General features: G+C 73.4%; 54 protein-coding genes and 1 pseudogene (2 of these 55 only partly in view). 28 read left to right on the top strand and 27 right to left on the bottom strand.

The genetic code is table 11. The annotated features are described in order from the left end of the window. Positions 1-1,168: part of a phospho-sugar mutase coding region (locus ACSNN9_RS01315; protein WP_436670775.1), annotated on the bottom strand (this coding region is incomplete at its 3' end). 392 nt of the annotated region lie to the left of the window's left edge; the window shows 1,168 of its 1,560 annotated nt. Between the two features lie 48 nt (positions 1,169-1,216). Then, the gene (locus ACSNN9_RS01310) at positions 1,217-3,385 is read right to left on the bottom strand and encodes a protein kinase domain-containing protein (protein ID WP_436670774.1); all 2,169 of its coding nucleotides are present in this window, start codon (positions 3,383-3,385) and stop codon (positions 1,217-1,219) included. 213 nt (positions 3,386-3,598) lie between these two features. Between ACSNN9_RS01310 and ACSNN9_RS01305 the strand changes: the two genes are divergently transcribed. Continuing rightward, the gene (locus tag ACSNN9_RS01305) at positions 3,599-5,182 is read left to right on the top strand and encodes an acyl-CoA mutase large subunit family protein (RefSeq protein ID WP_357875523.1); all 1,584 of its coding nucleotides are present in this window, start codon (positions 3,599-3,601) and stop codon (positions 5,180-5,182) included. A 702-nt stretch (positions 5,183-5,884) separates the two neighbouring features. Continuing rightward, complete coding sequence (locus ACSNN9_RS01300; RefSeq protein ID WP_436670773.1) at positions 5,885-7,144, top strand: amidohydrolase; 1,260 nt, start codon at positions 5,885-5,887, stop codon at positions 7,142-7,144. Here ACSNN9_RS01300 and ACSNN9_RS01295 read toward each other — a convergent pair. Next, a complete protein-coding gene (locus ACSNN9_RS01295; protein ID WP_436670772.1) occupies positions 7,101-8,090 on the bottom strand; it encodes a DUF4349 domain-containing protein in 990 nt (329 codons plus the stop codon). The two genes, ACSNN9_RS01300 and ACSNN9_RS01295, sit on opposite strands and share 44 nt — an antisense overlap. A gap of 116 nt (positions 8,091-8,206) precedes the next feature. Here ACSNN9_RS01295 and ACSNN9_RS01290 point away from each other — a divergent pair, with 116 nt between their 5' ends. The 4 genes from ACSNN9_RS01290 to ACSNN9_RS01275 all read left to right on the top strand — a co-directional run bounded on the left by ACSNN9_RS01290 (position 8,207) and on the right by ACSNN9_RS01275 (position 11,635). Next, on the top strand, positions 8,207-8,836 hold the full coding sequence (locus tag ACSNN9_RS01290) for an MBL fold metallo-hydrolase (RefSeq protein ID WP_436670771.1): 630 nt from the start codon (positions 8,207-8,209) through the stop codon (positions 8,834-8,836). A 5-nt stretch (positions 8,837-8,841) separates the two neighbouring features. Next, complete coding sequence (locus ACSNN9_RS01285) at positions 8,842-9,792, top strand: hypothetical protein (RefSeq protein ID WP_436670770.1); 951 nt, start codon at positions 8,842-8,844, stop codon at positions 9,790-9,792. Positions 9,793-9,829: 37 nt separating this feature from the next. Then, positions 9,830-10,573, top strand: coding sequence for an SCO6745 family protein (locus ACSNN9_RS01280; protein WP_436670769.1), 744 nt, complete (start codon positions 9,830-9,832; stop codon positions 10,571-10,573). A gap of 99 nt (positions 10,574-10,672) precedes the next feature. Next, entirely contained in the window at positions 10,673-11,635 is a 963-nt protein-coding gene (locus ACSNN9_RS01275; protein WP_436670768.1) for a GNAT family N-acetyltransferase, read from the top strand. Positions 11,636-11,725: 90 nt separating this feature from the next. Here ACSNN9_RS01275 and ACSNN9_RS01270 read toward each other — a convergent pair whose 3' ends face one another. After that, positions 11,726-12,181 (bottom strand): gamma-glutamylcyclotransferase, encoded by a 456-nt coding sequence (locus tag ACSNN9_RS01270; RefSeq protein WP_358085396.1) that lies wholly within the window; start codon positions 12,179-12,181, stop codon positions 11,726-11,728. A 166-nt stretch (positions 12,182-12,347) separates the two neighbouring features. Between ACSNN9_RS01270 and ACSNN9_RS01265 the strand changes: the two genes are divergently transcribed. After that, the gene (locus ACSNN9_RS01265) at positions 12,348-13,751 is read left to right on the top strand and encodes an NAD(P)H-quinone dehydrogenase (protein ID WP_436670767.1); all 1,404 of its coding nucleotides are present in this window, start codon (positions 12,348-12,350) and stop codon (positions 13,749-13,751) included. On the opposite strand, the gene ACSNN9_RS01260 is transcribed toward ACSNN9_RS01265, so the two are convergent. Beyond that, complete coding sequence (locus tag ACSNN9_RS01260; RefSeq protein WP_436670766.1) at positions 13,729-14,349, bottom strand: DUF998 domain-containing protein; 621 nt, start codon at positions 14,347-14,349, stop codon at positions 13,729-13,731. The two genes, ACSNN9_RS01265 and ACSNN9_RS01260, sit on opposite strands and share 23 nt — an antisense overlap. Before the next feature lie 94 nt (positions 14,350-14,443). Beyond that, positions 14,444-15,094 (bottom strand): DedA family protein, encoded by a 651-nt coding sequence (locus ACSNN9_RS01255; protein ID WP_436670765.1) that lies wholly within the window; start codon positions 15,092-15,094, stop codon positions 14,444-14,446. 515 nt (positions 15,095-15,609) lie between these two features. Here ACSNN9_RS01255 and thrS point away from each other — a divergent pair. Continuing rightward, complete coding sequence (gene thrS, locus ACSNN9_RS01250) at positions 15,610-16,827, top strand: threonine--tRNA ligase (protein ID WP_436670764.1); 1,218 nt, start codon at positions 15,610-15,612, stop codon at positions 16,825-16,827. A 47-nt stretch (positions 16,828-16,874) separates the two neighbouring features. On the opposite strand, the gene ACSNN9_RS01245 is transcribed toward thrS, so the two are convergent. The 4 genes from ACSNN9_RS01245 to ACSNN9_RS01230 all read right to left on the bottom strand — a co-directional run bounded on the left by ACSNN9_RS01245 (position 16,875) and on the right by ACSNN9_RS01230 (position 21,592). Next, positions 16,875-18,800: an ABC transporter ATP-binding protein gene (locus tag ACSNN9_RS01245; protein WP_436670783.1), complete on the bottom strand. Its 1,926-nt coding sequence runs from the start codon at positions 18,798-18,800 to the stop codon at positions 16,875-16,877. 128 nt (positions 18,801-18,928) lie between these two features. Next, positions 18,929-20,662, bottom strand: coding sequence for an ABC transporter ATP-binding protein (locus ACSNN9_RS01240; protein WP_436670763.1), 1,734 nt, complete (start codon positions 20,660-20,662; stop codon positions 18,929-18,931). Beyond that, positions 20,656-21,120 carry a MarR family winged helix-turn-helix transcriptional regulator gene (locus ACSNN9_RS01235; protein WP_436670762.1) on the bottom strand — a complete coding sequence of 155 codons (465 nt, stop codon included), beginning with the start codon at positions 21,118-21,120 and terminating at the stop codon, positions 20,656-20,658. Before ACSNN9_RS01235 ends, ACSNN9_RS01240 begins: the two co-directional genes overlap by 7 nt. A gap of 25 nt (positions 21,121-21,145) precedes the next feature. Beyond that, the gene (locus ACSNN9_RS01230) at positions 21,146-21,592 is read right to left on the bottom strand and encodes a DoxX family protein (RefSeq protein WP_436670761.1); all 447 of its coding nucleotides are present in this window, start codon (positions 21,590-21,592) and stop codon (positions 21,146-21,148) included. A gap of 83 nt (positions 21,593-21,675) precedes the next feature. Here ACSNN9_RS01230 and ACSNN9_RS01225 point away from each other — a divergent pair, with 83 nt between their 5' ends. Next, positions 21,676-22,284 (top strand): TetR/AcrR family transcriptional regulator, encoded by a 609-nt coding sequence (locus ACSNN9_RS01225; RefSeq protein ID WP_436670760.1) that lies wholly within the window; start codon positions 21,676-21,678, stop codon positions 22,282-22,284. A gap of 67 nt (positions 22,285-22,351) precedes the next feature. Here the strand turns inward: ACSNN9_RS01225 and ACSNN9_RS01220 are convergent, their stop codons facing one another. Then, complete coding sequence (locus ACSNN9_RS01220) at positions 22,352-23,791, bottom strand: GuaB1 family IMP dehydrogenase-related protein (protein WP_436670759.1); 1,440 nt, start codon at positions 23,789-23,791, stop codon at positions 22,352-22,354. Positions 23,792-23,876: 85 nt separating this feature from the next. Beyond that, entirely contained in the window at positions 23,877-24,497 is a 621-nt protein-coding gene (locus ACSNN9_RS01215) for a LysE/ArgO family amino acid transporter (protein ID WP_436670758.1), read from the bottom strand. Between the two features lie 72 nt (positions 24,498-24,569). Here ACSNN9_RS01215 and ACSNN9_RS01210 point away from each other — a divergent pair, with 72 nt between their 5' ends. Further along, positions 24,570-25,460: a LysR family transcriptional regulator ArgP gene (locus tag ACSNN9_RS01210; RefSeq protein WP_436670782.1), complete on the top strand. Its 891-nt coding sequence runs from the start codon at positions 24,570-24,572 to the stop codon at positions 25,458-25,460. A 22-nt stretch (positions 25,461-25,482) separates the two neighbouring features. Here ACSNN9_RS01210 and ACSNN9_RS01205 read toward each other — a convergent pair whose 3' ends face one another. Then, positions 25,483-27,231: an acetyl/propionyl/methylcrotonyl-CoA carboxylase subunit alpha gene (locus ACSNN9_RS01205; RefSeq protein ID WP_436670757.1), complete on the bottom strand. Its 1,749-nt coding sequence runs from the start codon at positions 27,229-27,231 to the stop codon at positions 25,483-25,485. Positions 27,232-27,377: 146 nt separating this feature from the next. Here ACSNN9_RS01205 and ACSNN9_RS01200 point away from each other — a divergent pair, with 146 nt between their 5' ends. From ACSNN9_RS01200 to ACSNN9_RS01185, 4 genes are all read left to right on the top strand, one after another. Beyond that, positions 27,378-28,001, top strand: coding sequence for a PadR family transcriptional regulator (locus ACSNN9_RS01200; RefSeq protein ID WP_436670781.1), 624 nt, complete (start codon positions 27,378-27,380; stop codon positions 27,999-28,001). A gap of 130 nt (positions 28,002-28,131) precedes the next feature. Further along, entirely contained in the window at positions 28,132-29,091 is a 960-nt protein-coding gene (locus tag ACSNN9_RS01195) for an ATP-binding cassette domain-containing protein (protein WP_436670756.1), read from the top strand. A 21-nt stretch (positions 29,092-29,112) separates the two neighbouring features. Beyond that, positions 29,113-29,868 (top strand): ABC transporter permease, encoded by a 756-nt coding sequence (locus tag ACSNN9_RS01190; protein ID WP_436670755.1) that lies wholly within the window; start codon positions 29,113-29,115, stop codon positions 29,866-29,868. 84 nt (positions 29,869-29,952) lie between these two features. Next, positions 29,953-31,347, top strand: a complete 1,395-nt coding sequence (locus ACSNN9_RS01185) for an MFS transporter (RefSeq protein ID WP_436670754.1) — start codon at positions 29,953-29,955, stop codon at positions 31,345-31,347. A gap of 138 nt (positions 31,348-31,485) precedes the next feature. Here the strand turns inward: ACSNN9_RS01185 and ACSNN9_RS01180 are convergent, their stop codons facing one another. The 5 genes from ACSNN9_RS01180 to ACSNN9_RS01160 form a co-directional block, all read right to left on the bottom strand. Continuing rightward, positions 31,486-32,139, bottom strand: a complete 654-nt coding sequence (locus tag ACSNN9_RS01180) for an O-methyltransferase (RefSeq protein ID WP_436670753.1) — start codon at positions 32,137-32,139, stop codon at positions 31,486-31,488. 9 nt (positions 32,140-32,148) lie between these two features. Next, entirely contained in the window at positions 32,149-32,805 is a 657-nt protein-coding gene (locus tag ACSNN9_RS01175) for a Maf family protein (RefSeq protein ID WP_436670752.1), read from the bottom strand. Positions 32,806-32,893: 88 nt separating this feature from the next. Next, positions 32,894-34,012 carry a type VII secretion-associated serine protease mycosin gene (gene mycP, locus ACSNN9_RS01170; protein WP_436670780.1) on the bottom strand — a complete coding sequence of 373 codons (1,119 nt, stop codon included), beginning with the start codon at positions 34,010-34,012 and terminating at the stop codon, positions 32,894-32,896. Positions 34,013-35,441: 1,429 nt separating this feature from the next. Beyond that, positions 35,442-35,915, bottom strand: a complete 474-nt coding sequence (locus ACSNN9_RS01165; RefSeq protein ID WP_436670751.1) for a hypothetical protein — start codon at positions 35,913-35,915, stop codon at positions 35,442-35,444. 142 nt (positions 35,916-36,057) lie between these two features. Next, on the bottom strand, positions 36,058-36,267 hold the full coding sequence (locus ACSNN9_RS01160; RefSeq protein WP_436670750.1) for an acyl-CoA carboxylase subunit epsilon: 210 nt from the start codon (positions 36,265-36,267) through the stop codon (positions 36,058-36,060). 92 nt (positions 36,268-36,359) lie between these two features. Between ACSNN9_RS01160 and ACSNN9_RS01155 the strand changes: the two genes are divergently transcribed. After that, positions 36,360-38,282, top strand: a complete 1,923-nt coding sequence (locus tag ACSNN9_RS01155; protein ID WP_436670749.1) for a protein kinase domain-containing protein — start codon at positions 36,360-36,362, stop codon at positions 38,280-38,282. Positions 38,283-38,373: 91 nt separating this feature from the next. Next, a complete protein-coding gene (locus ACSNN9_RS01150) occupies positions 38,374-38,604 on the top strand; it encodes a hypothetical protein (protein WP_436670748.1) in 231 nt (76 codons plus the stop codon). Between the two features lie 101 nt (positions 38,605-38,705). Here the strand turns inward: ACSNN9_RS01150 and ACSNN9_RS01145 are convergent, their stop codons facing one another. Together ACSNN9_RS01145 and ACSNN9_RS01140 are read right to left on the bottom strand one after the other, a co-directional pair. Next, positions 38,706-39,458: a GH25 family lysozyme gene (locus ACSNN9_RS01145; RefSeq protein ID WP_436670747.1), complete on the bottom strand. Its 753-nt coding sequence runs from the start codon at positions 39,456-39,458 to the stop codon at positions 38,706-38,708. Positions 39,459-39,589: 131 nt separating this feature from the next. Beyond that, positions 39,590-40,141: a Uma2 family endonuclease gene (locus tag ACSNN9_RS01140; protein WP_436670746.1), complete on the bottom strand. Its 552-nt coding sequence runs from the start codon at positions 40,139-40,141 to the stop codon at positions 39,590-39,592. A 101-nt stretch (positions 40,142-40,242) separates the two neighbouring features. Between ACSNN9_RS01140 and ACSNN9_RS01135 the strand changes: the two genes are divergently transcribed. From ACSNN9_RS01135 to ACSNN9_RS01125, 3 genes are all read left to right on the top strand, one after another. Further along, positions 40,243-40,986, top strand: coding sequence for a M50 family metallopeptidase (locus ACSNN9_RS01135; protein WP_436670745.1), 744 nt, complete (start codon positions 40,243-40,245; stop codon positions 40,984-40,986). Between the two features lie 186 nt (positions 40,987-41,172). Continuing rightward, a complete protein-coding gene (locus ACSNN9_RS01130; protein WP_357083360.1) occupies positions 41,173-41,673 on the top strand; it encodes a SigE family RNA polymerase sigma factor in 501 nt (166 codons plus the stop codon). Beyond that, complete coding sequence (locus ACSNN9_RS01125; protein WP_436670744.1) at positions 41,666-42,523, top strand: hypothetical protein; 858 nt, start codon at positions 41,666-41,668, stop codon at positions 42,521-42,523. The genes ACSNN9_RS01130 and ACSNN9_RS01125 overlap by 8 nt, the downstream gene beginning before the upstream one ends. Positions 42,524-42,565: 42 nt before the next feature. Here ACSNN9_RS01125 and ACSNN9_RS01120 read toward each other — a convergent pair whose 3' ends face one another. Then, positions 42,566-44,149 (bottom strand): acyl-CoA carboxylase subunit beta, encoded by a 1,584-nt coding sequence (locus ACSNN9_RS01120; protein ID WP_436670743.1) that lies wholly within the window; start codon positions 44,147-44,149, stop codon positions 42,566-42,568. A gap of 105 nt (positions 44,150-44,254) precedes the next feature. Here ACSNN9_RS01120 and ACSNN9_RS01115 point away from each other — a divergent pair, with 105 nt between their 5' ends. After that, positions 44,255-45,130: a biotin--[acetyl-CoA-carboxylase] ligase gene (locus ACSNN9_RS01115; protein WP_436670742.1), complete on the top strand. Its 876-nt coding sequence runs from the start codon at positions 44,255-44,257 to the stop codon at positions 45,128-45,130. Between the two features lie 84 nt (positions 45,131-45,214). Beyond that, positions 45,215-45,787 (top strand): PH domain-containing protein, encoded by a 573-nt coding sequence (locus ACSNN9_RS01110; RefSeq protein ID WP_436670741.1) that lies wholly within the window; start codon positions 45,215-45,217, stop codon positions 45,785-45,787. A gap of 71 nt (positions 45,788-45,858) precedes the next feature. Here the strand turns inward: ACSNN9_RS01110 and ACSNN9_RS01105 are convergent, their stop codons facing one another. The 3 genes and pseudogenes from ACSNN9_RS01105 to ACSNN9_RS01095 all read right to left on the bottom strand — a co-directional run. Continuing rightward, positions 45,859-46,605: a GtrA family protein gene (locus ACSNN9_RS01105; protein ID WP_436670779.1), complete on the bottom strand. Its 747-nt coding sequence runs from the start codon at positions 46,603-46,605 to the stop codon at positions 45,859-45,861. Positions 46,606-46,669: 64 nt separating this feature from the next. Continuing rightward, a complete protein-coding gene (locus ACSNN9_RS01100) occupies positions 46,670-47,203 on the bottom strand; it encodes a GtrA family protein (RefSeq protein ID WP_358085601.1) in 534 nt (177 codons plus the stop codon). 175 nt (positions 47,204-47,378) lie between these two features. After that, positions 47,379-47,462 (bottom strand): annotated as a pseudogene (locus tag ACSNN9_RS01095) (GtrA family protein); the annotation flags it as partial. 136 nt (positions 47,463-47,598) lie between these two features. On the opposite strand from ACSNN9_RS01095, the gene ACSNN9_RS01090 reads away from it, so the two are divergent. The 4 genes from ACSNN9_RS01090 (at position 47,599) to ACSNN9_RS01075 (ending at position 52,470) form a co-directional block, all read left to right on the top strand. Next, the gene (locus ACSNN9_RS01090) at positions 47,599-49,440 is read left to right on the top strand and encodes a phosphoenolpyruvate carboxykinase (GTP) (protein WP_436670740.1); all 1,842 of its coding nucleotides are present in this window, start codon (positions 47,599-47,601) and stop codon (positions 49,438-49,440) included. Between the two features lie 43 nt (positions 49,441-49,483). Then, a complete protein-coding gene (locus tag ACSNN9_RS01085) occupies positions 49,484-50,344 on the top strand; it encodes a hypothetical protein (RefSeq protein WP_436670739.1) in 861 nt (286 codons plus the stop codon). 181 nt (positions 50,345-50,525) lie between these two features. Continuing rightward, positions 50,526-51,668 (top strand): geranylgeranyl reductase family protein, encoded by a 1,143-nt coding sequence (locus tag ACSNN9_RS01080; RefSeq protein ID WP_436670738.1) that lies wholly within the window; start codon positions 50,526-50,528, stop codon positions 51,666-51,668. Between the two features lie 31 nt (positions 51,669-51,699). Next, positions 51,700-52,470 carry an isoprenyl transferase gene (locus tag ACSNN9_RS01075; RefSeq protein WP_358085483.1) on the top strand — a complete coding sequence of 257 codons (771 nt, stop codon included), beginning with the start codon at positions 51,700-51,702 and terminating at the stop codon, positions 52,468-52,470. A gap of 78 nt (positions 52,471-52,548) precedes the next feature. Here the strand turns inward: ACSNN9_RS01075 and otsB are convergent, their stop codons facing one another. The 3 genes from otsB to ACSNN9_RS01060 all read right to left on the bottom strand — a co-directional run bounded on the left by otsB (position 52,549) and on the right by ACSNN9_RS01060 (position 54,430). Beyond that, positions 52,549-53,373 (bottom strand): trehalose-phosphatase, encoded by an 825-nt coding sequence (gene otsB / locus ACSNN9_RS01070; protein ID WP_436670737.1) that lies wholly within the window; start codon positions 53,371-53,373, stop codon positions 52,549-52,551. 100 nt (positions 53,374-53,473) lie between these two features. Next, on the bottom strand, positions 53,474-53,827 hold the full coding sequence (locus ACSNN9_RS01065; RefSeq protein WP_357873271.1) for a hypothetical protein: 354 nt from the start codon (positions 53,825-53,827) through the stop codon (positions 53,474-53,476). Between the two features lie 162 nt (positions 53,828-53,989). Further along, the gene (locus ACSNN9_RS01060) at positions 53,990-54,430 is read right to left on the bottom strand and encodes a helix-turn-helix domain-containing protein (protein ID WP_436670736.1); all 441 of its coding nucleotides are present in this window, start codon (positions 54,428-54,430) and stop codon (positions 53,990-53,992) included. A gap of 264 nt (positions 54,431-54,694) precedes the next feature. Between ACSNN9_RS01060 and ACSNN9_RS01055 the strand changes: the two genes are divergently transcribed. From ACSNN9_RS01055 to ACSNN9_RS01045, 3 genes are all read left to right on the top strand, one after another. After that, entirely contained in the window at positions 54,695-55,039 is a 345-nt protein-coding gene (locus ACSNN9_RS01055) for a hypothetical protein (RefSeq protein ID WP_358085493.1), read from the top strand. A gap of 31 nt (positions 55,040-55,070) precedes the next feature. Next, complete coding sequence (locus ACSNN9_RS01050) at positions 55,071-55,400, top strand: hypothetical protein (protein WP_436670735.1); 330 nt, start codon at positions 55,071-55,073, stop codon at positions 55,398-55,400. Positions 55,401-55,779: 379 nt separating this feature from the next. Beyond that, positions 55,780-56,118: the beginning of a PhoH family protein gene (locus tag ACSNN9_RS01045; protein WP_436670734.1), read on the top strand. Its footprint extends 1,077 nt past the window's final position; the window shows 339 of its 1,416 coding nt (coding positions 1-339); the start codon lies at positions 55,780-55,782; its stop codon lies off the right edge, out of view.

Here is a 56,118-nt window from a genome sequence, read left to right as displayed (position 1 = left end):
AGGGCAGGCCCCGGGCGGCGCACATCGCCCGCAGCAGGGACGACGACACGATCGTGGTGGCGTACAGACCGGTCACGCCGCGCCGCATGAGGTGGTCGGCCAGCAGCACCCCCACCTCGTCGCCGCGCAGCATCCGCCAACCGGGCGGGTTCCCGTCCGGCTGGGCCGGACCGGCGACCTCGCCGCCCGCGCTCGCCGCCGGACCCGTGTCCCGGACGGCCACCGCGCAGCGGTCCGCGTCCGGGTCGTTGGCGATGGCGATGTCCGCGCCGGTCGCCTCGGCCAGCGCGACCAGCCGGTCCACCGCCCCCGGCTCCTCCGGGTTGGGGAAGGAGACGGTCGGGAACGCCGGATCCGGCTCCGCCTGCTCGGGCACCACGCCGGGCACGGGGAAGCCCGCCCGGGCGAACGCCGCGGTGAGCACCGCCGCACCCACCCCGTGCAGCGGCGTGTACGCCACCGCCAGGTCGCGCGACCCGTCCTGGTCGATGACGGCGGTGGCCCGCTCCACGTAGGAGACCACCAGGTCGTCGCCGAGCACCTGCCCGGCCGGCCCGAGCGGCACCTCGGCCAGCGGCCCGACCGACCGGATCGCGGCCTCGATGCCGGCGTCCGCCGGCGGCACGATCTGGGCGCCCGCGCCGAGCGCGCCGCCCAGCTCCGCGCCGAGGTAGACCTTGTAGCCGTTGTCCTGCGGCGGGTTGTGGCTCGCGGTGACCATCACCCCGGCGACCGCCCCGAGGTGGCGCACCGCGTAGGCGAGCACGGGGGTGGGCAGCGGGCGGGGCAGCAGCAGCGCCGGGCGTCCCGCGCCGGTGGCGACCTGGGCGGTCCGCTCGGCGAACTCGCGGGAGCCGTGCCGGGCGTCGTACCCGATCACCAGCGGGCCGGTGCCGCCCTGGGCGGCGAGCCAGCCGACCAGCCCGGCGGCGGCCTGGGTGACCACGGCGAGGTTCATCCCGTTGGGGCCGGCGCGCAGTGGGCCGCGCAGCCCGGCGGTGCCGAAGGTCAGCGGGCCGGCGAACCGGTCGGCCAGCTCCGGGGCGCTCGCCGGCAGGCGGTCGAGCACCGCCCGCAGCTCCTCCCGGCTGGCCGGGTCGGGATCGTCGTCGAGCCAGCGCCGCGCTTGCTCGCGAATGTCGTCGATGTCAGTGGTTTCCGCCGGCATGTCTCTTGATAGCACGCCGGCGGATCACCACCGCGCCTAGCCCGGGGCTCAGCCGGCCTCGGTGAGCTGGAACGACTTCACCATCTCGTCGAAGATCGGCTTGCTGTCGGCGAACTTCGCGTCGGTCGAGGTGAGATAGAACGAGTACACCTTGCCCCCGTGGACCACGCCGCGCCACACGCCGTGCCGCTTGGCCTCGCCCTCGCCACAGGTGTACTCGAACTCGGCCGCCGCCTTGCCGACCCACTGCACCTCGTTCATGGCGAGCTGGGCGTACGGCTTGGCGCAGGACTTGGAGCGGTTCTTCAGGGTGTCCTGGGCGACCTCCGCCCAGCGCATCGAGGTGGTGCGGAAGTCCTCCACCACGATCCGGACCTTGCGGCCCTCGTCCTCCGGGTCGATGTAGTCCACCCAGACGCCGGCGCTCTTGACCTCCCAGCCCTGCGGCACCTTGACCCGTACGCCCTTGCCGGCGTACTCCGTCATCTCGGGCACGCCGGCGGCCGGGGCCTGCGAGGTCGGGGCGGCCTGCGGGACGGTCGGCGCCTCGTCGTCGCCGCCGCTGAACAGGACGACCGCCCCGATCAGCAGCAGCACGGCCAGGCCGCCGGCGGCGGCGAGCTGCATCTTGCGCGGCCAGCCCTTGACCGTGCCGAGGACCTGGTTGCCGACGGCGCCCACCCGACCGGCGAAGCCGCCGCCGGAGCCGGCCGCGCCCGGCGCGGTGGCCGGGGTCGCCCACGCCTGCCCGGTGCCGGGCACCGACCACTGGCCGCCGCCGTACGTCCCGCCGAGCTGCTGGGTCGCCTCGGGCGGCGGTGCGCCGAAGACGGGGGATCCGGCGCTCACCCGCTGGGTGGCCTCCGACGGGGCGCCGAAGGCGGGGACGCCGGTCCCCACCCGCTGGGTCGTCTCCGTCGGACCGCTGAAACCGACCAGGCCGGCGGCGTTGGTCCGCAACTGCTGGGTGGCGTCCGACCCGCCGGGCGTCACCCGCTGGGTCGCCTCGGCGCCGCCGTAGGTGCGGCCGGCCGGCGCGGGCCCGCCCGGCGCCGGCATCGCGCCGGTGGGGGTGTGCAGCGGCCCGGCCAGGGCGTCGGCGCTGGTGTCGTCCATCGCGGCGGGGCTGGCGGGGAGGGCGGCCTGCGCGGGCCGCTCGCCCCGGCGCAGCGCCGCCAGCCGGTCGGTGAGCGACTCGCCGGGGTTGAGCATCGCCCGCCCGCCGATCTGCCCGCTCGGCTTCGGCTGCTCCGCCGGGGCGGCGGGCGGGGCCGGCACCGCCCGGGGGACCGGGACCACGGAGTAGGGATCGGTCATCGAGTTCACCGCGGCGGCGTTGCTGGTCAGCGGGCCGGCGAGCAGCTCGCGCAGCATGGCCCGGGCGGTGTGCACGTCGAGGCGGCGGGCCGGGTCCTTCTCCAGCAGGCCCATCAGCACCCGGGCCAGCGGCCCGCTGCGCTGCGGCGGGGCGGGCGGATCCTCGACCACGGCGTGCATGGTCTCGATCGGGTCGCCCTTGTCGAACGGGGGCCGCCCCTCCACCGCCGTGTAGAGCGTGACGCCCAGCGAGAAGAGGTCGCTCGGCGGGCCGAACTCCTGGCCCATCGCCCGCTCGGGGGAGATGAAGTGCGGCGAGCCGAGCACCATCCCGGGGGTGGTGAGCTGCACGTCCGTGGGCATCCGCGCCACGCCGAAGTCGGTCAGCACGCAGCGCCCGTCGGCGCAGATGAGCACGTTGGCCGGCTTGACGTCGCGGTGCAGCACGCCGATCGCGTGCGCCACCTCGAGCGCACCGAGCAGCGCGATGCCGATCTTGGCGACCACCCGCTGCGCGACCGGCCCGTCCTCGATCACCATGTCGGCGAGGCTGCGGGCGTCGAGCAGCTCCATGACGATCCACGGCCGGCCGCCCTCGGTGACCACGTCGTAGACCTGGACCACGGCCGGGTGCTGGATCGCGGCCGCCGCGCGAGCCTCGCGCAGGGTGCGCTCGTACATGGCGTCGCGGTCGCTCGGGGCCAGCCCCGGGGGCAGGACGACCTCCTTGACGGCCACGTCCCGCCGCAGGAGTGTGTCCGTGGCACGCCACACCGTGCCCATGCCGCCGTTGCCCACCGCCGAACGCAGCGAGTAACGGTCACCGATGGTCGTGCCGGGGGTCGCGCGTCCGTTGGGGGGACTGACTGGTCCGCCGCTCCACGTCGGGATCTGAGTCACAGAAAAGCCACCGGGGGAATTCGAGGGGGGCTGGGACACAACCCCCCTATCTTGCTGGTTCCGACGCCCGATGCGAAACCCGACGCGGCGGACGTTTACCGAACTGGACAGTACGTATCCGAACGTTCACCTCTCGTCGATGCCCGTCGACCCGTCCACCGGTGTGCGGTATCCCTCACCCGCCGACGCCGCCGCGCGTCCTACCATCCGCTAATGAGCGAACCGCGGTCAAGCGAGTCCGGTTTCCCGATCAAGGGCGTCTACACGGCGGCGGACCTTCCGGAGGAACTGGACTCCCGGCTCGGCGGACCGGGCGAGTTCCCGTACGCGCGCGGGGTCTACCCCACCATGTACACCTCCCGCCCCTGGACCATGCGCCAGTACGCCGGCTTCGGCACCGCCACCGAGTCCAACGCGCGGTACCACCAGTTGTTGCGGGCCGGCACGATGGGTCTCTCCGTCGCCTTCGACCTGCCGACGCAGATGGGCTACGACTCCGACGACCCGATCGCGCACGGCGAGGTGGGCAAGGTCGGGGTGGCCATCGACTCGATCGACGACATGCGGCTGCTCTTCGACGGCATCCCGCTGGACAAGGTCTCCACCTCGATGACCATCAACGCGCCCGGCTCGGTGCTGCTCCTGCTCTACCAGCTCGTGGCCGAGGAGAACGGCGTGCCCGGCTCGGCCCTGAACGGCACGATCCAGAACGACATCCTCAAGGAGTACATCGCCCGCGGGACGTACATCTTCCCGCCGAAGCCCTCGCTCCGGCTGGTGGCCGACACCTTCGGCTACTGCCGCAAGGAGGTGCCGAAGTGGAACACCATTTCCATCTCCGGCTACCACATGGCCGAGGCCGGCGCGTCGCCCGCGCAGGAGATCGCGTTCACCCTGGCCAACGGCGTCGAGTACGTCCGGGCCGCGCTGGAGGCCGGGCTGGCCGTGGACGACTTCGCGCCCCGGCTGTCGTTCTTCTTCGTCGCCCGCACCACCCTGCTGGAGGAGGTGGCCAAGTTCCGGGCCGCCCGCCGGATCTGGGCCCGGCTGATGCGCGACGACTTCGGCGCCCGGAACCCGAAGTCCATGATGCTGCGCTTCCACACCCAGACCGCGGGCGTGCAGCTCACCGCCCAGCAGCCCGAGGTCAACCTGGTCCGGGTGGCGGTGCAGGGCCTCGCCGCGGTGCTCGGCGGCACCCAGTCGCTGCACACCAACAGCTTCGACGAGGCGATCGCGCTGCCCACCGAGAAGGCGGCCCGGCTGGCGCTGCGCACCCAGCAGGTGCTGGCGTACGAGACGGACCTGACCGCCACCGTCGACCCGTTCGCCGGCTCGTACGTGGTGGAGGCGATGACCGCCGAGATCGAGGCGGCGGCGACCGAGCTGATGGAGCGGGTGGCCGACCACGGCTCGGCGGTCGACGCCATTGAGGCCGGCTTCCAGAAGCGGGAGATCGAGCAGTCCGCGTACCGGATCGCGCAGGAGATCGACTCCGGCGATCGGGTGGTGGTGGGCCTCAACCGGTTCACCATCGACGAGGAGGAGCCGTACGAGCCGCTGCGGGTCGACCCGACGATCGAGGCGGCGCAGGCGGAGCGGCTGGCCCGGCTGCGCGCCGAGCGCGACGGCGGGGCGGTCGAGCGGGGGCTGGCCGAGCTGCGCGCCGCCGCGGAGGGCACCGGGAACGTGCTCTACCCGATGAAGGAGGCGCTGCGGGCCCGCGCCACCGTGGGCGAGGTCTGCGGCACCCTGCGCCAGGTGTGGGGGCTCTACCGGCCGACCGACCGGTTCTGATCACCCGACCGACGGCCGTCGGCTCTCCCGTCGCGGCGGGGCGGGCGGCCGTCGGCGTCGGCCCGACGGCTCGTCGCCGCCGCGCCGTAACCGGCCGGTCCACCTGCGGGTAACGCCCGGCCCACGGGGCGTTTGCGCTGGTCGCGGGCGTCCGGGCGGAGCGCTACAGTCGGAGGATGCTCCGCCGCCGATCGGCGGCGCAGACGCGCGGAGCGGGCCCCGGCGACGCCGCCGGAAGGGCTCGGCGCGCGGCGCGGCGCGTCGTGGTCCACCGGCCACGGCGTGTGCCGGACGGGTTCGGGGGTATCCCGACCGGGTGGACGCGGACGCACACGGTGTGCGGTTGGTCCGGGACGGAGCGTGTGACCGTCTCGGGTGCCCTTGGTCGGGCGCGGTCGGGTAATTGTCGGAGTGTCAGTTCACCTGACCGACTAATGCGACAATTCGGAACGACGGCTCTCGAGATCGACTTCGATTTCGCGACCGCCGTTCCGGTTACGCGTTGTAGGAGGTGTGGGGCAGATGACGGCGTTCGACCGGGATCTACCTGCTGTCCCGCAGATCTACGAGCGCTCCGAGCAGGGCATACGTGACGCTGCGCGGTCCGATCACTACGGGAACGACGTTGCGCAGCGTCACCGGAGGTCTAGGCTGTCTGCGGTTCCTGATGATCCATCCATCTCTAGCGAACGAGAATTCGACGTGACGAGTGCGTTGACGCTACCCACCGGCAACCAGCTGGCGTCGTCCTGGCCGGAGGCGCCGTCCGGGTCGCAGCCCCTGCCGTTCGAGCTGGACCACCTGCTCGCCCTCCGGGTGCCCGGGCTGATCGCCACCCGTCGCCACATCCACTCGCACCCGGAGCTCTCCGGCGAGGAGTTCGAGACGGCCGCCCTGATCGCCCGGGAGCTCACCCTGGCCGGGCTGAGGCCGCGGCTGCTGCCGAAGGGCAACGGGGTCATCTGCGACATCGACGGCCGCCCCGACGGCCCGGTGGTCGCGCTGCGCGCCGACATCGACGCCCTGCCGCTGACCGACTCGAAGGACGTGCCGTACCGCTCCACGGTGGACGGCGTCTGCCACGCCTGCGGTCACGACGTGCACACCACCGTCATGCTCGGCGTCGGCATGCTGCTGGCCCAGCTCGCCGACCTCGGCGAGCTGCCCGGCCGGGTCCGGCTGATCTTCCAGCCCGCCGAGGAGATCCTGCCCTGCGGCTCGCTGGAGGTGATCGAGGCCGGCGGCCTGGACGACGTGGTGCAGATCTTCGCGCTGCACTGCGACCCCAACCTGCCGGTCGGGCAGATCGGCCTGCGGGTCGGCCCGATCACCGCCGCCGCCGACAACGTCACCGTCCGGCTCACCGGCCCGGGCGGGCACACCGCCCGCCCGCACCTGACGGTCGACCTGGTCGACGCGCTGGGCCGCCTGATCACCGAGGTGCCGGCCCTGGTCAGCCGCCGGGTGCCGGCCAACAGCGGGCTGCTGCTGGTGTTCGGCCACGCCTCGGCCGGCACCCGTTACAACGTCATCCCCTCCGAGGCGTGCGCCTCCGGCACCCTGCGGGTGATGGACCGCGACACCTGGGAGCTGGCCCCCAAGATCGTGGGTCAGGTGGTCCGGGACGTGGTCGCCCCGACCGGGGCCACGGTCGACCTGGAGTACCTGCGGGGCCGCCCGCCGGTGTGCAACGACTCCCGGGCCATCCAGGTGCTGACCGCCGCCACCACCGCCACGCTCGGGCCGGAGGGCGTCGCCGAGACCCCGCAGAGCATGGGCGGCGAGGACTTCTCCTGGTACCTGGAGTACGTCCCCGGCGCGCTCGCCCGGCTGGGCGTCGGCCGCTCCGGCCCGAACGTGGACCTGCACCGGGCCTCGTTCGACGTGGACGAGCGGGCCATCCCGGTCGGCGTACGGCTCATGGTCCAGACCGCGCTGCGGGCACTGGCGGCGGCGCGGTAGCCGGCAGCGGCGCGGCCGGTCCGGCCGGCGTCATCGCCGGCGGCGTCCTGCGCCGCCGCCGGCGCAGCACCAGCAGCAGCACCGTCAGCGGTACGCCGATCGCCAGCAGCCACGGCAGCACCGCACCCAGCACCGTCAGCAGGATGGTCATGGAGGTCAGGAAGACCTTCCAGCCACCCTCGAGCCCCACCAGGAAGCCGACCTCGGTCTCCTCGTCCGCGGTGCTCGCGTCCGGACCGACCAGCGACACGGTGATCGTCGACAGGCTGGTCAGGTCCGCCAGCCGCTCCTTCTTCGCCTCCAGCGACGCCAGGTCCGCCTCGCGGCGGGACAGCTCGTTCTCGAGCGAGACCAGGTCGCTGATCGAGGTGGCCCGGGCCAGCAGCTTGCGGGCGCTCTCCACCCGGGCGCGCTGGGTGATGATCCGCGCGTCCAGGTCGACCATCTGCTCGGTGACGTCCTCGGTGCGGATCTCCCGCCGCTGCTGCCGGCCCAGCTTCGCCAGCTCGTCGACGACGCCGTGGAACTTCGCCGCCGGCACCCGCAGCTCCAGTTCGGCCCGCGCGTCCGCGTCGGCGCTGCGCCGCTGGTCACCGCCGACGAAACCGCCGGCCGCCGTGACCGTGGCGATCGCGCTGCGCGCCGCCTCGTCCACATCGTCCACCTGCACGCGCATCGTGCCGGTGTAGATTATGGAGCGCTGGTCGACCCGCAGGTCCGGCGCGCCGGCGCCGGCGCCCTGCTCGGCCTTGCCCCCGCCCCGCTCCGCCGCGCCGCCCGCCTGGTCCGCCGCGCCCCCGGCCCGGTCCCGATCCGCCGGGGCCGCCGCCGGGGCGCTGTCGGCGTTGTCGCGCGCGTCGCTGCCGCAGCCCGCCAGCGCGAGCAGCGCCACCAGCGCGGCGGCCGTCAGTCGTACGCCCCGACGTCGCCGTTCCCGTCCGTCCATCCCGCCTCCATCGTCCTCGCCCCCGTGCGGGGCGATACCTCAGACGTGACGCGCCACCACGCCGGTTCCGGCAGACTGCGCTGAGGACATCACGATTCGATAATCTTGGAGTCACGATGCAGCTCACCAAGTACGCGCACTCCTGTCTGCGGGTGGAGCACGACGGGGGAGTGCTGGTCATCGACCCGGGGGTGTTCAGCGAGGCGGCGGCGCTCGACGGGGCGGACGCGGTGCTGATCACCCACGAGCACCCCGACCACCTCGACGTCGGGGCGGTCACCCGGCAGCTCGACCGGCGCCGGTTCGTCATCCACGGTCCGGCGTCGCTGGCCGGCACCCTGGGCGACGCCGCCGAGGCGCTCGACGCGGTCCGACCCGGACAGTCGTTCACGGCCGCCGGCGTGCCGGTACGCGCCTACGGCGGGCGGCACGCCGTGATCCACCCCGACATCCCGGTGGTGGACAATCTGGCATACCTGCTGGACGACGTGGTCTACCACCCCGGGGACAGCCTGGTCGTCCCCGAGGACACCCAGGTCGACACGCTCTTCCTGCCGATCCACGCCCCGTGGACGAAGTTCTCCGAGTCGCTGGACTTCCTCCGGGCGGTCGCCCCACGCCGGGCGTACGCGCTGCACGACGGGCTGCTCAACGACAACGGGCTCAACGTGCTCAACGGCAACTTCGCCCGGCTGTCCGAGGTGGACTACCGCCGGCTCGAACCGGGCACCCGGATCGACGCCTGACGGCGATGCCCGGCCCGTCCCGAGAGCTGGTGCACCAGCTCTACACCACCTCCCCGGACCGGTTCGTCGCGATCCGCGACGAGGCCGTCGCCGAGGCCCGCCGCGCCGGCGACCCGAAGACCGCCCGGGAGATCGCCCGGCTGCGCCGGCCCACCGTGGCCGCCTGGCTGGTCAACCTGCTCGCCATCCGCCGCCCCGAGCTGGTCGCCGACCTGGCCCAGCTCGCCGAGGCGCTACGCACCGCCCAACGTGAGCTGCGCGGACCCCGGCTGCGGGAACTCTCCACCCAGCGGCGGGCGGTGGTCGGCGCGCTCGTCGCCGAGGTGCGCAAGCTGGCGGCCGGGGCCGAGGGTGCCCCGTCGGCCGGCAAGCTGCCGCTGGCCGAGGTGGAGGCCACCCTCAACGCCGCGCTCGCCGACACCGCCGTCGCCGAACAGGTCCGCTCCGGCCGGCTGCTCAAGGCCGCCACCTACGCCGGCTTCGGCGAGGTGCCCCGCCCGCAGCTGCGTCTGGTGACCGGTGGGGAGGAGCCGGAACCGGCGCCCCGGCCCGAGCCGGCGGGCAGGCAGCGGCGCGACGCCGACCGGAGCGCGCTCCGCGCCGAGCAGGCGGAACGGGCCGCCCGGGCGGAGCGGGCACGCCGACGGCGGGCGCTGGAGAAGGAACTGGCCAAGGCGCGTACCGACCAGGACCGGGCCGAGGCGGAGCTGGCCGACGCGACGACGACCGAGCGCGACGGCGTCGCGGCCCTGGACGCGATCGAGGCGGAGCTGGCCGAGCTGGAGCGGCGGCGGGCCGTCGCCGAGCAGGACCTGAGCCGGGCGCGGCTGGCGCGGCGCGGGGCGGAACGGATGGTGACGGCCGCGCGTCGCCGCGCCGGCGAGGTCGAGGCGGCGGTGGAGGCCCTCGACGCCGAAGAGGGGGCTGCCGAGTCGGACGGTGGCGCGGCAGACTGACCCCTGTGGACGGACGGGTCGACCGGGGAACGGGCGGATGACGCCGGAACAGGCCGCCGCGGCCAGCAAGCCGGTAGTGCTGGAGCTCGGCGACCTCTTCACCCGCTGCCCGACCACCCTGCGTCGGGCGCGACTGCTCGGCATCTCCGGCTGGGCGTTCTACGTCACCGGGCGGGCCGGCGCCCTCGGCGACGTCCGCGCCGAGACGGTCGCCGCCGCCCTCGGCTTCCTGGCCCCCGACGCGGTCGCCGACGGCTGGGACGCGGCCCGACGGGTCGTCCCGCCGGTCGAGGTGGCCGCCGCCACCCTGGCCGAGTGCTGCCGGTGGGGCGAGGAGCGGCTCGACCCCCTTCCCGGGGTCAGTCGGCTCGCCGCCCTGCTCGGCCGCGCGATCGACGCCGCGGACGCCAGCGGCATGCCGCTTTTCGCCGCCTGGCGGGCCATGCCGGTGCCGGTCCGGACGGCCGGCGCCCGGGCCGCCGTCGGCCTGCGCCTGCTCCGGGAGCACTTCGCCGGGGCGCACCTGATCGCGGTCCGGGCCAGCGGGATGACCCCGCTGGAGGCGGTGCTCGCCGGGCCGGACGGGGAGGCGGGGGCGGTCGCCTGCGGCTGGCTGCCGCCGTACCCGCCGGTCGGGCCGTTGGTTCGGCGGCGGCTCTGGGCCGAGGCGGTGACCGACCGGCTGGCCTCGCCGGCGTTCGCGGCGCTCGGCCCGGCAGACGGCGCCCAGCTGGTGGAACTGCTCATCGCGACCAGGACGCACCTGACCGAGCAGGGCTGAGCCGCCCCGGCCCGGCGTCCGTGGCCCGGCGCCTGGAGTCGCGGCAGCGGTCGGAAAAATCGGCGGCGCCGCCTCGGTCCGCCTGCCAGGATCGCCCCCGTGACTCTCCCCGCCGGCTGGCACGCCCGCCGCCCCACCCTGGACGACGTACCGGCGATCCTCGCGGTGGTGCACGCCGCCGACACGTTCGCCATCGGCCACCCGGACTTCACCGCCGACGACGTGCGCGGCGCGCTGACCGCGCCCAACGTCGACCCGGAGCGGGACTCCTGGGTGGTGACCGGTCCCGACGGCACGCTGGTCGCCTGGGCGATGCTGGACAACCCGACCGGGGCGGGACGGGAGTTCGTCGACGTGTTCGTCGACCCGGACCGGGGCGCGTCGGTGCGGGCGCCGCTGCTGGCCCGGCAGGTGGAGCGGGTGGCCGGGCGGGCCGCGGAGCGTGGCCTGCCGGCCCTGACCGTGCGGTGCCCCGCCTACCCGCCCGAGCGCCGGTGGGTCGAGGAGCTGGTCGCCGCCGGGTTCGGCTTCGTCAAGCGCTACCAGGTCATGAGCCGGTCGCTGACGGGGGTGCCCGGCGAGCCGCCGCCACCGCCGCCCGGGGTGACGGTCCGCCCGCTGCGTCCTGGCGACGAGTCGGAGCTGCGCGACTTCCACCGGGTCTACGACACCGCCTTCCGCGACACCCCCGACTACGAGCCGCTGGCCTACGACCGCTGGCGGGCCCGGATCGCGGCCGACACGGCCTGGGACGAGTGGTTCGTCGCCGAGGTGGACGGGCGGCCCGCGGGCGTCCTCCAGTCCTCCGACCAGGCGCTCGACCGCAACGAGGGCTGGGTAAAGAACCTCGCCGTGCTGCCCGGTCACCGGCGCCGGGGGGTGGGCGCGGCGCTGCTGAGCCACGCGTTCGCCCGGTACGCCGCGAAGGGCCGGGAGTCCGCCGGCCTCGGGGTCGACCTGGCCAACCCGACCGCCCCGCTGTCGCTCTACCTCTCGGTGGGGCTGCGCGAGGTGCGCCGGGTCGACCTGTACGAGTTGGTCGTCCCGGCCGCCGGTGTGTGATTGACGACGCCGACCGGGGCCGGCTGGAGGCCCCGCCCGGCTCCGGAGCAGACTGGGGCCGTGGGATACGCGCTGGGCCGACGATACGGGCTAGGCCGACGCGGTGCCGGTGGGGCGGGACCGCAGCTCGGTGACGTAGTCGTCCGGCGCGCCCGCCTTCTCGGCGGCGTTCGCGATCTCCGAGAGGTACCACGCCGTGGGCAGCCCGCCCTCGTACCCGTCGAAGACGTAGATCCACGCGGTCACGTCGCCGTCGAGGGTCGAGACGCGCACGTGCAGCTTGCGGTACGTGCCGGCGGCCACCCCCTCGAGCTCGTCGAGCTGGGCGGCGTCGTAGGGGTGGATGTCGTAGATCGCCACGAAGACCCGGTCGCCGGGGGACTCGACGACCGTGCTGACCGCACCCTCCCAGCCGATCACGTTCTCGCCCGCGAAGGTGAGTCGCCAGCCTTCCAGCCAGCCGGTGCCCACCATCGGCGAATGCGGACAGTAGGCGCGCATGCGGGCGGGGTCGAGGTTTGAGCCGTAGGCGGCGTGATGACGCACGGCGATGACGATAGCCCGCCCGCCGGGTGGGGGAGAATACGACAGTGCGTGTCGGACGCGTTCGGGAGAAGAAAGTCACTGTGAGCATTCGGTCGGGGGCGGGCACGGTGAGCGCGAGGAGTGCGGCGGAGCGGAGCCCCGCAGCCGCGAACGAAAGGATGGCCCTGTGAGCCGGATCGTGATCATCGGCGGTGGACCGGCCGGTTACGAGGCGGCCCTGGTCGCCGCGCAGCTGGACGCTGATGTCACCGTCGTGGAGGCCGAGGGCGCCGGCGGGGCCTGCGTGCTGTCCGACTGCGTGCCGTCGAAGACCTTCATCGCCAGCTCGGAGGTGGTCACCGGCTACCGGGACACCGAGGAGTTCGGGGTGCACTCCGACGGGCTGGAGGCGGTCACCGTCGACGCCAGCGCGGTGCACGAGCGGGTCAAGCGCCTCGCGCTCGCCCAGTCCGCCGACATCCACGCCAAGCTGGTCAAGGCCGGGGTGAACTTCGTGTCGGGCACCGCGCGGCTCGGCGAGGACACCCTCGGCCACACCCACCGGGTGCTCGTCACCCCGACCGACGGCGGCGAGGAGCAGTCGATCGCCGCGTCGACCGTGCTGGTCGCCACCGGCGCCACCCCGCGCCAGCTGCCCACCGCCGTCCCCGACGGTGAGCGCATCCTGACCTGGCGCCAGGTGTACGACCTGCCGGAGCTGCCCGAGCACCTCGTCGTGGTCGGCTCCGGCGTCACCGGCGCGGAGTTCGCCAGCGCCTACCTGGCCATGGGCGTGCAGGTGACCCTGGTCTCCAGCCGCGACCGGGTGATGCCGCACGAGGACGCCGACGCGGCGATGGCGATCGAGCGGGTCTTCCGCAACCGGGGCATGAGCATCCTGAACAACTCCCGGGCGGACGCGGTCCGGCGCACCGCCGACGGGGTGGAGGTCGAGCTCTCCGACGGCCGCAAGGTGGCCGGCTCGCACGCGCTGATCGCGGTCGGCTCCATCCCCAATACCGCCGACCTGGGCCTGGCCGAGTACGGCGTCGCGCTGGCCCGGGGCGGCTACGTCACCGTCGACCGGGTCTCCCGGACCAACGTGCCCGGCATCTACGCCGCCGGCGACTGCACCGGCGTGCTGCCGTTGGCCAGCGTGGCCGCCATGCAGGGGCGGATCGCGATGTGGCACGCGCTCGGCGAGGCGGTCCGGCCGCTGCGGCTGCGTACCGTCGCGGCGAACGTGTTCACCGACCCGGAGCTGGCCACCGTGGGCGTCTCGCAGGACGAGGTCGACGCGGGCAAGGTGCCGGCCCGGCAGGTCATGCTGCCGCTGGACGGCAACGCCCGCGCCAAGATGGACGGCCTCGCCGACGGCTTCGTCAAGCTCTTCTGCCGCCCGGCCAGCGGCCAGGTGGTGGGCGGCGTGGTGGTGGCGCCGAAGGCGAGCGAGCTGATCCTGCCGATCACCATGGCGGTGGAGAACAACCTCACGGTCAACGAGCTGGCGCAGACGATCACGATCTACCCGAGCCTCTCCGGCTCCATCACGGAGGCCGCCCGCCAGCTCATGCTGCACGAGCTGGAGTGACCCGCCGCAGCAGGGTGAGCGCGACGACGACGAGCATCGCGACCTCGGTGAGGATGAGCAGCCGCTCGACCAGGCCGAGCAGCAGCCGGTCGCCGGGGTAGGCCGACCAGACCATCGCCGCCGCCAGCGCCACGCTGGCCGTGGCGAGGCCGCGTACCCGGCGGCCGGCGGCGTCGGGCAGGCGTCGGGCGAGCAGCCAGCCGGCGGCCGGCAGCGCCAGGAAGGCGACCACCGAGGCGTACCGGTGGACGTGGGCGGCGGCGTCCATGGGCAGGCCGGGCTCGTTCGTCGGCACCACCGCGGCCAGCAGCAGCCCGCCGACCCAGGCGGCCAGGAGCGCCTCGGCCGCCCGCTTCGGTCCGGCGGCGGCCGGCCGGTGGGCGTGCCAGAGGGCGGGAAGGAGCACGGCGGTGGCCGCCGCGAGCACCACCATCGCGACGTCGATCGCCCCGCCCCGGTCCGAGACGGCGTAGTCGCTGACGGTCAGCGCCCACGGGTCCAGGTCCTCGTTCACCTCGACGTGGCCGATCAGGGCGAGCAGCGCCGCCAGGGCGATCCCGCCGAGGGCCAGCAGTCCACTGTTCCGGGTTCCGCGCATGGCTCAGCCTGTCGCGGAGGGAACCCCAGACGGATCCGGGCCGCCCACCGAGATCGATCCCCGGGACCACCCCTAGGCGGCGCCGCGCGGGCGGTCACTCCGCCCCGGGCGCGTCCGTCCGCACCGGGACGGCGACCGGCACCACCGCGACCGCTTCGGCCGCCCGCCGGGCGCCGACGACGGTCATGGCCAGGCCCGCCGCCGCGAAGCCGGCCGCCGCGACCGCCGCGATCAGCGCCAGCCGCCACGCCGACCCGGTGAGCGCCGTCCCGCCGAGGTGCCCGACCAGCCCGCCGTACGTGGCCCAGCCGAGCGCCGCCAGGCCCTCGTAGAGCAGGAAGAGCCGGTACGGGTACCGGCTGCGGCCGGCCGAGAAGCAGGCCGCCATCCGGCCGCCCGGCACGAAGCGGCAGAGCAGGATCACGAGCGGCCCGGGCCGGCGCAGCCCCTGGGTGACCCGGCTGGCGACGCGCCGGGCCCGGCCCCGCTCGATGTCGCGGGGTGCCCGGCGGTCCGGCGCGCCCCGCCCGAGCAGGTAGCAGGCCAGGTCCCCGACGAAGACCCCGAGCGCGCCGACGGCGATGGTCACCGGCAGGTTCAGCCCGCCGTACACGGTGAGGGCGCCGCCGGTGATCATCACGACCTGGGTGGGGACCACCGGGACGAAGGCGTCCGCGACCAGCAGCGCGAGCAGCGCGAGGTACGCCCAGGCCGGCGACGCGACCTCAGTGAGTAGTTCGGGCACGACTGCCACCTCGCCGGACGGGGCCGATTGCGGGTACCGAGCCTGACGGGTCGTCCGGCGTCACGGGGCGCGACCCTGGCTCGTGGTGACCACCGACACGGCAGGGCCACCGGACACAACGAGCGGACGCACCCGCAGGTGACGGCCCCGCGGACCGTCGAGGGTCGGCGGATCGGAGCGGCCCGGCGTACCGTTGGCGACGCGCGGCCCCACGACCCTCGGGTCCCCCGTTCCTGACGGTCCGGCGCCCCGCCCCCGTGCCGCGCGGCGCGCCGAGCCGTGCTCCCGCCCACGCCGTCCGGGTGCCGGACCGCCGCGGAAAACCGGCTGCGGTCCGCGCGGGCGGGGACGTACCGTCGCCGTATGCGCAGTGCGGTATCCACCACGACGCCGGGAGACCCCGGCGCGCCGTACTGACCTGACCGTCGACGAGGCCCCGGGGCGATCCGCCCCGGGGCCTCGTCGCGTCCGGTGACCGGGTCGCCTCCGGGCCGTACCCGATCAAGGAGCGCGACATGATCGACCACCGCAGACTCGGCCGGGAGCTGGAGCTGTTCGGCTCCGACCCGCTGGCCGGCGCCGGGCTGCCGCTCTGGCTGCCGGCGGGCGCCGCCGCCCGGCACGCCGTCGAGGAGTACGTCCGCGAGCTGGAGCGCCGGGCCGGCTACCGGCACGTGCTCACCCCGCCGCTGGGCAGGCGGGAACTCTTCGAGCTCTCCGGCCATCTCGGCTACTTCGCCGACGACATGTTCCCGCCGATGGCGCTCGGCGCCGACGACGAGTTCGTGCTGCGGCCGGCGCTCTGCCCGCACCACGCCCTGGTGTTCCGGGCCCGGGGCCGCTCCTACCGGGAGCTGCCGCTGCGGATCGCCGAGCTGGGCGGCATGTATCGCGCCGAGCGCTCCGGGGTGCTCGGCGGGCTGTCCCGGGTGCGCGCCATCTCGCTCAACGACGCGCACAACTTCTGCGCGCTGGAGCAGGTGGGCGAGGAGGTCGTCGAGATCCTCCGGCTGATCCGCGAGGCGCACGCCGCGCTCGGCGTACGGCCGGCGGGGTTCCGGCTGTCGCTGCGCGGGCCGGGGGAGAAGTACGTCGGGGACGACGCCCAGTGGGCGCGGGCCGAGGGGCTGCTCCGCGCCGCGCTCGACGGGGTGGCGTTCACCGAGGCCCCGGGGGAGGCCGCGTTCTACGGTCCGAAGATCGACATCCAGGTGCTGGACGCCGCCGGCCGCGAGTTCACCCTCTCCACCGTCCAGCTCGACTTCGACAAGCCGGAGCGGTTCGACCTGTCGTACACCGACGCGTCCGGGGCGCGGCGGCGGCCGGTGATGGTGCACCGGAGCCTCGTCGGCAGCATGGAGCGCCTCTTCGCGTACCTGATCGAGGTGCACGAGGGCGCCTTCCCCGCCTGGTACGCCCCGGTGCAGCTGGTCGTGCTGCCCGTCGGGGACGAGCAGGCCGGGGCGGCGGCCCGGCTCGCCCGCGACGCGCTGGCCGCCGGGCTGCGCGTCGAGGTCGACGGGGCCGGTTCGCTGGGCTCCCGCATCCGCGACGCGGCCCGCGCCCGGGTCCCGTACGCCGCCGTCGTCGGCCCCCGCGAGGCGGCCGAGGGCGCGGTCGCGCTGCGGTTGCGCGGCGGCCGTGCCCTGGACCCGATGCCCGCCGCCGACGCCCTCCGGCTGATCGGCGCGGTGGTGGCCGACCGCGCCCCGACCCTGCTGCCGGCCGGCTGAGCCCGACCCCGACGGCCGCCCGCCCCGCGCCACCGGCGGCCCGCCCCTCACCGGGTGGACCCCTCGAGCGGGGCGGGCTCGGGGTCGGGGTCGGGCTGGAGGGCGGCGGTGAACTGCGACCGGTAGAGGCGGTGGTACGCGCCCCGCGCGGCGAGCAGCTCGTCGTGCGTGCCCTGCTCCACGATCCGGCCGTCCTCCATCATCAGGATCAGGTCGGCGTCGCGGATGGTGGAGAGCCGGTGCGCGATGACGAAGCTCGTCCGGTCCGACCGCAGCGCCGCCATCGCCCGCTGGAGCAGCACCTCGGTGCGGGTGTCCACCGAGCTGGTCGCCTCGTCCAGGATCAGCAGCGACGGCTCGGCGAGGAAGGCCCGGGCGATCGTGATGAGCTGCTTCTCGCCGGCGCTGACGTTGCTGCCCTCCTCGTCGATCACCGTGTCGTAGCCGTCGGGCAGGCTGCGCACGAACCGGTCCACGAACGTCGCCCGGGCCGCGGCGACGATCTCCTCCTCGGTCGCCCCGGGCCGGCCGTACGCGATGTTGTCGCGGATGGTGCCGCCGAAGAGCCAGGTCTCCTGGAGCACCATGCCGATCCGACCGCGCAGGTCGTCGCGGCGCATCGTGGTGACGTCCACCCCGTCGAGCGTGATCCGGCCGGCGTCCAGCTCGTAGAAGCGCATGATCAGGTTGACCAGCGTGGTCTTGCCGGCCCCGGTCGGCCCGACGATGGCCACCGTGTGCCCGGGCTCGGCGACCAGGGAGAGATCCTCGATCAGCGGCTTGTCCGGGGCGTACCGGAAGGAGACGTTCGCGAACTCGACCCGGCCGTGCGGGTCGCGCACCCGGGCCGGCTCGACCGGGTCGGGGCTCTGCTCCTCGGCGTCGAGCACGGCGAAGACCCGCTCGGCGGAGGCCACCCCGGACTGGAGCAGGTTCGCCATCGAGGCGACCTGGGTGAGCGGCTGGGTGAACTGCCGGGAGTACTGGATGAACGCCTGCACGTCGCCGAGGCTCATCGACCCCGACGCCACCCGCAGGCCGCCCACCACGGCGATCGCCACGTAGCTGAGGTTCCCGACGAACATCATCGCCGGCATGATGATCCCGGAGATGAACTGGGCGCCGAAGCTCGCCCGGAACAGCTCCTCGTTCTTCGCGGTGAAGGCGGTTTCCACCTCACGCTGCCGGCCGAAGACCTTGACCAGCTCGTGGCCGGTGAACGCCTCCTCGATCTGGCCGTTCAGCTCGCCGGTGTGCGCCCACTGGGCGATGAACTGCCGCTGCGACCGCTTGGCGATGCTGGTGGTGACGACCACCGAGACCGGGACGGCGACGAGGGCCACCAGGGCGAGCAGGGGCGAGATCCAGAACATCATGGCCAGCACGCCGACCACGGTGAGCAGCGAGGTGAGCAGCTGGCTCAGCGTCTGCTGGAGGCTGGTCGAGATGTTGTCGATGTCGTTGGTGACGCGGCTGAGCAGCTCGCCCCGGGGCTGCCGGTCGAAGTAGGGCAGCGGCAGCCGGTTGAGCTTCTCCTCCACGTCGGCGCGCAGCCGCAGCACCGTGCGCTGCACCACCCCGTTGAGCAGCCAGCCCTGCCACCACATCAGCACGCTGGACGCCAGGTAGAGCCCGAGCGCCAGCAGCAGCACCCGCGCCAGCGCGGCGAAGTCGATGCCCACGCCGGGCACCACGTCCATCCGGGCGAGCATGTCGGCGAAGTTGTCGTTGCCGGCCGCCCGCGCGGCGGCCACCGCCTGGTCGGCGGTGGTGCCCGCCGGCAGCTGCCGGCCGATCACACCCGTGAAGATCAGGTCCGTGGCCCACCCGAGCACCTTCGGCCCGACCACGCCGAGCCCCACGCTGACCACCGCCAGCGCGATCACGGCGACGAGCTGGAGGCGCTGCGGGCGCAGCCGGCCCAGCAGCCGCCGGGCCGAGGGCCCGAAGTTCATCGACCGCTCGGCGGGCATCCCGATGCTCGCGTGCGGACCGCCGCGCTGCCCGCCGGGCGGCAGCCGCGTCGGCGTCCGCGCGTCGGCGGCCGGCTTCTGCTGCGGTACGGCGCTGCCGTGCCTGTCGCTCCGCTCGCTCCGCTCGCTCACGCGACCACCTCCGTGGTGTTCTGCGACGCCACGATCTCGGCGTACGTCGGGCAGGTGAGTAGCAGTTCGTCGTGTCGGCCGATCCCGACCACGCCCCCGTTCTCGAGCACGACGATCTGGTCGGCGCCGACGATGGTGGAGACCCGCTGCGCCACGATCACCACGGCGGCGTCCGAGGTGACGGGGCGCAGCGCCGCCCGCAGCCGCGCGTCGGTGCCGAGGTCGAGCGCGGAGAACGAGTCGTCGAAGAGGTAGATCTCCGGCCGCCGGACCAGGGCCCGCGCGATGGCCAGTCGCTGCCGCTGCCCGCCCGAGACGTTCGTGCCGCCCTGCGCGATCGGCGACTCCAACCCGTCGGGCATCGCCTCGACGAAGTCCCGCGCCTGGGCGATCTCCAGCGCGTCCCAGAGTTCCGCGTCGGTCGCGTCCGGGTTGCCGTAGCGCAGGTTGCTCGCCACGGTCCCGGTGAACAGGTACGGCCGCTGCGGCACCAGCCCGATCCGGCGCCACAGCTCGTCCGGCGCCAGGTCCCGTACGTCGACGCCGTCGACCAGCACCGTGCCGGCGGTCGCGTCGACCAGCCGGGGGACGAGCGACAGCAGGGTGGTCTTGCCCGCGCCGGTGCTGCCGATGACCGCCGTCGTCGTCCCCGGCGTCACCCGGAACGACACGTTGCGCAGCACCGGCTCGGCCGCGCCCGGGTACTGGAACCCGACGTCGCGCAGTTCCAGCTCGCCCCGGGCCGTCACCTCGGTCACGGGGTGGGCGGCGGGCACCACGGAGGAGTCGGTGTCGAGCACCTCGACGATCCGCTCGGCGCAGACCGCCGCGCGCGGCACCATCATCAGCATGAAGGTGGCCATCATGACGGCCATCAGGATCTGCATCAGGTACTGCAGGAAGGCGGTGAGGGAGCCGACCTGGATCGCCCCGGCGTCCACCCGCTGGGCGCCGAACCAGAGCACGGCGACGCTGGAGACGTTGAGCACCAGCATCACCACCGGGAAGATCAACGCCATCAGGCGGCCGATGCGCAGGGCGGTCGCGGTGAGGTCGGCGTTCGCCGTGGCGAAGCGTTCCGTCTCGTACGGCTCCCGGACGAACGCCCGCACCACCCGGATGCCGGTGATCTGCTCGCGCAGCACCCGGTTGACCGTGTCGATGCGGGTCTGCATGAGCCGGAAGCCCGGCACCATCCGCCGGATGACCAGCCACAGGGCGACGGCCAGCACGGGCACGCTGACCAGCATCAGCCAGGAGAGCCCGACGTCCTCGCGCAGCGCCATCACCACGCCGCCGACGCTCATGATGGGCACGGCGACGAGCATCGTGCAGCTCATCAGCACGAGCATCTGCACCTGCTGCACGTCGTTGGTGTTGCGGGTGATCAGCGAGGGCGCGCCGAACCGGGCGACCTCGCGGGCGGAGAAGCGGTTGACGTGCGCGAAGACCGACGACCGGACGTCCCGGCCGAAGGCCATCGCCGCCCGCGCGCCGAGGTAGACGGCCGCGATCGAGCAGACGATCTGGACCAGGCTGACGGCGAGCATCCAGCCGCCGGTGCGCAGGATGTAGTCGGTGTCGCCCCGGGCCACGCCCAGGTCGATGACGTCGGCGTTGAGGCTGGGCAGGTAGAGCGACGCCATCGTGCCGACGAACTGGAGCAGCACCACCGCGGCCAGCGGCCGGTGGTACGGGCGAAGGTGCGTACGCAGCAGCCGGGTCAGCACGTCGGGCCCCCTTCCGGGGCGCCGTGCTCCCCGTTGCCGATGACCTCCAGGAGGAACTCGCGGATCACCGCCGCCTTCGCCGGGTCGGCGTCGACCGAGGTGAGCGGGGCGGCGGAGCGGATCACGGCGGCCAGCGCCTCGACCCGGGCCCGGCCGGCCGGCGTGATTGCGATCTTGACGCTGCGCCGGTCGCTCTTGTCCCGCTGCCGTTCGACGAGGCCCTCGCGGGCGAGGGTGTCGACGATGCCGGTGAGGGTGGCCGGCCGGACGAAGCAGTGCTCGGCGACCGTGCGGTGCGACAGTTCGCCGTGCTCGGCGAGGGTCATCAGCGTGACCATCCCGGCCTGGGTGAGGCCGTGCGCCTCGGCGAGGTAGCGGTTCCACCGCTGCCCGGTGACGTGCCCGGCGACCACGAGCAGTCGCCCGATCGGCACGTCCCGTAGCGTGATCAGTTCCATGGCCGACAGGTTAGCGCCCTGAACGTCAGGCCCCAAACGAAATAGCGGCGGCCACGGCGATGAAGAAGACCTGTTCCACCGTGCGCGGGCCGAGGGGGGTCGCCGGCTTGCCGGCCAGGGTCAGCCCGCGCCGGGCCGCCGAGACGTTCGCCGGGAACATGGCCAGCATCAGCAGGGCCAGCCCGGCCGCGGTCCAGCGGGCGGTCGCCGGCACCAGCAGTCCCGCCGCGCCCACCAGTTCCAGCGCCCCGGTGAGCGTGACCAGCAGGTCGGGTCGGGGCAGGCTGGGCGGCACCATCGCGATCATGTCCGCCCGGTAGGCGGGGGCGAAGTGCGCGACACCGGTCACCACGAACATCAGCGCTAGCCCCACCCGCAGCGCGGGGTGCCAGCCGTCGAGGGCGGCCACGCCGACCAGTCCGGCCAGTCGGGCGAGCGCGGTGCCGACCAGGAGTGCGATCAGCGGAGCCATCCGGTACCTCCTCCGGGGGAACTTGTCGCCGACAAGATTGCGCCCGAGGCGCCATCTTGTCAACAGCAAGATACGATCGCGGCATGACCGGAACGCGCGGCTACCACCACGGCGACCTGCGTCGCGCCCTGCTCGCGGCGGCGGTGCGGGTGATCGAGGAGTCAGGCCCGGCGGCCCTGAGCCTGCGCGACCTGGCCCGCCGGGCGGGCGTCTCGCACGCCGCCCCCGCGCACCACTTCGGCGACAAGTCCGGGCTGCTCACCGCCCTCGCCGCCGAGGGCTTCGAGCTGCTCGCCGAGGCGTTGCACGAGGCCGGCGGCGACCTGCTCGACAGGGGCGTCGCGTACGTCGACTTCGCGGTCGGCCACCGCGCGCACTTCGAGGTGATGTTCCGCCCGGACCTCTACCGGTCCGACGCGGAGGAGCTGGTGACGGCCCGCCAGCGTGCCGGCGACGCGCTGCACTCGGGCGTCGCCGCGCTGCCCGAGGGGCGCCCGACGGCGGCGGACCCGCAGGGCGACGCGCTCGCGGCCTGGTCCATCGTGCACGGCTTCGCCACGCTCTGGCTCTCGGGCGCGCTGCCGCCCCGGGTCGGCGACGACCCCCGATCGGCGGCCCGCGAGGTGATCCACCGCCTCTTCCCGAAGCCGCCCGCGCCGGTCCCGGGCCCGCCGTCACCCGCTGTGCCCTGACGAAGCGGGTCGCCCCGGCCGCCGCCGACGCGGCGTCGTCCACGCGCCCGGTGCCGCGCGGGGCCGGTCACCAGCTGGTGGGCAGCGGCATCCCCTCGGTGTAGCCGGCCGCGCTCTGCACGCCGACCAGGGCCCGCTCGTGGAACTCGGCGAGGTCCCGCGCGCCCGCGTAGGTGAAGGCGCTCCGCACCCCCGCGATGATCTCGTCGATCAGGTCCTCCACGCCGGGGCGGGCCGGGTCCAGGTACATCCGGGCCGAGGAGATGCCCTCCTCGAAGACCGCCTTGCGGGCCCGGTCGTACGCGCTGTCGTCGGCCGTGCGCGCGCTGACCGCCCGCGCCGAGGCCATGCCGAAGCTCTCCTTGTAACGCCGGCCGTCGGCGTCGGTGTAGAGGTCGCCGGGGGACTCGTAGGTGCCGGCGAACCAGGAGCCGATCATCACGTTCGCGGCTCCGGCGGCCAGCGCCAGCGCCACGTCGCGCGGGTGGCGTACGCCGCCGTCGGCCCAGACGTGCCGGCCGAGCTGGCGGGCCGCCGCAGCGCAGTCGAGCACGGCGGAGAACTGCGGCCGGCCCACCCCGGTCATCATCCGGGTGGTGCACATCGCGCCCGGGCCGACGCCGACCTTGACGATGTCGGCTCCCGCCCGCACGAGGTCGCGTACGCCCTCTGCGGTCACCACGTTGCCGGCCGCCACCGGGACCGCCGGGTCCAGCGCGCGCACCGCCCGCAGGGCGGTGATCATCCGTTCCTGGTGGCCGTGCGCGGTGTCCACGACCAGCGTGTCCACCCCCGCCTCCAAAAGCGCCGCCGCCTTGCCGGTCACGTCGCCGTTGATGCCCACCGCGGCGGCGATCCGCAGCCGGCCCCGGTCGTCCACCGCCGGCCGGTAGAGGGTCGCCCGCAGCGCGCCCTGCCGGGTCAGCACCCCGACCAGGCGCCCCTCGGCGTCGACCACCGGGGCGAGGCGGCGCCGGCCCGCCGAGAGCCGGTCGAAGCCGGTACGCGGGTCCGCGTCCGCCGGCACCGTGTGCAGCTCGGTGGACATCACGTGCCGGAGCTGGGCGAAGCGGTCCACGCTGACGGTGTCGGCCTCGGTCACCACGCCGACCGGCCGGCTCTCGTCGTCGATCACCACCACGGCGCCGTGCGACCGCTTCGGCAGCAGGTGGATCGCGTCGCCGACCGTGTCGGTCGGGCCCAGCGTGATCGCGGTGTCGTGCACGAGGTGCCGCCGCTTGACCCAGGCGACGACGTTCGCCACCACCTCGATGGGGATGTCCTGCGGGATGACCGCGATCGCGCCCCGCCGGGCGACCGTCTCGGCCATCCGGCGGCCGGACACCGCCGTCATGTTCGACACCACCAGGGGGATGGTCGTGCCCGTGCCGTCGGTGGTGGCCAGGTCGACGTCGAGCCGCGAGCCCACCTCGGAACGGGCGGGCGCCATGAAGACGTCGTTGTAGGTCAGGTCGTGCGCGGGAGCCGCGCCGTGTAGGAACCGCACCCCGCCATCATTCCCGCCCGCCGGCACCCGCGCCCCCGGCGGTAGCGGAAAACACCCCGGCCGGGCCGTACGCGGCGCCACCCGGTCAGCCCAGCACCAGCCCCACCGCGACCGCGGCCATCACGAGGGCGACCACGCTGTCGACGACCCGCCACGCCACCGGACGGGCCAGCACGGGCGCGAGCCGGTGGGCGGCGGCGCCGAGGGTGGTGAACCAGACCACGCTGGCGAGCGCCGCGCCCGCGCCGAAGACCCAGTGGTGCGGGTGCTGGCGGGCCACCCCGCCGAGCAGGAGGACGGTGTCGAGGTACACGTGCGGGTTGAGGTAGGTGAAGGCGAGGCAGGCCAGCACCGTCGCCCCGAGCGTGGCCGGCGGTCGGTCGGCGGGCGAGAGCGCGCCGGGGCGCAGCGCGCGGCGGGCCGCCAGCACGGCGTACCCGAGCAGGAACGCGGCGCCCAGCCAGCGGGCGGCGGCCAGGGCGGCGGGGTGTTCCGCCAGGGCGCCGCCCATCCCGGCGATCCCGACGCCGATGAGCAGCGCGTCGGAGCCGGCGCAGACGACGATCACGGGCACCACGTGCTCGCGGCGCAGGCCCTGCCGCAGGACGAAGGCGTTCTGCGCGCCGATGGCCGCGATCAGCGCGATCGCCAGGGAGAAGCCGGCGGCGGCGGAACCGGCCGGGGAGCTGCTGAGGATGTCGGGCACGACTCGACGCTACGAGGCGCGGCCGATGCAGCCCAGCTAAAGATTCTCATGGCGGATAAGCTGGGCTTCATCATGCTCGACACCACGCAGCTCCGGACGTTCGCCGCGGTGGTCCGCGAGGGCAGCTTCGAGGCGGCCGCGCACGCCCTGCACGTCACGCCGTCGGCCGTCAGCCAACGGATGAAGGCGTTGGAGCAGGCCGTCGGGCAGGTGCTGGTCCGCCGGACGAAGCCGTGCCGGGCCACCGACGCGGGCCGGCCGCTGCTGCGGCTGGCCGGGCAGGTGGCCCTGCTGGAGCGGGAGGCGCTGGACGCCGCGCGCCCGCCGACGACGGGCGGTGCCGCCCCCACCCGGGTGACCGTCGTGGCGAACGGGGACTCGCTCGGCACCTGGTTCGTCGGCGCGCTGGCGCGGCTGCCCGCCGAGCTGGCGCTCCTGTTCGACGTACGCCGCGACGACGAGGACCACACGGCGGAGCTGATCCGCGACGGCACCGCGATGGCGGCGGTGACCGCCCAGCGCGAGGCCGTCCAGGGCTGCCGGGTGGAGCGGCTGGGCGCCATGCGGTACGTCGCGCTGGCCCGGACCGAGTTCGCGGCCCGCCACTTTCCCGACGGTCTCACCGAGGCGGCCCTCGCGACGGCGCCGGTGCTGGCCTTCGACCGCAAGGACCAGCTCCAGCAGAGGTTCGCCCGCACCGTGACCCGGCGACGGATCGACCCGCCCGTCCACTACGTGCCGTCCTTCGACGGCTTCAACGAGGCCGTGCGGCTGGGGTTGGGCTGGGGGATGGTCCCCGAGCGGTTCGCCCGTGCCGACATCGCGGCCGGCCGCTGCGTCGACCTCGGCGCCGGGCGCCACCTGGACCGGCCGCTGTACTGGCAGCACTGGCGGGTGGACTCGACCACGCTGGACGCGCTGACCGTCGCCGTCCGCGCGGTCGCCGCCACCGAGCTGCGCTGACCCCCGCGCCGACCGGGCAGGGTCAGGCGATCGTGCAGATCGCCGCGCCGGCGGTGATGACGGCGCCGACCTCGGCCGCGAGGCCGCTGACCGTGCCCGCCTTGTGGGCGTGCAGCGGCTGCTCCATCTTCATCGCCTCCAGCACCACGACCAGGTCACCCTCGGCGACGGTGTCGCCGTCGGCGACCGCGATCTTGACGATGGTGCCCTGCATCGGGGAGGTGAGCGCGTCGCCGCTGACCGCGACGCCGGCCTTGGCCCCGCCGCCCCGGCGGACCGGCTTGCGTGCGGCGGGCGCGGCGGCCGTACCCCCGCCGAGGCCGGCCGGGAGGCTGACCTCCAGCCGCTTGCCGCCGACCTCGACCACGACGGTCTCGCGCTCGGCCGGCGCGTCGGCGGGGCCGGCGGCGGCGGTGAACGGCGGGACGGTGTTGTCGAACTCGGTCTCGATCCACCGGGTGTGCACGGTGAACGGCTCGGCGGTGAAGGCCTCGTCGCGGACCACCAGCCGGTGGAACGGCAGCGCGGTGGCCATGCCCTCGACGACCATCTCGTCCAGGGCGCGGCGGGCGCGCTCCAGCGCCTCGGTACGCGTCTCGCCGCTGACGATCACCTTGGCCAGCAGCGAGTCGAAGTTGCCGCCGATCACGTCGCCGGCGGAGATGCCGGTGTCCACCCGGACGCCGGGACCGGAGGGCAGCCGCAGCGCCGTGACCGTGCCGGGGGCGGGCAGGAAGCTGCGGCCCGGGTCCTCGCCGTTGATCCGGAACTCGATGGAGTGCCCGCGCGGCGTCGGGTCCTCGGTGAACCGCAGCTTCTCGCCGTCGGCGATCCGGAACTGCTCGCGGACCAGGTCGATGCCGGCGGTCTCCTCGGTGACCGGGTGCTCGACCTGGAGGCGCGTGTTGACCTCCAGGAAGGAGATGGTGCCGTCGGCGCCGACCAGGTATTCCACTGTGCCGGCGCCGTGGTAGCCGGCCTCCCGGCAGATCGCCTTGGCGCTGTCGTGGATCTGGGCGCGCTGCGCGTCGGTGAGGAACGGCGCGGGGGCCTCCTCGACCAGCTTCTGGTGCCGGCGCTGGAGCGAGCAGTCCCGCGTGCCGACCACGATCACGTTGCCGTGCCGGTCGGCCAGCACCTGCGCCTCGACGTGGCGGGGCTGGTCCAGGTAGCGCTCGACGAAGCACTCGCCCCGGCCGAACGCGGCGACCGCCTCGCGGGTGGCCGACTCGAACAGGTGCGGGATCTCCTCCATGGTCCGGGCCACCTTGAGCCCGCGCCCGCCGCCGCCGAAGGCGGCCTTGATGGCGACCGGCAGGCCGTGGTCGACGGCGAACGCCATCACCTCGTCGGGGCTGCCGACCGGGTCGGGGGTGCCGGGCACCAGGGGCGCGCCGGCGCGCTGGGCGATGTGCCGGGCGGTGACCTTGTCGCCGAGGTCCCGGATCGCCTGCGGGGTGGGGCCGATCCAGGTCAGCCCGGCGTCGATGACGGCCTGGGCGAAGTCGGCGTTCTCGGAGAGGAAGCCGTAGCCGGGGTGGACCGCGTCGGCATCGGCCTTCGCGGCGACCTCCAGCAGCTTGTCGATCCGCAGGTACGTCTCGGCGGCGGTGTCCCCGCCGAGCGCGTACGCCTCGTCGGCCAGCGTGGCGTGCAGGGCGTCCCGGTCGGAGTCCGCGTAGACGGCGACGCTGCCGAGGCCGGCGTCGCGACAGGCGCGGATGACGCGGACGGCGATCTCGCCGCGGTTGGCGATGAGTACCTTGCGCACCTTGCTGGCTCCTCCCGGAGGGTCACTGACCGGGAGTGTATCGGCCACCGTGGCGGCCCTAACGATCGCTCAGTGTGGGATGCCGCACTGTTCCCCGCGCCCTAGTCAAATTTGCTTATTACGCTCGTCCGGTGTCTGCCACGCGAATGATGATCCTGGGCCTGGTGCGCTGGATGCAGCCCGTGCACGGCTACGACGTGCGCCGCGAGCTGCTCAGTTGGAGCGCCGACAAGTGGGCGAACGTGCAGCCCGGATCGATCTACCACGCCCTGCGCAAGCTGACGCAGGAAGGGCTGTTGCGCGAGGTGGCCACCGAGCAGGTGGGCGCCCGTCCGGCCCGCACCACGTACGAGGTCACCCCGAAGGGGGAGGAGGAGTTCGAGTCGCTGCTGCGCGGCCTGTGGTGGCAGCTGCACGAGCCGCCGGACCCGTTCGCGGCGGCGTTCTCCTTCCTGCCCGCGATGCCGCGCGAGGAGGCGGCGGCTGCCCTGCGCAACCGGGCGAACCTGCTGCGCGCCGGTGTCGAGTGGATGCGTACGTCGTTGAGTTCTGGCTGGATGCGTGAGACCAAGCCGGTGCACGTGGGGTGGATGTTCGAGCTCTGGACGGCCCGCTCCGAGGCGGAGATCTCCTGGTGCGAGCGGATCGCGGAACGGATCGAGTCGGGGGTGTCGTACCTGCCCGAGGGGATGGAGCGGGCGCACGGGTGGGAGGGCTGGGAGGAGCGGCTGCCGCCCCGGCCGTCGCCGGGACCGTCGGTGGAAGAATAATCAACGTTGACCATAAGAGCTATATCGCGTTAGCCTGCCCGGGACGCCACGGGGGAGCCTGCCGTCCGGCCTCGTCTCCGAGGGACAGACAGGTGGCCGGTGGCACCGGCCCGGACGACCAGGAGCAGAGATGATCGAGACCAGAGGGCTGCGGAAGTCGTTCCGCTCCCGGGAGGGTCGCCAGACGAAGACCGTCGACGCGGTGCGCGGCGTCGACCTCGAGGTCGCCGAGGGGGAGATCTTCGGTTTCCTCGGCCCCAACGGCGCCGGCAAGACCACCACCCTGCGGATGCTGGCCACGCTGATCGAGCCGGACGGCGGCGAGGCCACCGTCGCCGGGGCCGACCTGCGCCGGGACCCGGCCGAGGTGCGTCGCCGCATCGGCTACGTCGCCCAGGGCGGCAGCACCTGGGACGAGTCCACCGCCCGGGAGGAACTCGTCCTGCACGCCCGGATGTACGGCATCGGCAAGGCCGACGCGCTCCGGCGGGCCGCCCGCGCCCTCGACGCCTTCCAGCTCACCGAGTACGCCGACCGCAAGTGCAAGACCTACTCCGGCGGTCAGCGGCGGCGGGTGGAGATCGCCCTCGGCATCATCCACGAGCCGAGGATCGTCTTCCTGGACGAGCCGACGACGGGCCTCGACCCGCAGAGCCGGGCGCACATGTGGGACGAGATCCGCCGGCTGCGGTCCGACGGCATGACCGTCTTCATCACCACCCACTACCTGGAGGAGGCCGACGCGCTCTGCGACCGGATCGCGATCACGGATCACGGCGAGGTGGTCGCGGAGGGCACCCCGGCCGACCTGAAGCGCGAGATCTCCGGCGACGTCGTGCTGGTCGGGCTGGCCGCCGCGGCCACCCCGCAGGCCGCGCAGCTGCTCGACGGCGAGCCCTACGTCAACAAGCTGGAGACCGTCGAGGAGGGCGGGCTGCGGCTCTACGTCGACGAGGGGGCGACCGCCATCCCGCAGATCCTGCGTCGCGTCGACACCGCCGGCCTCGGGCTCGACTCCATCGAGCTGCACCGGCCCAGCCTCGACGACGTCTTCCTCACCAAGACCGGCCGCTCGCTGCGCGAGTCCTGATCCGGAGACCGGAGAGACCTCATGAAACTCGCCCGTGACACCTGGCTGATCTTCCAGCGCCAGCTCCAACTGCTGCTGCGCAACCCCGTCTGGGTCTTCGTCGGCGTCTTCCAGCCGGTGATGTACCTGCTGCTCTTCGCCCCGCTGCTCAAGCCGGCGCTGAACGCGCCCACCCAGGCGGAGGCCTACAAGATCTTCGTACCGGGCCTGCTGGTGCTGCTGGCCATCTTCGGTGGCCTGTTCCAGGGCTTCGGCCTGATCGCCGAGCTGCGCGCCGGGGTCATCGAACGCTCCCGGGTCACCCCGGTCAGCCGCCTCGCCCTGCTGCTCGGCCGCTCGCTGCGCGACGTGGTGTCGCTCATCGTGCAGGCGGTCATCATCACCCTGCTCGCGCTCCTGTTCGACCTGCGCGTCTCCCTCGGCGACCTGCTGCTGGCGTACCTCATGCTCGCCCTGATCGCGCTGATGACCTCGGCCGTCTCCTACGGCATCGCGCTCAAGGTCAAGAGCGAGGACGCGCTGGCCCCGCTGATGAACACCGTGGCGCAGCCCGTGCTGCTGCTCTCCGGCATCCTGCTGCCGCTGACCTTCGCGCCGGGCTGGCTCCAGGGCATCGCCGAGTGGAACCCGTTCTCCTGGGCGGTCGACGGCACCCGGGCCCTCTTCGCCGGCGACCTCGGCGACGACAGGGTCTGGCAGGGCCTCGGCATCATCGCGATCCTCGCCGCCGCCGGCGTCGTCTGGGCCGCCCGGCAGTTCGCCCGCAGCGTCCGCTGAGCGGAGCGCTCCCTTCCTGGCGGCGGGGAGAGTTGCCTCTCACCAGGGGCGGGGCGCGGGCCCGACGCTTGTAGCGTGTGGCCGGTGCCCCGCCTCACCCGTGACCGGCTCACCTGGCTGACCTACGCCCAGCTCGGGCTGTGGGGCTTCTTCCTCTACGGCTTCGGCCCGGTCGTGCCGCTGCTGCGTGACGAACAGGGCACCTCGGCCGCCGTCGCCGGCCTGCACAGCACCGGCATCGCCGTGGGCGCGCTGGCCGGCGGGGCGCTCTTCGCGCCCCTGGCCCGCCGGCTCGGCCGGGGTCGGGCGATCTGGACCGGGCTGGCGGGCGTGGCGGCCGGCGTCGCCGCCCTGGGCCTCGTCCGCGCCCTGCCCGCCACGATCACCGCCGTCGCGGTGATCGCCACCTTCGGCATGCTGGTGATCAGCGGCGTGTCCGTGGTGCTCACCGACAGGCACGGCGTGGGCGCGCCGGCCGCGCTGACCGAGGCCAATGCCGTCTGTGCCGGTGCCGGCATCCTCGCCCCGCTGGTCATCGGCGCCAGCGTGGACGCCGGGTGGGGCTGGCGACCGGCGATGGCCGTCGAGATCGGCCTGATCGCGCTGGTCGCGCTCGCCGCCCTGACCTTCCGCGTACGCCTGCCGCGGCCCGCCCCCGCTGCCGCGGCTCCCGGTACCCCGCCGGCCAGCGCCCGGCCCGCCGCCGGCCCGACGGCCCCCGCCGCCGCCGACCTGACGGTCCCTGCCGCTGCCGGTCCGACGGTCCCCGCCGACGGCCCGACGGTCCCCGCCGCCGCCGAGCTCGGCTCGGCCAGGGGCGGCGGCGCGACTGCCGGCCTCGGCTCGGTCACGGGCGCGGGCGCGCCTTCCGACGCCCACCGGTCGAGCCGGCGGCTGCCGGCGGCGTACTGGATCGCCTGGGTGCTCATGGCGGTCACCGGCTCGATCGAGGTCTGCCTGTCGCTCTGGACGGCCGACGTGCTCCGCTCGCACGCCGGGATGGTGGCCGGCACCGCCTCGGCCGCCGTCGCCGCGATCGTCTGCGGGATGTTCGTGGGCCGGCTCGTCGGGGGCCGGTTCGCCCTGCGGTACCGGCCCGTGCCGCTGCTGCTGGCCGCGCTGGGCGTGTCGCTGGCCGGGTTCGCGATCTTCTGGATCGCGCCGGTCGGCTGGCTCGCCGTCACCGGCCTGGTCGTCCTCGGCCTCGGCAACGCCCTGCACTATCCGCTGGCGATCTCGATCGCGCTCGCCGTCGCCGGGCCGGCCGCGGACCGGGCGGCCGGCTGGGCTTCGTACTCGATGGGGGTCGGCTTCGGGATCGCGCCGGTCGCGCTCGGCTGGGTGGCCGACGGCGTCGGACCGCACCTGGCCTTCCTGCTGCTGCCCGGCTTCATCGCGGCGGCCGCGCTGCTCGCCGCCCGCCTGGGCCGCGCCCTGCGCCCGGCTCCCGCCGAGGTCCGGTCCCCGGCCCCCGCCTGACCCCGACCGGCGCCTCCCTCGAACCCCGATACGCCGCCCCGGACCTTGGTACGCCTCCCTTGGATCTTGGTACGGAACCGCCCTTCCGGGGGCCGTTGCGTACCAAGACCGCGTAGGGCTGTGCTCTGCGGTGGGTGGTCAGTGCACCCGGGCCAGGGTCAGGCCGTCGGCGATCGGGAGCATCACCGCGTCGACCCGGACGTCGGCGAGCACCTCGTCGTTGAACGCCGCGATGGCCCGGTCGTCGGCGTTCTGCGGGGCGATGACCCGGCCACCGCGCAACACGTTGTCGACCGCGATCATCCCGCCGGGACGCATCCGGGGCACCAGCTCCGCCCAGTAGATCGGGTAGCCGGTCTTGTCGGCGTCGATGAACGCGAAGTCCAGGTAGCGCTCGTGGGGCAGCTCGCGCAGCGTGTCTCCGGCCGGGCCGATGCGCAGCTCGATCCGGTCGTCCACGCTGGCGCGGGCCCAGTACCGCCGGGCGATGCCGGTGAACTCCTCCGAGATGTCGAAGCAGGTCAGCCGCCCGCCCTCCGGCAGCCCGCGCGCGATCGCCAGCGACGAGAGGCCCGTGAACGTGCCCACCTCGACGGCCTGCCGCACCCCGAGCAGCCGGGTGAGGAAGGTCAGGAAGGCGGCCTGCTCCGGCGCGACCTGCATCTGCGCGTCGTTCGGCAGGGCCGCGCGCGTCTCCTCGGCCAGGTCCCGCATGATCTCGTCCGGCGGCGCACCGTGCGCGACCAGGTACGCGTGCAGCTCCGACGTGAGCGGGATCGACTTGGTGGTCATGAACGGACGCTAGCCGAGCGGCTCGACCGTCTGGTTGCCGGGCGCGACCTTCGTCCACAGATCGGTGATCCGCAGGTCCAGCTCGGCGAGAAGGCGACGCAGCATCGGCAGGGAGAGCCCGATGACCGTGCTCGGATCACCCTCGATCCGCTGCACGAACGGCCCGCCCAGCCCGTCGATCGTGAAGGCGCCCGCCACGGCCAGCGGCTCGCCGGTACCCACGTACGTGGCGATCTCGTCGTCGCTGACGTCGGCGAAGTGCACGACGGTGGAGGCGACCGCCTCGGCCCGCCGCCCCGCCTCGACGTCGATCAGGCAGTGCCCGCTGTGCAGCACGCCGCTGCGCCCGCGCATCCGCTCCCAGCGCCGGGTGGCGTCCGCCGCGTCGGCCGGCTTGCCGAGGATCTCCCCGTCGAAGGCCAACACCGAGTCGCACCCGATCACCAACGTCCGCTGGTCGTCGATCGGCCGCAGCCGGGTGAGTACCGCCTGAGCCTTCATCCGGGCCAGTTCCAGACAGAGTTCCTCGGCCCGCTCGGTGACCACGAGGGACTCGTCTACGCCGCTGACCAGCACGTCCGGTTCGACCCCGGCGGCTTGGAGAATCTTGCGGCGGGCGGGGCTCGCCGAGGCGAGCACGAGGCGGAGCGGCATGGATTTCGGCACGGCGCCGACGTTACCGGCTGACCGGGACGACGACGTCTCGGGTGGGACGTGTCCACCCTTGCCCGCCCGTCTCCGTCGGTCGAGTTGCTCAGCGACTGATGCGGGGCGGCGGGTCGTCGCCACGACGCCGCCGACGGGCGATGAAAGTCCACGCGCCACCGGCAGCCACGATCACGCCGAGGGTGACCAGGCCGCGGGTCGTCGCCCCGCCGTCCCCGTCGCCCGCCGGCTCCGCTACCGCCGTCGTGGTCGAGGCGGCGGGGGCGCTCGCCGTCGCGGAACCGAAACCCAGCGGCGGTACGTCAGCCGTCAACGCCGCCACCAGGTCGATGACACCGTGGCCGTACTCGTCGTCCCGCCCCGGCGCGCCCTTGTCGATCGCGGTGGCGGTGAGCCTGTGCGCCACCTCGGAGGCAGGCAGGTACGGATACTTGGACCGAATCAACGCTGCCGCCCCCGCGACGATGGCAGTGGAGTCCGAGGTCCCCGTGCCTTTTCGATATTTGCCGTCAATGCTCGTGCTGTAAATATCGACCGCCGGAGCAGTGAGGTCAACTTCCGTGCCTGTTACCGATATCGGTGCATGCCGTCCGGCTTGGTCTATGCCGCCAACCGCAATCACCCCAGGCTCCCGGGCGGGGTATGCAACGGTCCTGTCAGTCGGGATGTTACCTGATCCGGCAACGACTACAACGTCGAGCGCAAGCGCTTTTTTGACCGCCTGCGTAAGGCGAGGGCTTGTGTCGCCTCCACTGGATATGCTGATCACATCTGCGCCTTTGGAGACCGCGAACTCTATTCCTAAGGCCAAATCGTCGGCGTCGCCAAGATTGTTGGCCGAAGACGACATGATCGGAAGAATTTTAGCTTTAGGGGCGATGCCAAGCGCACCTGCATTTGAGGACCGACCGTGCGCGGCGATCAACCCTGCCATTCCGGTGCCGTGTCCATTCCGGTCCTGTTGACCGCTGCCGCTTCCACCAGGGATGACGTCTGTCCCCACGAGCAAATTCTTGTGGAGGTCGGGATGCGGATCAACGCCGGTGTCTGGTACGGCGACGATGACACCCTCTCCGCGAGTTACTTGATGCGCCTGGTCTACCTTCAGATAGCGCAGGTGCCACTGGTCGCCTCGGATGCGGTCGACACCGTGTGGCTGCTGTGGGCGATCCGAAATGACGTTTCCTGCGGCAGGATAGGCTGACATAGCCACACTTAGCGTTAGCGTGCCGAGAGCTGCACGAAGCTTCACCTGTTGAAGCCGATGGCCGGCCCTGGGTCGATTGGTCCCTCCTCGTCAGGTGGGCCTACGACTGGGGGAACTCCCTGATCTGTCTCCCATGGGTGGTCCGGATCCCAGCGACGTGGTTCCTCGGTATCCCTACGTCGTCCGCCCCGCGCAGATGTACCGTTCGGGCTGCCTATTCCTACCGCACCCCCGTGCGGAGTGCCGCCGATTGGGGGCATGCCGTGATTCCCCCCGAAACCCCGGCCTCCACCAGGTCGGGAGCCTGCTCCGCCTGTCGGTGCGGTGCCCGCGCCGCCGCCGCCGATCACGCCCCCGATTGGATTCACCCGCCGCGGTTGATTGTTAACCGTCCCGGGGTGACCGAACCCCGTTCCGGGCGCTCCGATCATGCCACTAGATGGCATAGGCCGGCCTGAAGGTGGTTGCACCTGGTGGGCTTGGTTGCCAGTGCCGTTGGAGATGGGTCGGCCCAAGGTGCCATGTTGCGGCGTTGTTGCGCTGGGTCGACTAACCCCTGTGGACAACGGAGGAATCCCTGCGCCGCCTGGATAGGGATTCGGCGGTGCGGGCGGCGTAGTCGGTGGCAGTCCGGGGCTGGCGGGCGCCGGTGTCAGACCAGAGCCGACACCGCCCAGAACGGGACCCATTCCCGGCGCGGTGGGGGCTTGGACGGCTCGAACAGGTCCGGACGTTCGGCTAAGCGATGGTGTACCGGTTGACGTTGTCACCGGTAGCGGGACGATCGGTGGAATAGTGGGTGCGATCCCGCCGCCGTATACGTCTCCGGATCCAGGGTCAATCCCGGGCCGTGGTGGCCTGATAGGTGGCGGCTGACGGAGCATTACTTGGGCGTGTTGGAGTTCGCCGCTGAGGCCGTACATGATGCCGCGCGCCTGGACGTTGAGTCGTTCCAGGTCGGCGTCCGTGACCGGGCGGTCGGGGACCCGGCTGCCCATGGCCGCCTTCGGGTCGGCGAGCGTCGCCTCGTATGTCTGCTTCTCCTGGACCTTGACGGCGTACGCCTCGTAGATCTTCTTGAGCTCCTCGCGGGTGGCGCCGATCGCCTGCGTGGCGGCGGAGAGCACGGTGTAGTTGGCGCTCGCGGCGTCGTGCGTGCGCTGCACCTTCTCGATCAGCTCGTCCAGCTCGCGGATGTAGGCCCGGGCGGCCTCGTTGGTTCCCGGGGGCCATGCCTCCGCCAGCCCTCGGCGGTATTCCTGGAGGCGGCTCAGGTGGGCGCGGGAGAGGTCGCAGACCTTGCGCCAGCCGGCGACCTGCTTCCAGTGGTTGGTGGTGTCGTGGTCCTGGAGGCAGGCCCACATGTTGGCGACGTCCATCAGCCGCCAGTCGGTGAGGGCGGACGTGCGGCCGCCGGTGCCCCGCTCGATCACGGCAGCACCACCGGCCTCTGCCCCTGCCCCGGCACGGCCTCCGGCCCGGTGGGATCGGGCAGCACCGGCGCCGCGCCGCGGGGCGCTGCGGCGGCCGGGTTGGCGAGGGCCCGCTCGACGTCGGTCACCCGCGCGGAGGCGAAGGCGTCGGACCCGGTGTAGTTGGTGGCGACGGTGCCGGCGGCGACGGCCAGGTGGCCGGTGGCGTCGCGGACGCCCCAGACCATGTCGGCGGTGGCCTGCTGGGTCTCGTGGTGCGCGCGCAGGAAGTTGACCAGCTCGATGAACGCGTCGGCCGGGTTGGGCACTGGTGCGGTCATGTCCTCGGCGATGTACGACAGGTGCGGGGCGTAGTTGCGTTCCACCTCGGCCTGGAGCTTGTCGGCGAACTCGCGGAGCTGGCGGATGTCCGCCTCGATGCCGCCGTAGCCGCGGAGCCAGGACGCTGGACCGTCCTCCTCGGGGATCATCGGCCCTCCCTACCCGTCACTGCGCCGTTTCCCTGAGTGAGATTAATGGTTCCCCGGGCCCGTCGGCAGCCCCGCCCCGGCACCAGCGGCCGCCCCGCGCGCGTGCAGGGGCGCCGAGCTGCGGTGATCCGTACGGAAATGGTCAGCGGGGCAGGCCGGACGCCCGCCAGGCGCCGGGGCCGGCGGTCGCCGCTGCGGCGGGCCGGCCGGAGCGCGCCCAGGCGGACGCGGCGACCGGAGGGGGCGCGGCGACCGGGCGGGACCGTACGACGATCGCGCCCACCAGCGCGGCCAGTTCCTCGGCGGTGGGGACCCCGCGGACGACCCGGAACAGCGGCTCTTCGGCAGACATGGCGCCAGCGTACGCGCCGGAGATGTTGACCTGAACCGCACAGTGGCGTGCCGGCGGTGTGAGCGTCGCCGGCTCCGGGTACCGTCTGGGCGATGTCGAACGCGCTGCCCCAACTCGTCGCTGACCGATACCGGCTCCTTTCGCCGCTCGGTCAGGGCGGCATGGGTCGGGTGTGGAAGGCGCGCGACGAGGTGCTGCACCGGGACGTGGCGATCAAGGAACTCGTTCCGCCGCCCAGCCTCACCGACGAGGAGCGCCGCGAGATGCGGGAACGCTCGCTGCGTGAGGCCCGGGCCATCGCCCGGCTCAACCACATCAACGTGGTCCGCATCTTCGACGTGCTGCGCACCGACGGCGACCCGTGGATCGTCATGGAGTACGTGCCGTCGAAGTCGTTGCAGGACACCCTCGCCGAGGACGGTCCGGTGACGCCCGCGCGCGCCGTGGAGATCGGCCTGGGCGTGCTGGCCGCGCTGAAGTCGGCGCACAAGGCCGGCGTGATGCACCGCGACGTCAAGCCCGGCAACGTGCTGCTCGGCGACGACGGCCGGGTGGTGCTGACCGATTTCGGCCTCGCCACGATTCCCGGCGACCCGAACGTGACGCGCACCGGCATGGTGCTGGGCTCGCCCGCGTACATCTCGCCGGAGCGGGCCCGCGAGGGCACCGCCGGGCCGGAGGCCGACCTCTGGTCGCTGGGCGCCACCCTCTACGCGGCGGTCGAGGGCAAGTCGCCGTACGCGCGGCCGTCGGCGATCGCCACCCTGGCGGCGCTCGCCACCGAGCCGATGCCGCCGCCGAAGAACGCCGGGCCGCTCAAGCCGGTGCTCAACGGCCTGCTGCGCAAGGACCCCAAGGAGCGGATCACCGCCGAGGTGGCGGAGAAGCTGCTGCGCCGCGCGGGTGGCAAGCGCACGCGCACCATCCCGCTGCTCGACGGCGTACGCCGGCCGGGGCCGAACGGTCCGCGGGAGCCGCGCCCGCCGCTGGTGCCGGCGCCGCGACCGGCCGAGGGCGCGTCCGACAGGCCGGTCAGCCCGCCGGCGCCCCGCGCGCCGCAGGCGGCGGCCGGGGCCGGTGCGGCGGCGGCCGAGGACGCGACCGCGGCGGCCTCATCGGACCTCGCGCCGACCGCGAAGGTCGGACCGTCCACCTCGGACAACGCCCCGACGGCGAAGGTCGACCCGCCGAAGCCGGCGCTCGACGACACGAAGGCCGAGCCGGCGCAGCCCGCGCCCGGGCGCCCGGCGAATCCCACCTCGGTGATGCCCGCGCCGGTGAGCCCGCCGTCCGGCCGGGCGACGGTCGTCCCGTCCGAGGGTACGAAGCCCGACAACACCCGCCGCAACATTTTGATCGGCGTGCTGGTCGCGCTGCTGCTGCTCGGCCTCGTGGTGATCGTGCCGATGCTGTCCGGCGGCGACGGCGGGGACGGCGGCGGCACCCCGCAGGCCGACCCGACCGGCGCCGCGACCACGCAGGGGCAGCCGCAGTCCTCCGCGCCGGCCCCGCCCACGAGTGCCGCGCCGAGCCCGACGCCCTCGGCCACCCCCTCCCCGACGCCGGACGCGCTGCCGGCGGGCTGGAAGCTGCACAAGGACCCGGCCGGCTTCGCGCTGCCGCTGCCGGAGGGCTGGGTGCGCCGACAGGTGGACGGCAGCACGGTCGTCTTCGACCAGTCCAACGGGCCGGGCGAGCTGCTCGTCCAGTGGACCAGCAGCCCGGAGGACGACGCGTACGCCGACTGGAAAGAGCAGGAGCCGGGTCGCAAGAGCCGCGTCAACAACTACCAGTACCTGAGCATCGAGCGCTGCGACTACTTCAAGACCTGCGCGGACTGGGAGTGGCTGGAGACCCGCGACGGCACCCGGATCCACGTCCGCAACCGGGGCTTCGTGACGGCCAGGAATCGTGGCTACGCCCTGCGCTGGGAGGTCGCCGCGAAGGACTGGCAGGCCAAGCTGGCCGACTTCGACCGGATCGCCAAGGGCTTCGTGCCCGACCGCAAGGACTGACCCGCGGGATTCGCGCCCGTTGCGAGATCGACTCGCATGACCTTCCGCCGTACGGGGTATCTGACCGTCACGACGGAAGGGAGGGTACGACATGGGTTACCGACTCAGGGACGCCCGGCCCCGAGTGGCACTGTGGATGCTCGTGGCGCTCGGCGACATCGTCCTGCTGCTCGCCGCTGCCGGTCTGCCGGTGCTGTTCGCGCTGCTCAGCGTCGTCACCGTCACCCTCGCCGGGGTGGGCGTCCGGCGCTTCGCCAGGCGGGGCGCGCTCGCCCGCGAGGACGCGGCGACCGTCCCCGTGGCGGCCCGACGGCGGGCCTGACGCGAGCGAGACGCGGCGTTGGCGGCAGCCGGACCAGTTGTCGACCGTACGGTGACAACCGGTCCCGCTGCCGCCAACCGCCTCCCCAGGCGTCTGGCGGCTCAGGTGTTGTTGGCCAGCGCGATCAGCCGGGTCCGGTCACCGTTCCAGTAGTTGCGGTCGACGGCGCCGCTGATCCCCGCGACGCTGCCGCGGTCGGTGTACTGCCAGAAGCTCCAGAACGGGGCCCCGGCCGGCAGCGTGCCGACCGTGCTCGACCAACGGGCGACCCAGAGCGGGTGGTTGGCCCACGGGGCGGTCCAACTGCCGGTGCACTGGTTCCACCAGCTCGTGGTGGTGTAGATGACCGCGTAGCGGCCGGTGCGGGAGCGGTAGGTGTTGAGGAAGTCCTGGACCCAGTTCCGCATCCCGGTCGTGCTCAGGCCGTAGCAGTAGCCCCCGGCGTACGGGTTGGCTTCGAGGTCCAGCGCAGCAGGGAGGGTGCGGCTGTCGGCGGACCAGGCGCCGCCGTTGGACGCCAGGTAGTTCGCCTGGACCGCCCCGGAGGAGATGTTGGGCCGGGCGAAGTGGTACGCCCCCCGGATGACGCCGGCGTTGTAGGCGGCCACGTAGTTCGTGTTGAACCTCGGGTCCTTGTAGCTGGTGCCCTCGGTCGCCTTGATGAAGGCGAACTGGATGCCCGCGTTGCGGACGCTGGTCCAGTTGATGGCGCCCTGGTAGTGGGACACGTCGATGCCGGGGGTGGTGGCCGCGGACGCCGGGGTCGCGGTCGCGACGAGCCCCGCCGCCGCGGTGGCCAGGGCCGCGAGGGTGGCGGCCAGCAGCCGCCGCAGGGATGTTCCGGTACGGGTCATGGATGCCTCCAAGGACGCCGGACTTAATAGACGTTCATCTTTGGAGGTAAGTGCCCCGAATGGCAAGGGGAGCTAAGGAAATCTTCAGGAACGGTGGAAGCCGACCACCATGCCGGGTGCGTCGCGTCGCCTCAGCGCAGCGTGGCCGGATCGACGCGCCAGCGGATCGGCTCGGCCAGACTGAGCTCCTCGCCCGGCTTCGCGACCCGTTCCTCGACGTAGTGCGTGCCGTCGAGCCGGTGCAGTCGCAGCGAGTGGCCGGCGCCGTCCTGCTCGACCAGCAGGTACCACGGGATCCCGGCGATCGCGTAGAGCTGCATCTTGACCAGCCGGTCGGCGGCCGCGTTTCCCGGCGAGACGATCTCGCAGACGAGGACGACCTCGCCCGCCTCGACCACGGTGCCCTCGTCGTCGGTGTCGGCCACCACCACGTCGGGGATGACGATGCGGTCGACACCGAGCCGGACGTTCACCGCCTCGAAGACCAGCAGACCCTGCGGCAGCGCTGCCAGCCGCAGGCTGTTCGTCAGGCTCCACGACACCAACTGGTGCCGCTTGCTCGGGGCAGGGCTCACGATCAGGCTCCCGTCGAGCAACTCGATCCGGTTCGGCGTCTCGCCCATGGCGAGGTACTCGGCCTCGGTCCACAGGCCGACGTGGGGTTCCAGGGGTGCCGCGCTCACCGGCGTCCACCTCCCGCTCCTGTCGCCACCCGATCAGCCTTCCACGATACGGGCCGACGAGGTCGCAGCGACACAGGTCGGGGCCGGTAGGCTCGCGCCCCATGGTGTCGATCGACGGGCTCGGCGGTCTCTGGGACAAGCTGTTCGCGGCGCAGCCGGACCCCCCGCCCCTTCTGGTGCTGCTGACCGCCGCCGTCGCGCTGGTGGTCGTCAGCACCCGACTGCCCTGGCGGATCGCGCGCAACGCCATCACCATCGCCCACGAGGGCGGGCACGCGCTGGTCGCCCTGCTCACCGGCCGCCGCCTGCACGGCATCCGGCTGCACTCGGACACCTCCGGGCTCACCCTCTCCGCCGGCCGGCCCACCGGCCCGGGGATGATCCTCACCCTGCTCGCCGGCTATGTCGCCCCGCCGCTGGTCGGGCTGGCCGGCGCGTGGCTGCTCGGCGGCAACCGGATCACCCTGCTGCTCTGGGTCGCCGTGGTGCTGCTGCTGGCCATGCTGGTCATGATCCGCAACGTCTTCGGCGTCATCTCGCTGCTGGTCACCGGCGGGGTGGTGCTCGCCGTCTCCTGGTACGCCGAGCCCCAGGTGCAGGCGGCGTTCGCGTACGCCGGAGTGTGGTTCCTGCTGCTCGGCGGGGTGCGGCCGGTGGTGGAGCTGCAACGGCTGCGCGCCCGGGGGCGGATGCCCGCCTCCGACGCCGACCAGCTCGCCGGCCTCACCCCGCTGCCCGCGTTCTTCTGGGTCACCGTCTTCGCCCTGGTCAACCTCGTCGCCCTCGGTGCAGGCGCGCTGCTGCTCGCCGGCCCGATCCTCACCGAGGCCGGCCTGACCCCCTGACCGGGCCGCGAACGCCGGGCGCTGCGCGCACGGACCGAGCGCCACCACCCGCAGGCCGGCCGCGACCAGCAGGGGCCCCGGTCGGCGGGTTCGACGTGACCGGGCTGGCGAAAATGATCGGCTGACCGGGCAACCGGCGGCACCGCCGGGCGCGTGTCCCCTGCGACCGTCACGGGGAGGTAGCAGGTGCCGGACGTCGACGGGTTCGACGAGTTCTACCGGGGCAGCCGGCAACGGCTGCTCGGCTTCGTCTACGCGCTCACCGGCGACCTCGCCGAGGCGCAGGACGCCGTGCAGGAGGCGTACATCCGGGCCTGGCAGCGCTGGTCGACGGTGAGCACGTACGAGGAGCCGGAGGCGTGGGTGCGGGTGGTGGCCAGCCGGATCGCGGTCAGCCGGTGGCGCAGCCTGCGCAGCCGGGCCCGCGCCTACCTGCGGCACGGCGCCAACGAGAGCGTGCCCGGCCCGGACACCGCCACCGTCGAGGTGGTCACCGCCCTGCGCCGGCTGCCCGAGGAGCAGCGCACCGCCATCGCCCTCTACTACCTGGTCGGCATGCCGGTCGCCGAGGTGGCCCGGCAGACGGCCGCCCCGGTGGGCACGGTCAAGGCCCGACTCTCCCGGGGGCGCGCCGCGCTCGCCGGGCTGCTCGCCGTCTCTGACCTGGAGGAGGCCGCCGATGCGTGACGAGACGACCTTCGTCGAGCAGGTGCACCGGGACCTGCGCGACGTCCGCTGGCCGGAGCCGGCGGAGATCCGCGCCCGGGCCCGCAGGCGCAGCAGGCGTACGGCGCTGGCGGCGGCGGTCGCGGTGCTCGCCGTCGCCTCCGCCTCCGCCGTGGCGGTCGGGGACTGGTCCGGGCGGCGAGGGCTGTCCCCGGCGGAGCCGGCCGTGCCGGCGACCCGGGTCGAGATTCCCCCGGCGGCCCTGCTGCAACGGGACGACCTGTCGGCGCGGACGGGCGTCCAACTCAGCGAGGCCGGGCTGGGCGGCACCGTCGACGTGGGCGTGGGCCTGCGCCGGTGCGCGGACAAGCGCAAGAACGGTACGCCGGCGCAGGAGACCTGGGTGAGCCGGTCCCAGACGGTGCTGCGGCCGACCCTCGGCGGCGGCGGGGGGCGGCTCGGCGACGTCCTGGTCGTCCAGGATCTGCACCGGTTGCGGGGCGACGGGGCCGCGCGGTTCTTCGAGGGGCTGCGTGGGCAGCTCGCCGTCTGCCGGGAGTGGCGGGAGGTGCGGTCGATCGAGTGGGGCGGCGAGTCCGTCACCGTCGAGGACGTGCACCGCTGGGAGGCGCCCCGGCGCGACTTCGCCGGGGACGAGTCGCTCCTGCTGCGCCACTCGGTCTCGGCGACCCTCGACCCGGTCGACGGGCAGGCGCCGGGCCAGCCGTCCGTGCCGGACGCGACCGTGGTGGTGCGGGTCGGCGACCTGGTGAGCGTGCTGATCCTGGAGCCGACCACCGAGGCCGAGCTGGTCCGCCTCGCCGGGCTGGCCGCGCGGCGCATGTGCGCCGCCGCCAACCCGTCCTGCTGACCCGCCCGGGGGTGGGTGGGCGCCCACCCCCGGCCCCGACGGTCAGAGCGGGATGTTGCCGTGCTTCTTCGGCGGCAGGGTCTCGCGCTTGGTGCGCAGCACCCGCAGCGCGCGGACGATCTGGGTACGCGTCTCGTGCGGCGGGATGACGCTGTCCACGTAGCCTCGCTCGGCCGCGATGTACGGGTTGGCGAGGGTGTCCTCGTACTCGGCGATCTTCTCGGCCCGCACGGCTGCCGGGTCCTCGGCGGCGGCCAGCTCGGAGCGGTAGAGGATGTTCACCGCGCCCTGCGCGCCCATCACCGCGATCTGTGCGGTCGGCCAGGCGAAGTTCAGGTCCGCGCCGAGGTGCTTGGAGCCCATCACGTCGTACGCCCCGCCGTACGCCTTGCGGGTGATCACGGTGACCTTGGGGACGGTTGCCTCGGCGTACGCGTAGATGAGCTTCGCGCCCCGGCGGATGATGCCGTCCCACTCCTGGCCGGTGCCGGGCAGGAAGCCGGGAACGTCCACGAAGGTCAGCACCGGGATGTTGAACGCGTCGCAGGTGCGCACGAACCGGGCGGCCTTCTCCGAGGCGGCGATGTCCAGGGTGCCGGCGAAGTGCATCGGCTGGTTGGCGACGACGCCGACCGGCCGGCCCTCGACCCGGCCGTAGCCGACGACGATGTTCTGCGCGTAGAGCGGCTGGACCTCCAGGAACTCGCCGTCGTCGAGGACGTGCTCGATCACCCGGTGCATGTCGTACGGCTGGTTCGCCGAGTCGGGGATCAGCGTGTCCAGCTCCCGGTCCTCGTCGGAGATGTCGAGGTCGCCCGGGGCGTCGAAGACCGGCGGCTCGTCCAGGTTGTTCGACGGCAGGTACGACAGCAGCGCCTTGACGTAGTCGATCGCGTCCTGCTCGTCCGTGGCGAGGTAGTGCGCGTTGCCGCTGCGCGAGTTGTGCGTACGGGCGCCGCCCAGCTCCTCCATCCCCACGTCCTCGCCGGTGACCGTCTTGATGACGTCCGGACCGGTGATGAACATGTGCGAGGTCTGGTCGACCATCACGGTGAAGTCGGTGACCGCCGGGGAGTAGACCGCCCCGCCGGCGCACGGGCCCATGATCAGGGAGATCTGCGGGATGACGCCGCTGGCCCGTACGTTGCGGAAGAAGATCTCGCCGTAGAGGCCGAGCGAGGCGACGCCCTCCTGGATGCGCGCGCCCCCGGAGTCGTTGATGCCGACGACCGGGCAGCCGATCTTCATCGCCAGGTCCATCACCTTGACGATCTTCTCGCCGAATACCTCGCCGAGGGAGCCACCGAAGACGGTGAAGTCCTGGGCGAAGACGCAGACCTGCCGGCCGTCGATGGTGCCGTAGCCGGTGATGACGCCGTCGCCGTACGGGCGGGTCTTCGCCAGGCCGAAGTTGGTGGACCGGTGCCGGGCCAGCTCGTCCAGCTCGACGAAGGAACCCTCGTCGAGCAGCATCTCGATCCGCTCGCGGGCGGTCTTCTTGCCCCTCGCGTGCTGCTTCTCGACCGCGCGCGCCGACCCGGCGTGCACCGCCTCGTCGACCCGACGCTCCAGGTCGGCCAGCTTGCCCGCGGTGCTGTGGATGTTGATCCCGGTCTCGGTAGTCACCCTGGGAATATAACGATGGTTCAGGCCGCCGCCGCTGTGCAGTTCGCCTCAGCCCGACCGCGACGCCCCCGGTCGGCCGCGCGGGGGCGGCCGTAGGCTGACGGGATGCCGGGCTCGCCGTACACCGATCTGGACCGCCCGCCGCTGTCGGCGGCGCGGCTGCGGCGGGCGCTGGTCGCCCCGCACGGGCCCTGGGCCCGGCTGGAGCTGCGCGCCGAGACCGGCTCGACCAACGCGGACGTCGCCGAGGCGGCCCGGGCCGGCGAGCCGGAGGGCCTGGTGGTGGTCGCGGAGCGGCAGACCGCCGGGCGCGGCCGGCGCGGTCGGGTCTGGCAGTCGCCGGCCCGGGCCGGCATCGCCACCAGCGTGCTGCTCCGCCCGGGGGAGGCCGTCGCCGACCGCGGCTGGCCGCCCGCACCCCAGACGGGGTACGGCTGGCTGCCGCTGCTCGCCGGCGTCGCCCTGGTCGAGGCGGTGACCCGGCTGGCCGAGCTGGACGCGGGCCTGAAGTGGCCGAACGACCTGCTCGTCGGCGGCGCAAAGTGCGCCGGCATCCTCGCCGAGGCGGTGCCGGGATCCTCGCCGGCCCGGCCGCCCGCGATCGTGCTGGGCATCGGCCTCAACGTCACGCTCCGCGCCGACGAGCTGCCGGAGAACCCGAAGGGGCTGCCGGCGACCTCCCTGCAACTGGCCGGGGCGGCGGCCACCGACCGGGACCCGCTGCTGCGGGCGCTGCTGCGCGGGGTCGCCGACTGGTACGGCGAGTGGCGCGCGGCCGGCGGGGACGCGGTCGCCAGCGGCCTGCGCGACGCCTACCTGGCGACCTGCGCGACGATCGACCGGCAGGTACGCGTGCTGCTGCCCGGCGGCGAGGAGGTGACCGGCACCGCGACCGGCGTGGACGCCGACGGCCAACTCCTGGTGGCCACCCCCACCGCCACCCGCGCCCTCGCGGCCGGCGACGTCCTGCACCTCCGCTGAACGCCGACACCCGCCGCGCGGCTGATCCCTGCGGGTGAGGGGAGCGGTTACGGTCAGCGCGTCCGTTTCTGCGAGGAGGTTCCCGTGGCGTTCCCCGATGACGTGCTCACCGAGGACGAGCACGTCGTACTGCACCTGCACCCGCACTGGAAGGCGCTGATCCGGCCGGTCGCGGTGCTTGTGCTCGCCGTCGCGGCGGTGGTGGCCGGCATGGTCCTGCTGCCGTCCGGCGGGGGCGGCTCGATCGCGCTCGCCGTCATCGGCGGCCTGGCCCTGCTGGCGGTGCTGTGGCTGGCGCTCTGGCCGTTCCTGGTGTGGCGGAGCACCCACTACCTCTTCACCAACGAGCGGGTGCTGCTCCAGCAGGGGGTGCTCTCCCGCGACCGGCGGGACATCCCGCTGACCCGGATCAACGACCACGCGATGAACCAGCAGTTCGTGGAGCGCCTGCTCGGCTGCGGAACCCTGACCATCGAGTCCGCCGGCGAACGCGGCCAGTCCGTCCTGCACGACGTGCCGGGGGTCGGCCGGGTCCAGACCAAGCTCTACGAGCTGGTGGAGGCCCACCACGACAAGCACTCCCTCGGCGACACCGAGATGCGCGACATCCTGGCGGACCTGCACGAGGGCAAGCCCCTGCGCGACCCCACCGCCTGAGACGCCAGGGCCCCGGTCGGCCTGGCCCGGATCGGGCGGTCGGGCCGGTCGGGGCCGCGGTGGTGCGTGGGTCAGCGGCGTGGCGGGCGGCGGGTGCTGGCCTGGAGCTCGGCGGCCAGTTCCGCCTCCAGCTCCCGGTCGAGGGAGCCGCCGAGGCCGGCGTCGAGCGGGGCGGGGCGCCCCTGGACCGGGGCCCCCGGACCCGCCGCCGGCGCGGGGTCGGCGCCGGGCGCGACGCGCGGGACGGGCCGCGCGGAGCCCGGCGGTGGTTCGGACTCCTCCAGCTCGGAGATCGACTCGGCCAGCTCGGCCACCGGGTCCATCTCGGCCATCGTGTCCCACTCGTCGCGCGGGATGCTGTGCCACGTCTCGGCCGCGTGGGCCGGCGCCGGTTGGAAGACGAACGTCCGGTAGGACCAGAACCGGAACAGCGTCGCGAGCAGCACGCCACCGGTCTTCGCCACGTTGAGGGCCAACAGGCTGGTCAGGCCCAGCCCGTACTTGGCGGCGGCCAGGACGCCCAGCTCGATGAGCAGGCCGGCGCCGTTGAAGAGGAAGAAGAGGGCGTACTCGCGCCGCATGGCTGATTTCGGCCGATCGCGGTACGTCCAGTGACGATTCATCAGATAAGACGTGATCGTCGCCACCACGGTCGCGATGACCGTCGCCTTCAGTTGACCATCGACGAAAACGGTCAGTGCGAGCGCATTGAACACGGCGTAATTGATTACGGTGTTGACGCCGCCGACGATTCCGAACTTGAGCGCCTCGTGGATGAACTTCTGCCAGCGCTCAGGCAGCAGACGGACAAGACGCATGCGGAACACCTTAGGGCAGTGGGCGGGGCCGGCAGGCTCCGGCCGGGACGGGGTGGGCGGTAGGTCACGCCCGGTGGTCTCGGTCGTGCTTCTCTTCCGGAACGGTCGGGGTTCCCGCTTCGACGAAGACGAACCGTCGGTAGGACCAGAACCGGAACAGCGTCCCGAGGCCGGTCCCGACGATGAAGCTGGCGATGTTGTCGGCCAGTGGGGTCTGGAACACCTCCGGCCAGATGCTGCCCAGGCCGTAGCGGCTGACCGCCAGACAGGCCACGGCGATCCCCAGGCCGACGCCGTTGAAGAAGAAGAACAGCGCGTACTCGCGGGCCGGGTTGGAGCGCTTGCGGTGCCGCCACGTCCAGAACCGGTTGCCGACGAACGCGACGGAGGCCGCGACCACCGTCGAGATGGTCTTCGCGGTGACCTGCTCGACGCCCCGCACGCTCGTCAGGTAGTTGAAGAGCGCGAAGTCGATCAGGAAGGCGATCCCGCCCACGGTGGCGAACTTGCTCAGCTCGCGGACCAGGTGGCCGAAACGGTCCACCAGCGAGCGGACCAGACCCGGGCGGGTCTGCCGGGAGCCGGGCTCCCCGGTCATCGTCGCGGCCACGACGCGAGCCTACCGGCTCGGGACATCCCGCACGGGTAGCAACGACGGACCGCTTGTCCGGGTGTGCGCCTGTGGACAGAGCGTAACGGGACCGGGCGGCGCTCCGGGGCGGATCGCGGGTTCCGCCGGCGGGACGCGGCCGACCCGGCCGGTGAGGTTTCCCCACAGGATTTGCGTGAAACTGCGCGTGAAAGCGGGTATTAGCTCGTGATGCCGCAGCGTGCCCGCACCTTGTGCAGTTCTTCACAACCAGTCCCACTGACTGGTGACCTCGCCCGGTTTACGCTGAGGCCAATCCCAGGTTTCCACGAAGGCGACGCATCGCGCCGTCAAGACTCGTGCATCCCATAGATCGGTCAGCGTCGACCACAAGGAGATGTGTCATGGTTGCTCCGGCTACCGTTCGGGGTATCGATCAGGCCCCGACGTCCCACCCCAAACTGCTCGCCTGGGTCCGTGAGGTCGCTGAACTGACCACCCCCGACCGCGTCGTCTGGGTGGACGGGTCCGACGAGGAGTGGCGCCGCCTCACCGACGAGCTGGTCGAGGCCGGCACCCTGATCCGGCTCAACCCCGAGAAGAAGCCCAACTCGTTCTACGCGCGGACCGACCCGACGGACGTCGCCCGGGTCGAGGAGCGCACCTTCATCTGCTCCGTCGACGAGGCGGACGCCGGCCCCACCAACAACTGGATGGCGCCGGCCGAGATGAAGCGGACGATGACGGAGCTGTACCGCGGTTGCATGCGCGGGCGCACCATGTACGTCATCCCGTTCTGCATGGGCCCGGTCGAGGCCGAGAGCCCCATGTTCGGCGTCGAGATCACCGACAGCCCGTACGTGGTCGCCTCCATGCGCATCATGACCCGGATGGGCGCCAAGGTCCTGGAGGCCATGGGCGACGACGCCGACTTCGTCCACGCGCTGCACTCCATCGGCGCCCCGCTCGCCCCCGGCCAGCAGGACGTGGCGTGGCCGTGCAACGAGACGAAGTACATCTCGCACTTCCCGGAGACCCGGGAGATCTGGTCCTTCGGCTCCGGCTACGGCGGCAACTCGCTGCTCGGCAAGAAGTGCTACTCGCTGCGGATCGCCAGCGTGATGGGCCGCGACGAGGGCTGGCTCGCCGAGCACATGCTCATCCTCAAGATCACCTCGCCGGAGGGGAAGGTCTACCACGTCGCCGGGGCCTTCCCGTCGGCCTGCGGCAAGACCAACCTGGCCATGCTGGAGCCGACCATCCCGGGCTGGAAGGTCGAGACCATCGGCGACGACATCGCCTGGATGCGCTTCGGCCCGGACGGCCGCCTCTACGCGGTCAACCCGGAGTACGGCCTCTTCGGCGTCGCGCCCGGCACCGACTGGAAGACCAACGCCAACGCGATGCGGACGCTGGACCGCGGCAACTCCATCTTCACCAACGTCGCCCTGACCGACGACGGGGACATCTGGTGGGAGGGCATGGGCGAGCCGCCGGCGCACCTGGTCGACTGGAAGGGCAACGACTGGACGCCGCAGAGCGACAGCCTCTCCTCGCACGCGAACAGCCGGTTCTGCACCCCGATCACCCAGTGCCCGATCCTCGCCGAGGACTACTACGACCCGAACGGCGTGCCGATCGACGCGATCCTCTTCGGCGGTCGCCGCCGGGACACCATCCCGCTGGTGACCGAGGCCCGCGACTGGGTGCACGGCGTCTACATGGGCGCGACGCTCTCCTCGGAGACCACCGCCGCCGCGTCCGGCGCGGTCGGCGTCGTCCGGCGCGACCCGATGGCGATGCTCCCGTTCATCGGCTACCACGCCGGCGACTACTTCCGGCACTGGATCGAGATGGGCAAGGGCACCGACGGCGACGAGTCCAAGCTGCCGAAGATCTACTACGTCAACTGGTTCCGCAAGGACCCGGAGGGCAACTTCCTCTGGCCGGGCTTCGGCGAGAACTCCCGGGTGCTCAAGTGGATCATCGAGCGGATCGAGGGGCGCGCCGAGGCGGTGGAGACCCCGATCGGCATGGTCCCGGCCCAGGACGCGCTCGACGTCGAGGGCCTGGACATGACCCCGGAGGACGTCCGGATCGCGCTGAAGGTCGACCCGGAGGAGTGGCGCAAGGAGCTCCCGATGGTCACCGAGTGGTTCGAGAAGTTCGGCGACAAGCTGCCAGGCGTGCTCTGGGCCGAGCTGGACGCGCTGCGCGCCCGGCTCGACGCGGCGCCGCAGCGCTGAGGACAGGTGTGACCGAGGCCCCGACCGGGCATCATCGGATCCCATGAGGACGGCCGCCGCGACCGAGGTCCGGCGGCCGTCCGCCGTCCGGGCCCTGACCACGCTGCTCGCACTGACCGCGGCGGCCACCGTCGTGGTCGAGCTGCTCAACTGGTGGTACGCCCCGGAGCAGGGCTTCGGGCTGGCGGTGCGGACGGGCTGGGCGATGCTCCGGTCGCTCGGCTTCCTGCTACTGATCGGGCACGTCCGTCGGGGCCGGACGGTGGCCCGGCCGTTCGGGCTGATCCTGGCGGTGACCACGGTCTTCGCGGTCGGCCGGCTGATCGTGCCCCGGCAGGGGGTGCCGCCGCTGCCGGGGCTGCTCGGGTTCGCCCTGCTCACCGTGCTCTGCGCCGCCGTGGTCTGGCTGCTCTACCGCTCACCCGCGGTGGCCGGGCACCTGGTCCGCCACCGGTCCCGGCTGGTCATCGACCGCGAGGGCATCTCCTGGCGGGAGACCCCGCCCCGCCGGCCGGAGGTCAGCGGTTGGCTGCTCACCAGCCGGGTCGCGGCCTTCACCTACAGCCCGCTCATGCTGGTGCCGGCGCTGGTCGCCGGCGGCGCGGTGCTGGACGACCGGCTGGCCGCCGTGCCCGCCGTGCTGGCCTGGTTCGGCGCCGGGATCGTGACCAGCTACGCGGTGCTCTTCTGCACCGCCTTCCTGATGCGCGGCAAGGGCTGGGCGCGCACGCTGCTGGTGGCCGTCACCGCGGTCGTGCTCGCCGTGGACCTGCCGCTGTGCTGGTGGCTGCTCGGCCCGGACGGGCTGGTCCGCGACGGCGGCCCGCTGGTGGCTGCCGCCGGGCTGACGCTCTACGGCCTCTGGCGGGCCACCCGCGCCGAACGGCTCGCCCGGGCGGCGTAGCGCCGCCGGTCCGCCCGGCCGAGCGGGCCGCTCGGACCGAACGGGCTGCCAGCGCGAACTCGTGCCGCAGGTGCGGGCGGCACCGGGACGACCTGGCGACGTGCCGGGCGGGTTTCGGGGCGGCGCGCGTCTGCGGCGGCAGGATGACCGGAGGAGCCGGACCGGCGGTGGGAGGCGACGCGTGGGCGAGGAGTTCGACGTGGTGGTGGTCGGGGCCGGCCCAGCCGGGTCGGCCGCCGCGCTGGCGGCCCGGCGGGCGGGAGCGAGCGTGCTGCTGCTGGACCGGTCCGACTTTCCCCGGGACAAGGCGTGCGGGGACGGCATCGCCGCGCACGCGCTGGACGTGCTGGACGAGCTGGGGGTGCCCGACGCGGTCGCCGGGCACGCGCCGCTGCCGGCGCTGCGGCTGGTCGGGCCGGGCGGCGGCACCGTGGCCCGGGCGCTGCCCCGGCCGGCGTACACCGTGCCCCGGATGGTCTTCGACGCCCGGCTGGTGGCGGCGGCGGTCGCGGCCGGCGCGCAACTGCGCCGGCACGTGGTGCGGCACGTCGAGGTCCGGACCGACCGGGTGGTGCTCGACGGCGGGTTGGCGGCGCGGGCGGTGGTCGGCGCGGACGGCGCCGGGTCCGTGGTCCGGCGGGCGCTCGGGCAGCGACCGAACCCCGACCGGCACCTGGCGCTCGCCATCCGGGGGTACGCCCCGGCGCTGCCCGGCCCGCCCGAGCAGCTCATCGTCACCTCGGCGGCGCGCTGGCCGGCGTACGCCTGGTCGTTCCCGATCGGGGACGGTCGGGCGAACGTCGGGTACGGGGAGGTGCTGCGGGGCGAGCCGCTGACCCGGGCGCACCTGGTCGACCGCTTGGGCGCGCTGCTGCCCGGCACGGACCCGGCCACGGTCACCGACCTGCGGGCCCACCACCTGCCGCTGTCGACGCACCGTCCCGCTCCCGGGCGCGGCCGGCTGGTGCTCGCCGGCGACGCGCTCTCCCTGATCAACCCGTTCACCGGCGAGGGCATCTTCTACGCGTTGCTCTCCGGCGCGCTCGCCGGCGCGGCGGCCGCCGGCTCGCCCGAGCAGGCCGCCCGGCGGTACGCGGCGACGCTGCGCCGCCGCCTCGGCACGCACCTGCGGCACAGTTCGCTCGCGGCGTGGTTGGCCCGGCACCGGCAGGTGGTCGACGCGGCGGTCCGGGCGGCCCGTAGGGACGACCGGGTCTACCGGACGGTGGTCGAGCTGGGGCTGGGCGACGGGCGGCTCGACGCCCGCACGCTGGGCATGATCGGCGTCGGTCTGTCGGCGTGGGAGCGGACTCCGAGGCGGTGAACCGCCGCGAAGGTCGCTACGCTGCAAGGTGATGACTCTGCGGGACCTGATCTACTCGGTGTACGAGCGTCGCCTCACGGCGAAGCTCGCGGGCAAGCCGGTGCCCCGGCACGTCGGCGTGATGTGCGACGGCAACCGCAGATGGGCCCGGGAGATGGGCTACGTCGACCCGAACGACGGCCACCGGATGGGCGCCGTCAAGATCAAGCACATGCTGGGCTGGTGCAACCAGGCCGGCATCGAGCATGTGACGCTCTACCTCCTGGCCACCGACAACCTGCGCCGGCCGGCCAAGGAACTCGACCCGCTGCTCCAGATCATCGAGGACCTGGTGGTCGAGCTGGCCGAGGAGGGCAATCCCTGGCGGCTGCGGATGGTCGGCGCGCTCGACCTGCTCCCGGCCTCGACCGCCGCCGCGCTGAAGGCCGCCGAGGAACGCACCCGGGACCGCAGCGGCGGTACCGAGGTCAACATCGCGGTCGGCTACGGCGGCCGGCGGGAGATCACCGACGCGGTGCGGTCGCTGCTGCTGGAGTACGCCGCCTCCGGCGGCACTTTGGAGGAGCTGGCCGAGGTGCTGGACGTCGAGCACATCGCCGAGCACCTCTACACCCGGGGCCAGCCCGACCCCGACCTGGTCATCCGGACCAGCGGCGAGCAGCGCCTCTCCGGCTTCATGCTGTGGCAGTCGGCGCACTCGGAGTTCTACTTCTGCGAACTCAACTGGCCGGACTTCCGGCACATCGACTTCCTGCGTGCCCTGCGCTCCTACGCCAACCGCCAACGCCGCTACGGCGCCTGACCCGGCCTGCGGCCCCCGGCCCCGGCTAAGGGGCTTGACGCGGTCGGGTGGAACCGGCCCCGGTCGGGCGGGAGCGCGTCAGGTCAGGTGGCGGGTGGCGTCGGTGAGGAAGGCGCCGAGGGCGGCGGGGGAGTCCAGCGTCAGGTCGGCGGCCTCCGCGACCTCGTGGCCCGTCTCGGGGTTGGCGACGGCGACGCAGACGCCGAAGAAGTGCGGATCGGCGGCGGCCCGGGCCCGCAGCGCGGCGAACGCCTTGATGTCGGAGACGTCGTCGCCGAAGTACCAGGCGCCCTCGGCGTCCCGGACGATCTCGTCGATGACCATGCCCTTGTCGCGGTCGACCGGGGGCTTGAGCTCCAGCACCATCCGCCCGGCCTGGACCTTGAGCCCGAGCCGCTCGGCCTGGGCCCGGCCCCACCGCTCGACGGCCGCGCCGAGTTGCGGCGCGGTGCGCCAGTGCAGCGCCACGGAGAGCCGCTTGTACTCCACCAGCGCGCCCTCGGCCAGCTCGGCCCGGGCCAGGTCGGCCAGCTCGGCCATGGTCGGCACCCACGGCAGGGCCGCCGGCTCCGTCACGGTCTCGCCGCCGGAGTGGCTGTGCTCCAGCCCGTAGAGGCCGTACAGGTCGACGCCGGCGAGGCCGCCGAAATGGTCGCGGAGGAAGTCGACCGGGCGCGCGGAGACGATCGCGACCCGCCGGACGACCGGGGCGAGCGCCTCGATCGCGGCCAGCACCTTCGGGGCGGGCCGGACGGCGGTGGGATCGTCGTCGACCGGCGCCAGGGTGCCGTCGAAGTCGAAGAAGAGGACGGTCCCGGCCGACCTCCCGGCGGTCGTCCGCCAGGCCTGGTCGGCGTCCAACGGGATCCTCGGCTGCTGGTTGCCCAGATTCAACGGCGGCACGCGCGTCAGCGTACCCCGGGCGGGGCGGCTCAATCCCCGGCCGAGAGGTGCCCCCGGCCGGCACCGGGGGGCGCGCGGTCGGTGTGCGACGGGCCGACGGTCAGCGTTCGGCGGCTCCCCGTCCCCGCCGGCCGAACGGCACGACGGCGGCCTCCTGGCCGTGGCTGAGCAGGTAACCCTCGACGAATCCGCTGTTGCGGTCGCCGGTGCGTTCCTCGATCTCCGCCAGTCGGCCGACGAGGAAGTCGGTCAGGGCGCTGACCCGGTTGTCGAGCCGGTCGTGCAGCTCGGCGACCACGGCCAGGACGACCGCGGTGCCGGCGGAGGTGAGCGCGAGGAGGTTGACGAGCAGGGGAAGCTGCCCGCCGTTGACCGCCAGGGTCACCACGTTTCCGGTCACGCCCAGTGTCAGCGACACGGTGGCGATCACGACTGCCATCCACTTCAGGGTCATGGACAGACCCCTCCTTCTGTCCCGCAGGGCTGGGTTCGGCCTTGTCCCGTCCCCCCGCCGACGACGAGCCCAAGCAGTACGAGTACGGACGCTAGCGCGCCCGTTCCGGCCCCGGAGCGAAACGAATGAGTCTGACCTGCCGTTCTTTCGCCATCTGAGGAACTAGCCGGCCTGTTTCCCTCGTTTTCGGACGTCGACCGGAAGGGTGGGGCGGTACGCGAGATATCTGATGGTTTCCCGGATGTGGAACTTCTCCGCGTCGGAGACGTCGGGGTCCACGAGCCGACGCAGCAGCGCCTCCACGTCCGGGTCCATCGGCGGCGGGGTCGGGGTGCTGCGCGGGGCGGCCGCCCGTTCCCAGCCGAGCGCGGCGAAGGCGGTCGCGGGGCTGAGGCCGAGGCCCTCGCAGAACGCGACCACGCGCTCGGCCTCGGGGTCGCTCGCCCAGTCGCCCCGGACCCAGCGGTTGATGGTCTGCCGGGAGACGCCGGTGCGACGGGACACCTCGGTGCCGCTCCACGCCCGGGTGGCCCGGGCCTCGTCGAGCGCCCGCCGGACGAAGGTGGCGAAGGCGATCTTCCGTGCGTTGGCCGTCTCGGTCACCTGGTGACGGTACGACCATCCGGCCACCGGTGCGTGTCCTGGCACGCTGTTGTCACGCGGACGTGACGCGGTGTTCGAAGTGCCGGTAAACGATCCGGCACCGCTCCTGAGGGGTGTCACCTGGGCAGAATAGATGCCCGTAGAGGTCGCGGTAAACAGACGAAAAGCTGATACTGTCACGTCCATGGGACATTCTACGGTGTGTCACGTGCATGAGACGATCAGTGCTCACATGCGTCACGCCCCCGGCGCGAGGGGGGTGTGGTGACCGAGCTAGCCACCCGTGCCCAGGCCTTCGGCCTGATCGCGGAGGGGGTGGCCACGGGCCTGAGCGCGCCATGGCGGCTCTACCTCGCCCGGGGCTGCCGTTACCTGTCACTCAGCGTGGGCGACCGCACCGAGTGGGACGCCTGGCGTACCCACCTCGGCTGCCCCGAGGTCAGCGTCCGGGTGTACGACGCCGGCGGGGAGATCCGCCGCTCCTCGGTGGCCGAGGTCGTCCTCGACGGCTGCCGGATCAGCGTGGAGCTGGTCGAGGAGGTCAGCACCGACGACCTGGACCGGCTCCTGGTGGCCGAGCCCGCCCCGACCGAGCCGGAGGAGCGATGACCAGGGACCCGCGGCGCACCGGAGCCGCCGGATGAGCCCCTTCCTCGCCGTCTTCCTCGTGCTCGTCCTCGGCGCCACGAGCTACGCGGCCGGGCGGCTGCACGGTCAGCTCAGTTACCGGATCGGCTACCGGTTCGGCTACCGCCAGGGCTACTTCGACGGCGACCGGGGGGCCTGGAACCGGCGTCGCCGCGACGCCCAGGCCGCCATCGCGTCCGCCCTGGCCGGCCCGGCGCCCGCCACCACCGACCGGGTCACCGGCACGGTGGTCCGGCCCGGCACCACGTACACCGGCTCGTCGTTCTCGGCGCCGGTCGCCGGGCGGCAGCCGGCCGGCACGCTGGTCCGGCGGACCGGCTGAGCCCCGGTCGGCGGGGAGCCCGAGGCCCCGTCGACCGGAACCAGGCGCGGTGCGTCGTCCGCGGCGGACACGCACCGTCGGGACCACGTCAGACCGGTGACGGTGGTCCCGCCGGCCGGGGTGCGCGCAGGGGGCATGCATCCCGGCCGGTTCCGCCGCCGGCCGAGTTCACCCGCCGGTCCCCGGAGATCCACGTCCGCCCTCTAGCCCACGAGGGCCGACGCGGCTAGCGTCTAGGCATGGCACGGGGTTCTCCCGGGCCAGCCGGTCCGCCCGGATCTGCGACCTCGCGCACGGGGTTCCGCATCCGACCCCGTGTCCCCGGGCACCGGAGGAGGCGGAACACGGGTGGCGGGTGCCCATCCGTCGGAGCAGGCCTGTGACGACTCGCCGTACGCCCGCCGGGACCGACCAGACCCCGGCCGCGACTGCCACGACCCGCCGCGCCACCCGGAGCCGCCGCAGCGCGTCCGCCGCTCCGGTCGGCAGCGAGGAGCCCCGACCAGCAGGCCAGGCGTTCGTCCTGGACACCTCGGTGCTCCTGTCCGACCCGGCGGCCTTCCACCGCTTCGCCGAGCACGAGGTGGTCCTGCCCCTCGTGGTCATCTCCGAACTGGAGGGCAAGCGACACCACCCGGAGCTGGGCTGGTTCGCCCGGCAGTCCCTGCGCATGCTGGACGAGCTGCGGGTCCGGCACGGGCGGCTGGACATCCCGGTG

The organism is Micromonospora sp. URMC 107 (genome assembly GCF_051386315.1).
Taxonomy (GTDB): domain Bacteria; phylum Actinomycetota; class Actinomycetes; order Mycobacteriales; family Micromonosporaceae; genus Micromonospora.
The sequence above is the reverse complement of the archived record's forward strand: the minus strand, read 5'-3'. Positions and strand labels throughout refer to the sequence as shown.

Excerpts from the sequence above, each read along its gene's own strand:
- ACSNN9_RS01160 (WP_436670750.1), bottom strand. The coding sequence starts at position 36,267 with ATGTCTGCCGAAGAGCCGCTGTTCCGGGTCGTCCGCGGGGTCCCCACC.
- ACSNN9_RS01190 (WP_436670755.1), top strand. The coding sequence starts at position 29,113 with ATGAAACTCGCCCGTGACACCTGGCTGATCTTCCAGCGCCAGCTCCAA.
- ACSNN9_RS01195 (WP_436670756.1), top strand. The coding sequence starts at position 28,132 with ATGATCGAGACCAGAGGGCTGCGGAAGTCGTTCCGCTCCCGGGAGGGT.
- ACSNN9_RS01235 (WP_436670762.1), bottom strand. The coding sequence starts at position 21,120 with ATGGAACTGATCACGCTACGGGACGTGCCGATCGGGCGACTGCTCGTG.
- ACSNN9_RS01225 (WP_436670760.1), top strand. The coding sequence starts at position 21,676 with ATGACCGGAACGCGCGGCTACCACCACGGCGACCTGCGTCGCGCCCTG.
- ACSNN9_RS01050 (WP_436670735.1), top strand. The coding sequence starts at position 55,071 with ATGAGCCCCTTCCTCGCCGTCTTCCTCGTGCTCGTCCTCGGCGCCACG.
- ACSNN9_RS01200 (WP_436670781.1), top strand. The coding sequence starts at position 27,378 with ATGATGATCCTGGGCCTGGTGCGCTGGATGCAGCCCGTGCACGGCTAC.
- ACSNN9_RS01305 (WP_357875523.1), top strand. The coding sequence starts at position 3,599 with ATGAGCGAACCGCGGTCAAGCGAGTCCGGTTTCCCGATCAAGGGCGTC.
- mycP (WP_436670780.1), bottom strand. The coding sequence starts at position 34,012 with ATGTCAGCCTATCCTGCCGCAGGAAACGTCATTTCGGATCGCCCACAG.
- ACSNN9_RS01230 (WP_436670761.1), bottom strand. The coding sequence starts at position 21,592 with ATGGCTCCGCTGATCGCACTCCTGGTCGGCACCGCGCTCGCCCGACTG.
- ACSNN9_RS01100 (WP_358085601.1), bottom strand. The coding sequence starts at position 47,203 with ATGACCGGGGAGCCCGGCTCCCGGCAGACCCGCCCGGGTCTGGTCCGC.
- ACSNN9_RS01180 (WP_436670753.1), bottom strand. The coding sequence starts at position 32,139 with ATGACCACCAAGTCGATCCCGCTCACGTCGGAGCTGCACGCGTACCTG.
- ACSNN9_RS01065 (WP_357873271.1), bottom strand. The coding sequence starts at position 53,827 with ATGACCCTGAAGTGGATGGCAGTCGTGATCGCCACCGTGTCGCTGACA.
- ACSNN9_RS01280 (WP_436670769.1), top strand. The coding sequence starts at position 9,830 with ATGACGCCGGAACAGGCCGCCGCGGCCAGCAAGCCGGTAGTGCTGGAG.
- ACSNN9_RS01135 (WP_436670745.1), top strand. The coding sequence starts at position 40,243 with ATGGTGTCGATCGACGGGCTCGGCGGTCTCTGGGACAAGCTGTTCGCG.
- ACSNN9_RS01105 (WP_436670779.1), bottom strand. The coding sequence starts at position 46,605 with ATGCGTCTTGTCCGTCTGCTGCCTGAGCGCTGGCAGAAGTTCATCCAC.
- ACSNN9_RS01295 (WP_436670772.1), bottom strand. The coding sequence starts at position 8,090 with ATGGACGGACGGGAACGGCGACGTCGGGGCGTACGACTGACGGCCGCC.
- ACSNN9_RS01075 (WP_358085483.1), top strand. The coding sequence starts at position 51,700 with ATGACTCTGCGGGACCTGATCTACTCGGTGTACGAGCGTCGCCTCACG.
- ACSNN9_RS01125 (WP_436670744.1), top strand. The coding sequence starts at position 41,666 with ATGCGTGACGAGACGACCTTCGTCGAGCAGGTGCACCGGGACCTGCGC.
- ACSNN9_RS01290 (WP_436670771.1), top strand. The coding sequence starts at position 8,207 with ATGCAGCTCACCAAGTACGCGCACTCCTGTCTGCGGGTGGAGCACGAC.
- ACSNN9_RS01155 (WP_436670749.1), top strand. The coding sequence starts at position 36,360 with ATGTCGAACGCGCTGCCCCAACTCGTCGCTGACCGATACCGGCTCCTT.
- ACSNN9_RS01085 (WP_436670739.1), top strand. The coding sequence starts at position 49,484 with ATGAGGACGGCCGCCGCGACCGAGGTCCGGCGGCCGTCCGCCGTCCGG.
- ACSNN9_RS01210 (WP_436670782.1), top strand. The coding sequence starts at position 24,570 with ATGCTCGACACCACGCAGCTCCGGACGTTCGCCGCGGTGGTCCGCGAG.
- ACSNN9_RS01285 (WP_436670770.1), top strand. The coding sequence starts at position 8,842 with ATGCCCGGCCCGTCCCGAGAGCTGGTGCACCAGCTCTACACCACCTCC.
- thrS (WP_436670764.1), top strand. The coding sequence starts at position 15,610 with ATGATCGACCACCGCAGACTCGGCCGGGAGCTGGAGCTGTTCGGCTCC.
- ACSNN9_RS01145 (WP_436670747.1), bottom strand. The coding sequence starts at position 39,458 with ATGACCCGTACCGGAACATCCCTGCGGCGGCTGCTGGCCGCCACCCTC.
- ACSNN9_RS01115 (WP_436670742.1), top strand. The coding sequence starts at position 44,255 with ATGCCGGGCTCGCCGTACACCGATCTGGACCGCCCGCCGCTGTCGGCG.
- ACSNN9_RS01260 (WP_436670766.1), bottom strand. The coding sequence starts at position 14,349 with ATGCGCGGAACCCGGAACAGTGGACTGCTGGCCCTCGGCGGGATCGCC.
- ACSNN9_RS01090 (WP_436670740.1), top strand. The coding sequence starts at position 47,599 with ATGGTTGCTCCGGCTACCGTTCGGGGTATCGATCAGGCCCCGACGTCC.
- ACSNN9_RS01245 (WP_436670783.1), bottom strand. The coding sequence starts at position 18,800 with ATGCCCGCCGAGCGGTCGATGAACTTCGGGCCCTCGGCCCGGCGGCTG.
- ACSNN9_RS01165 (WP_436670751.1), bottom strand. The coding sequence starts at position 35,915 with ATGATCCCCGAGGAGGACGGTCCAGCGTCCTGGCTCCGCGGCTACGGC.
- ACSNN9_RS01150 (WP_436670748.1), top strand. The coding sequence starts at position 38,374 with ATGGGTTACCGACTCAGGGACGCCCGGCCCCGAGTGGCACTGTGGATG.